Genomic DNA, 57,671 nt, shown 5'->3' with positions numbered 1-57,671 from the left:
CGCCCTTCGACAGGTGGTAGCCGCGGATCGCGAGCAGGCCGGCCAACTCGCCCTGGCTGCCGGCGTTGGGCTGCAACGAGACGGTGTCGTAGCCCGTCACCTCGGCCAGCCAGCCCTCGAGTTGGCCGATCAGTTCGAGGTACCCCGCCACGTCGTCGGCGGGTGCGAACGGGTGCACGCCGGCGAACTCGGGCCAGGTGACGGCGGCCATCTCGGTCGCCGCGTTGAGCTTCATCGTGCAGCTGCCGAGCGGGATCATGCCGCGGTCGAGCGCGTAGTCCTTGTCGGCCAGGTGCTTGAGGTAGCGCATCATGCTGGTCTCGCTGCGGTGGGTGCGGAAGACCGGGTGCGTGAGGTAGTCGCTCGTGCGGAGCAGCGCCTCCTGGAAGCCCGAGGGGGCGGCTGCGTCGAGCAGCTCGACGCCGAGCACCTCGGCGACGACACGGACGTCGTCACCCGTGGTGGTCTCGTCGAACGAGAGGCGGACGCAGTCGCCGTCGACGGCGTGCAGCAGGTAACCCCGGGCGTGTGCCGCGGTGACGATCTCAGCGGCCCGACCGGGCACGAACACCTGCAGCGTGTCGAAGAACGAGTCGTTCTCGAGCTCGAGCTCGCTCTCGGCGATCGCGGCCGCCAGGTCGGACGCATGGCCGTGCACGCGAGTCGCGATGTGCCGCAGCCCCCAGGGCCCGTGGTAGACGGCGTACATCGAGGCCATGACGGCCAGCAGCACCTGGGCGGTGCAGATGTTCGACGTGGCCTTCTCGCGGCGGATGTGCTGCTCGCGGGTCTGCAGGCTGAGCCGGTAGGCGGGCTGGCCGACGGCGTCTTGCGAGACACCGACCAGGCGGCCGGGCAGCTGACGCTCCAGGCCCGTGCGCACGGCCATGTAGCCCGCGTGCGGCCCGCCGAAGCCCATCGGCACGCCGAAACGCTGGCTGGTGCCGACGGCGACGTCGGCCCCGAACTCGCCGGGCGCCTCGATCAGCGTCAGCGCCAGCAGGTCGGCGGCGACGACGGCCAGGCCACCGTGGGCGTGGGCCGCCTCGACGACGGCACGGGGGCTCCAGACGGAGCCCGAGGCCGAGGGGTACTGCACGAAGACGCCGAACGACACGGGCAGCTCGGCGGGGTCGAGCACCGACAGGTCGAGTTCGACGAGTTCGATGCCGACGGCCTCGGCACGGCCGGCGAGCAGGGCCTTGGTCTGCGGGAAGGTGTCGCTGTCGACGACGAAGACGTCGGTCTTCGCCTTCGACGCGCGGCGGGCGAGCAGCATGCCCTCGACGACGGCCGTGCCCTCGTCGAGCATCGACGCGTTGGCGGTCGTGAGCCCGGTCAGCTCGGCCACCATCGTCTGGAAGTTGATCAGCGCCTCGAGTCGGCCCTGCGAGATCTCGGGCTGGTACGGCGTGTACGCGGTGTACCAGCTGGGGTTCTCGAGCACGTTGCGCTGGATGACGGCCGGCGTGACGGTGTCGTAGTATCCGAGGCCCAGGAGGCTGCGCGAGACGCGGTTGCGCCCCGCGAGGGCCCGCAGCTCGGCGAGCGCCTCTTCTTCGCCGATCGGGTCGGGCAGCACGCTGCCCTCGACGGCCGCGGCGTGGATCGCGTCCGGCACCGCGGCCGCGACGAGCGACTCGACGGTGTCGTGGCCCACGGCGGCGAGCATGGTCGCCTGGTCACCGGGGGTCGTGCCGACGTGGCGGTCGACGAAGCCCGTGGCGACCTGGTCGGACCAGCCGCCGAAGACGGAGCCGCCCGCCTGCTCCAGGCTCATTCGGCGGTCAGCGCGACGTACTCGTCACGCGAGAGCAGGCCCTGGCCGTCGGTCGACGACAGGGTGATCTTGATGAGCCAGCCGTCGCCGAACGGGTCGCTGTTGACCAGGTCGGGGCTGTCGACGACGGCCTGGTTGGCCTCGAGAACCGTGCCGAGCGCCGGGGCGAACAACTCGCCGACCGACTTGGTCGACTCGATCTCGCCGACGACCGTGCCGGTCTCGACCTCGGTCCCTTCGGCGGGCAGGTCGACGTAGACGACGTCGCCCAGCTTGTCGGCCGCGTAGTCGGTGATGCCCACGGTGGCGGTGTCGCCGTCGATCAGGAGCCACTCGTGCTCGGCGGTGTACTTCAGTGCGGTGAGATCGGTCATGGCCGGTCCTTTCGGGGGAGGGAGTGCCTAGGAGCGCTTGTAGAAGGGCAGCGGGACGACGGTCGCGGCGACGGCGGTGCCGCGGACGTCGACGACCAGCGCGGGGCCGCGGTCGACGACGTCGGGGTCGACGAAGGCCATGGCCACCGGGTGGCCGAGGGTCGGCGACAGCGCGCCGCTCGTGACCTCGCCGACCACGGTGCCGTCGTCCGTGACGACGGGGTAACCCGCTCGCGCGGCCCGCCGCCCGGTGAGCGTCAGCCCGACGAGGACGCGAGCGTCGGCGGCGGGCTCGACGCCCGAGCGCCCGACGAAGTCCTTCGAGGTGTCGACGACCCGGCCGAGCCCGGCCTGGTCGGGGCGCACGTCGAGGCCGAGCTCGTGCCCGTACAGCGGCATGCCGGCTTCGAGACGCAGGGTGTCGCGACTGGCCAGCCCCGCGGGGACGAGGCCTCGGGGCCCGCCGGCCTCGGCGATCGCGGCCCACACCGACGGTGCGGTCTCGGGGTCGACGTAGAGCTCGAAGCCGTCCTCGCCCGTGTAGCCGGTCCGCGCGATCAGCACGGGGGCGTCGTCGAAGGTGGCCTGCAGCACGCGGTAGTACCGCAGCGTCGACAGCGGGGCGTCGGGCTGGAGGCGATCGGCCGTGACGAGTTCGTCGAGCACGCCTTCGCTCTCGGGCCCCTGGACGGCGATCAGCGCGGTGTCGTCGCTCTCGTCGTCGACGGTGACGTCGAACCCGGAGGCGCGGGTCGCCAGGGCCGCGAACGCCGCCTCGCGGTTTCCCGCGTTGGCCACGACCAGGAAGTCGTGCTCGTCGAGACGGTAGACGACCAGGTCGTCGACGATTCCGCCCTCGGCGGCGAGGAGGAGCGAGTACTTCGCCCGCCCGACGGCGATCGTCGAGAGGGTGCCGGCCAGGGCGTGGTCGAGGAAAGTCCCGGCGTCGGGACCCACGACGGCGATCTCGGCCATGTGCGAGAGGTCGAAGAGTCCGGCCGCCGTCCGGACGGCATGGTGCTCGGCGAGGTCGGAGTCGTAGCGGACCGGCATCTGCCACCCGGCGAAGTCGGTGAACACGGCGCCGGCGGCGACGTGCACCTCGTGCAGGGGGCTGAACCGCTCGTCGGGGTCGTCGGCGCCGACCAGATCGTCGCCCGTGCCCGGGCCGGTGGCGATGCCCTCGGTGCCGTCGGTGCCGATGACGAGGTCACCGCTCGGATCGTCGCCCGGGTCGACGAGGTCGAGGTCGTCGTCGTCGGGCCCGGGGGCGGCGGGAAGGTTCGAGGCTGCGTCGGACATCGTGACTCCTGGAGGGACGGACCGGCCGCCAGGTGTCTCGGCCGGGAACGGTGTCGTGCGGTGGTGCACGACGGGGCAGCCCCGCCGGGCGCTGCGCCGGTCGGGGCTCCCCCTCTGTCATGGGCCTGAGAGCTTCACCGGCCGGGGCCGGTTTTCACCGTGGGCGAGGACCGGCGAGGGGTCTGTCGACCGCCTCGCGCCTCCTGCTTTTCAGAGTGGCCAGTCCGTCGCGGTACGCGTACCTGAGAGATTGGCGGGGAGCTTGCTCCTTCGGTGCCCGGTCGGCGCAGTCTCTGCGCACCGGAGCTCTCCCGCGACGTGTTCGTGGCCCGATGTTCGGTTGTGGCGTCAGCCTAGCGCCGTCGTGTGACACGCAGGTTTCGGGATCGCGCGCGACTCCGGTGGCCCGGGCGACGACCGACGCCCCGACCGGCATGCGGTCGGGGCGTCGGGGGGTCGTGCCGAGGAGAGGTCAGACGACGCGGGCGGGCTGTCCGGGCTCGGGCGAACCCGCGGCCTCGTGGTCGGCGACGAGCTGGCGGACGTCGTTCGCCAGCTGGGCCACACCCTCGGGCAGCATCTCGAAGCCCTCACGGTTGCCCGGGTTGACGACGAGACCGGTCTCGGCCGGGATGGCCTGCACGAGTTCGGCCGCCGGGAGCGTCGCCGAGAACTGAGCGACACCCTTGACCTGCTCGCCGATCATGTCGACGTGGGTGAAGGCAGCGAGCATCGGAACGCCCTCACGGTCGAAGAGGACGGGCTGCAGGTCGTTCAACGACTCCTGCGCGTCGGTGGCCGTGGCGACGACGACCTGGGCGTTGACGAATTCGGCGAGCACGCTGTTCATGTCGCCCTCACCCGCCTGACCCTTGCTGATGGCCTGCTCGAGTGCGGTCTTTTCGCGGTTGTCCGTTTCGGTCATCAGACCAGCCTGCCGGGCGAACCTCCGTGTCGGCTCCGCGTCCTGCGTGGTGTGCGTCCCCGGCCCTCGCTACCCTGTGCAACACACCGTCGCGCTGCACCGTCCTGAGGAGCCCTGTGCCCCGCCCCCACCACCCGACCCGTCGCGTGATCGCGCCCTCGGCCCTGACCGTCGCCGGCCTCGCCGTCGCTCTGCTCGTCACGGGCTGCGCGGACGGTGGGCCGAGCACGAACCCGTCGGCCTCCGAGCGCGTCACGCCCTCCCCCACGGCCTCGGACGACGCGACGGCACTGCCCGACGCCACCGCACTGCCGACGACCGAGCCGCCCGCCCCCGCCACGGCCCAGGCCCAGGAGGCGCCCCCCGCGTGGCACGCGTGCGTCACGGCGATCGGCGAACAGCACCCCGACCTGCCCCACCTCGACGACGTCCGGGCCTACGAGACCGACGACGTCCGCGACAGCACGACCGGAGCCGTGGCCACCGTCACCATGGGCCACCTCGCCGACGGACGCCCTGCCACCGAGTGGACCTGCCAGATCTCGGGCACCCCCGAGTCCCCCGTCGTCGACTCGGTCTCACCGGCCGACCGCTGAGCCACCGCCCCCACCGGACGACGTCACCGACTCCTCACCGCGCGACGGCGACGACGACCGTGCCGTCGATCTCGTCGTCGCGGACGATGCGGGCCCGGTGGCCCGCGGCGACCAGCGCCTCCTGCGTCTCGGCCGCCTGACGCTCGCTCGTCTCGAGGACGAGGGTGCCGCCCGGCGCCAGCCAGTCGCCGACCTCCGCCGCGATCCGCCGGTGGAGGTCGAGTCCGTCGGCCCCGCCGTCGAGGGCGAGCGGCGACTCGTGGAGGCGCGCCTCGGGGGGCATGGACGCGATCGCGTCGGTCGGGACGTACGGCGCGTTCGCCGCGATCAGCCTCACCCGACCGCGGAGCGAGGCGGGCAGGCCGTCGAACAGGTCACCCCGGACGACCGTCCCTCGCTCACCCAGGTTGCTGCGGGCGCAGTGAACTGCCACCGGGTCGAGGTCGGTGGCCCAGAGGTCGAGCCCGGGGTGCTCGGCGGCGAGCGTCGTCGCGACGGCGGCGGCACCGCAACACAGTTCGAGCACGGCGAGGGGACGGGACGCGACGCCGCCGGGTACGCCGGCCGCCTCGTCCGTGGTCGAGAGCACCGCCGAGGCCTGCCGCAGGACGAGCTCGGTCCGCCGGCGGGGCACGAAGACGCCCGGTTCGACGACGATGCGTCGCCCGGCGAAGGCCGCCCAGCCGAGGACCTGCTCGAGGGGCCGTCCCGCCACGCGGTCGGCGACCATCGCCTCGAGTCCGGGGCCGTCGCCGGCCTCGGCGAGCAGCAACCGCGCCTCGTCCTCGGCGAAGACGCAGCCCGCGGCCCGCAGCCGACGGGTGACGGTCCGCTCGCGGTCGTCGTCGGGGGTCGTCACGCGTCCACGCTAGACCGGCGCGTAGGCTGACGAGACCCGACGGCACGAGGGAGAACATGAAGCCGCTGACCGAGAACGACATCCGCGAGTCGTTCGTCAACGCCCTGCCGGGCGACCTCGACCGTCTGCCGATCCCCGGTCTGCACGAGATGCTGTGGGAGGAGCGCGAGTTCCTGGGCTGGCGTGATCCGCAGGCCCACCACCGGGGCTACATCGTGCACTGGATGGACGACCGGCCCGTCGGTCTCGTCGTCCGCTCGTCGAGCAGCTCGTTGCGCCCCGGCATCGCCGCCATGTGCTCGCTCTGCCACTCGCCCCAGCCGGCCACGCAGGTGCGACTCTTCACCGCCCCCAAAGCGGGCGAGGCCGGCCTGAACGGCAACACGCTCGGCACCTACATCTGCGAGGACCTCGCCTGCTCTTTGCTGATCCGGGTCGCTCCCCCACACCTCAACCCACCCGAGCAGATCGCTCGCCGCTCGGCCGGCCTCGCCGAGCGGGTCCAGGGGTTCACGGCCAACGTCATGAAGACCGCCTGACGCGCGGTCGTCCCCCGGGTCGTCACCGCACCTCCTCGTCCTCCGCCCCCCACCGAAAGGCACCGTCGTGTCCGTCGTCAAGATCAACGCCATCCACGTCCCCGAGGGCTCCGGCCCCGAGCTCGAGAAACGCTTCGCCGCGCGCAAGCACTCGGTCGACGGGGCGGAGGGGTTCGAGGGGTTCCAGCTGTTGCGTCCCGTCGCGGGCGACGACCGCTACTTCGTCGTGACGACCTGGCGCAGCGAAGAGGACTTCGCGGCCTGGTCGGCCGACGGCGCGCAGGCCGTCCACGCCCGCCCCACCGGGTCGGGCGACGCCCCGAGGGGTCCCGTCGCGACGGGTGCCGACCTGCTCGAGTTCGAGGTCGTCGAGCTCTGATACCCACGTCGCTCGACGTCGAGCGGACCTCGGCCGGAATGACAGCGATCTCCAGGCTTCGCGCGTAGTCTCCCGTCCAATCGCCGACCCGCTCGGGGCCCGGCGTGAGAGGTCGCGATCGTCATGAAGAAGTCCACCCGCTGGGCCACCGCCGCCGCCGTCCCCGTGGCCGTCGTCGCCGCGAGCATCGTGGTCCCCGCCGTCTCGGCCACGGCCGACGTCGACCTGCCCGACAAGACCCCGCAGCAGGTGCTGGCCCTGGCCGCCTCGAGCTCGGAGGCGTCCTACTCGGGCACGATCGAGCAGACCTCCGACCTCGGGCTGCCCGACGTGTCGGCGCAGGCCACGGGCGGCGGGTCGTCGTCCGACGCCGCCGGCGCCCTCGACCTGCTGACCGGCAGTCACACCGCCAAGGTGTACGCCGACGGCGCCACGAAGCAGAGGGTGCAGGTCATCGACGACCTCGCCGAGCGCAACGTGATCCGTGACGGGTCGAGCGTGTGGACCTACGACTCGAAGACGAAGGACGCGACGCACGCGACGCTGCCCGATCGGGGGGCCACCGAGAAGCCGAGCGCCCTGCCCGACGGCACCACCGTCCCGCAGACCCCGGCCGAACTGGCCGACCTGGTCCTGTCGTCGATCGAGCCCACGACGACCGTCACGGCCGATTCCGACGTCAGGGTGGCCGGACGCGACGCGTACCAGGTCGTCCTGACCCCGAAGGACTCCTCGACGCTCGTCGCGAGCGCGACACTCACCGTCGACGCCGAGACCGGCATCCCGCTCAAGGTCGTCGTCGCCGCGAAGGGGCAGAGCGACCCGGCCCTGTCGGCCGGGTTCACCTCGGTCGACTTCGGTGCCCCTGCGGCGTCCGTCTTCGCGTTCACTCCCCCGGCGGACGCGACCGTGACGGACGTGACCGTGCCGACCGGCGCCTCCGGACGGTCGGAAGGCGACGCGGCGCACGCCGAGAAGACCGTGATCGGCTCCGGCTGGAGCACGATCGTCGGGGTCACCCCGGCAGCGGGGTCGACCGACGGCACCTCGTCGGCCGACGCCGACAGCACGGGGTTGCTCGACCAGCTGACGACGAAGGTCGACGGGGGTCGCGTGCTCGAGACCTCGCTGGTCTCGGTCCTGCTCACCGACGACGGCCGGGTCTTCGCCGGGGCGGTCGACGCCTCGACGCTGCAGGCCGCCGTCGCCGGTCAGTGACCTCCGGCCGGTGAGCCACGACACCGCCACCGTCCCGGCGTCGACCGACGGCGACGCCTCCCGAGGGGCGTTCGCCGTCGAGACGACGGGTCTGACGAAGCAGTTCGGCCACCAGCGGGCCGTCGACGGTGTCGACCTCGCGGTGCCGCACGGCAGCGTCTACGGGTTCCTCGGCCCGAACGGCTCGGGCAAGACCAGCACGATCCGCATGCTGCTGGGGCTCACCTCGGCGTCGAGCGGCGACATCCGGGTGCTCGGCGGGTCCATGCCCGACGACCTGCGTCGCGTGCTGCCTCGTGTCGGCGCCCTGGTCGAGGGCCCGGCGTTCTACCCGTTCCTGTCGGGCCGGGCCAACCTGCACCGGCTCGACTCGGGCGACCGCTCCGCCCCGGCCTCCACGCGCCGCGCCCGTGTCGACGCCGCCCTCGACCGCGTCGGGCTCGGGCACGCCGCCGCGAAGAAGGCCCACGCGTACTCGCTCGGCATGAAGCAGCGCCTCGGCATCGCCAACGCCCTGCTCATGCCGCGGGACCTGCTGGTGCTCGACGAACCGAGCAACGGCCTCGACCCGCAAGGCACGCGCGAGGTCCGCACCCTGATCCGATCCCTCGCCGACGAGGGCACGACCGTCTTCGTCTCGAGCCACCTGCTCAGCGAGGTCGAGCAGATGTGCACCCACATCGGCGTGATGAGCGCCGGACGCCTGCTGACCCAGGGCACGCTCGACGACCTGCGCGCCCTCGGCACGCACCGGGTCCGCCTGCTCACGCCCGACCCGGACGCCGCCCGCGACGTCCTCGTGCGCCTGGGACTCGCCCCGGAGGCGCGGGTTCGGCCGGACGCGACGCCCGCGACTGCAGGCGGTTCGGTGAGCGTGGAGGCCGATCTCGCCGTCGAGGGGCTCTCGCCCGAGTCGATCGTGGTCGCCCTCGTCGCCGCGGACGTTCGCGTGCGCGGGTTCGAGGTGGCCGGAGCCAGCCTCGAGGACCGCTTCGTCGACCTGACAGGGGAGGGCTTCGATGTCGCCGGTTGACCCCCGGGACACGCGTCCCGACGCCGTCCTCCCGGCCGACCGTCCGCGGGGCGGGCTGGGTCTCGCCCTCCTGGGGAGCGAACTGGCGGTGCTCTTCCGCCGCGTCCGGACGATCGCTCTGCTCGCCGCGCTGGCCCTGATCCCGGTGCTGCTCGCCGTCGCCGTCCGGGTCACGTCGTCCGACGGCGACGGTGGTCGCGGACCGGCCTTCCTCGGTGACATCACGCAGAACGGCCTCTTCGTCTCGCTCACCGCCCTGACGGTGGCGATCCCGCTCTTCCTGCCGCTTACCGTGGGGGTCGTCGCCGGCGACACGATCGCCGGCGAGGCGAGCCTCGGCACCCTGCGGTACCTCGTGGTGACCCCGGTGGGCCGGGTGCGCCTCCTGCTCGTCAAGTACGCGGCCGCGGCGGCGTTCTGCCTCGCCGCCACGCTCGTCGTGGTCGTCTTCGGCGCGATCGCCGGTGCCGCGTTGTTCCCGGTCGGGCCGGTCACCCTGCTCTCGGGTCAGACGATCGGCCTGGGCGATTACGCGCTGAGGCTGCTGCTGATGGCCCTCTACGTGACCATGTCGCTGCTGGGCCTCACGGCGATCGGCCTCTTCGCCTCGACGCTCACGAGCGTGCCGGTCGGGGCCATGGCGGCGACGATCGTGCTGTCGACCGTGGCCCAGATCGTCGACGCCCTGCCGCAGTTGGACGTCCTGGACCCGTGGCTGTTCACGCACCACTGGCTCGGTTTCGCCGACCTGATGCGCGACCCGATCGCCTGGGACTCGTTCGGTGCCAACGCCTTGCTGCAGGCCGGCTACGTCGTCGTCTTCGGTGCGCTGGCCCTCGGCCGGTTCACCACCAAGGACATCCTGAGCTGACCCGTCGGCCCACCGGTGTCGGCGGTCGCGGTTACCGTGGATCGGTGCTTTCCTCCACCCGACCACCCTCCGCCCGCGCCCCCCGCCGCCGCCCGGCGACCACGGCGGCGCTCACCGCCGTGGCCCTGCTCGTCGTCGCCGGCTGCACGTCCACCTCGGTCGACGACGCCGACGGTCGCACCGCCCTCGTCACCCGCGAGCAGGAGGCGCGGGTCACCGTGGTCGGTGCCGCCACCGCCCCCGAGAGGGCCGTCGAGGCCAGCCGGGCGATGTTCGCCTCGAGTCCGGTGGCGGTCGTCGCCCCGGACGGGGACGCGGCAGGCCAGGCGGAGGCGGCCGACGAGGCGGAACGACTCGGCGTGCCGATGCTGCTCGCCCCGGCGGGGACCTCGACCGGGTCGCCGACCGGCGGCCCGTCGACCGGAGACGAGGCGACCGGAGACGAGGCGACCGGGCCGTCCGTCCTGGCGGCCGAGCTCGATCGGCTCGGTGTCGAGACCGTGTTGGCGGTGGGCGACGTGGGGGCGATCGAGGGGACGCGTGTCGAGGTGGCGACCAGCGCCTCCTCGGTCGACGTGCCCGACGCGGCGACGCCCCTCGACGACGTCCTCGCCGTCGCGGCGGGGGCCGACGACGTCGCGGCCACGGCCACCGCGCGGGCGGCTGGCGCCGAGGTGCAGGAGCTGCCCGACGGGGTCGTCGACCTGCAGGCCTCCGGCGACGTGATCGACGCCCTGCATGCCTCGCCGACGACCGACACGGTGCTGATCGGCGCGTCGTTCTCGACCGTGCGCGACCCCGGGTGGTCGGTCGCGGCCGCCCGGTCCGGTGCGCAGCTGCCCGGCGGCGGGCAGCGGTTCTTCCCCGACCGACGGTTCGTGGCGCTCTACGGGGCACCCGGTACCGGCGCCCTCGGGGTTCTGGGCGAGCAGGACGTCGCGGCGACCGTGCAGCGGGCCGCCGACGTCGCGGCGAGCTACGACGTGGCGAGCGACCGTCCCGTCGTGCCGATGCTCGAGGTCATCGCGACCGTCGCCGCCGGTGCCGCGGGGGACGACGGCGACTACTCGAACGAGCTGTCGGTCGAGAGCATCGAGCCCTACGTCGAGGCGGCCGCCGCCGCGGGTCAGTACGTGGTCATCGACCTGCAGCCCGGGCGCGCCGACTTCTTGAGCCAGGCGAAGCGCTACGAGTCGCTGCTCTCGAAGCCGAACGTCGGACTGGCCCTCGACCCCGAATGGCGCCTCGAGGCCGATCAGGTGCCGCTGCGACAGATCGGGGGCGTCGAGGCGAGCGAGGTGAACGCCGTGTCGACCTGGCTGGCCGACCTCGTGGCGTCGAAGGGCCTGCCGCCGAAGATGTTCGTCCTGCACCAGTTCCGGCTCGACATGCTGCGCGACCGGGCGTCGATCGACACGTCCCGCCCCGAGCTGGCCACGCTCATCCACGCCGACGGTCAGGGCTCGCAGCCCGACAAGCAGGCCACCTGGCGCACGCTGCACGACGGCGCCCCGGCCGGGGTCGCCTGGGGATGGAAGAACTTCTACGACGAGGACACCCCGATGCTCAGCCCCGAGCAGACCATGGCCGACGTGTCGCCGACGCCCGACCTGGTGACGTACCAGTAGCCGGCGGGTGAGCCCGTGTGGCCGATTCCCCGGCGGGTGGACGAAGATGAAGTGCACGACACGACCGATTGGAACGCACCACCGTGGCCACGAACGACGAAGTCGACCTGATCATCGACGCCTGGGCCCGCGAGCGCCCCGACATCGACTTCGCACCCCTCGACGTCTTCTCCCGCCTCCGCCGCCTGTCGCGTCGCCTCGACCGCATCCGCAGCGAGGCCTTCGCCCACGCCGGCCTCGAGATCTGGGAGTTCGACGTGCTCTCGGCCCTGCGTCGGGCCGGCGATCCCTTCCAGCTCAGCCCGAAGCACCTCGTCACGGCGACCATGGTGACGAGCGGCACGATGACCAACCGTCTCGACCGTCTGGTCGAGCGCGGGCTGGTCGAGCGCCGGGGCGACCCGAGCGACGGCCGCGGCGTGCTGGTGCGCGTGACCGAGGACGGCATCGCCCGGGTCGACGCCGCCATGCTCAGCCTGGTCGACGCCGAGAGCGCCAGGCTGCACTCCCTCTCGCCGGCCCAGCAGGCACAGCTGGCCGATCTGTTGCGCCTCGTCGGCGACGAGTTCAGCTAGGCACGTTCAGCGGGTCACCTTCAGCCGCCGTTCGCCTTCAGCCCGCGAACGCCGAGCTGGGCAGGTCCTTCTCACCGTCGGCGATGGCCCGCACGATCCGCTCGGCCACCGCGTCCGGGTCGAGGGCCGCACCGAACGTCGGGGCCTGCCCCGCCACGGCCCGGGTCGCGAGCCCGGTGTCGGTGTGCCCCGGGCGTGCGTCGAGCACGCGGATGCCGTCGCGCCGGTACTCTCGTCCGGCGGCCGACACGAAGGCCGCCAGGGCCGCCTTCGACGCCGAGTACGCGGCCATGCCGACCGTCGGCGCCTCGGACACGACCCCGCTGATGGTCACGACGAACGGCTTCCGGCCGGCCTCGGCGGACTGCGCGAGGGCGGCATGGGCGTCGCGCAGCAGACGGATCGGCCCGAGCGCGTTTGTCCCGACGAGTTCGTCGAGCGTGTCGTCGTCGAGGTCCTTCGCCGCTCCGAAGGCGACGACGCCCGCGGCGACCACGACGCCGTCGAGGCGTCCGTGCTCGTCGAGGGCCGAACGGACCAGCGCCGCGCCTCCTGACGGGTCGCGCAGGTCGGCGAGGTAGGCGCCCGGCCCCGACAGCGGGTCCGGGCGTCGCGCCGCGCGCACGACGACGGCCCCCTCGTCCTCGAGCATCGCGGCGACGCGCACGCCGAGTCCGCCGGACGCGCCGGCCACGAGCACCACGGCTCCGTCGAGATCGGTCATGTCGCCGACCCTACGCGCGTCGCTCAGCCCCCTCCGCAGAACATTCGCGAGGGGACGAGGCGTCGCGCCGTGACACGGTGTCCCGTCCGCTCCCGGGACCCACGCCCCGACACGAGGCATCCGGGCGAAGACCGGGTGAACCCGGGACGAGTGGTCGCGACCACCCCCGGAGACGGCTCATAGTGAGGCCATGCCGTCCTCTCTCCCGCCGCGCTCCCCCGTGTCCCGCCGCGCCGTGCTGCTCGCGGCAGGCGGCGTCGCCGTCCTCGGAGCGGCCGGCACGGGTGTGGCCCTCCGGAACGCGCGCCTGACCGAGGAGGCGCGGGTCACGCCGACCGCGCCTCCCCGCGCGGTCGACGCCCTGCGGGCCGCACGTCCCGCCACCGTCGCGCACCGCGGCGGGTCACGCGACTGGCCCGAGATGTCGCTGTTCGCCTACCGGCAGTCGGTCGCGGCCGGGGTCGACGGGCTCGAGATGTCGCTCGCCCGCACCTCGGACGGCGTGTGGTTCGGCCTGCACGACGAGACCCTCGACCGCACCTCGGGCACGTCCGGCTTCGTCGCCGCCGAGCACACCTGGAGCGAGGTGCAGCGGTACCGCATCTCGGCGGCCGAGACGAGCGACACCGGGCAGTCGGACCAGCCGTACGCACGCTTCGACGAGATCGTGCGCGAGTTCGGCCGCGAACACGCCCTCTTCGTCGACCCGAAGTACGTCGCCCCCCGCTTCTACCCCGAGCTGTTCGAGATCGCCCGGACCCGACTCGGCACGGCCGACCTGACGCAGACGCTCGTCGGCAAGGGCTACTGCACGCAGACCGACTGGGGCGACCTCGTCGCGGCCGAGGGGTGCGCGACCTGGGGGTACTACTACGCCGACGAGCTGGCGGAAGACCCCGAGCTGCTCACCCGGACCTCCGACAGCTGGAGCATGCTGGGCCTCGACTGGTCCGCCCCGGCCGCGACCTGGGCGACGATGACGGCCACCGGCAAGCCGGTCCTCGGCCACATCGTGTCCGACCTGGACGCCGCTCGCGCCGCACTCGACGGGGGTGCGTCCGGGCTCGTCGTCTCTGGCGTCGCCGAGGTCGTCCGGCAGCTGACGACCGAGGGCTGAGCCCGGTCACGCGCCGGCCCGGTCGCACGCCGGCCCGGCGCGGCCCGACGCGACCCGGCGCGGCCCCACGGCTCAGGCGGCGGTGACCGCCACGCGCTCGGGCCGCTCGGCGTCCGCCCCGAACACCAGCCGTCGGGTCGCGACCTTGTCGGCGAAGAACCGGTCGTGGCTGACCACGACGACCGCGCCGGGGAAGTGCTGCAGCGCGCGCTCCATGACCTGGGCGCTCGGCACGTCGAGGTGGTTGGTGGGCTCGTCGAGCAGCAGCACCGAGGCACCGGAGAGCAGGCACTGGGCCATCGCGACACGGGCCCGCTGACCACCCGAGAGCGCCCCGATGCGTTTCTTGAGGTCGGCCTCGCTGAACTGGAACATCGCGAGGAACCGCCCGACCGACTTGCGCGTCGCCGTCAAGGCGAGGCTGTCGGGCATGGCGTTGACCGAGTGCGTGACGGTGTCGTCGTCGTCGAGCTCGGCGAGCACCTGGTCGTACGAGACCACCTTGACCCCGCCGGCCCACGCGGCCCGACCGGCGTCGGCGCGTTCCTCGCCGGTCAGCACGCGCAGCAGGGTGCTCTTGCCGCTGCCGTTCGCGCCCGTGACCACCAGGCGGTCGCCGCGGCGCAGCTCGAAGGTGAGGTCGTCGAAGAGCGTGCGGTCGTCGCGGGCCTTGCCGAGGCCGTCGACCCGGCAGAGGACGTCCTTGACGTGCAGCCCCGAGTAGATCTCGGTGATGATCTGGTCGACCGGACGCGGAGCCCGCGACTTCTTGACCTTGGCCAGCTGTTTCAGCAGGTCGCCACCGTCCTGCCGCTTGGCGGCCTTCGCGGCGTCGCGGCGGTCCGAGATGCCCTCGGCCTCGAACGCGAGCAGCTCGGACTCGTGCACGAACTGCTGCTCGAGGCTCTTCAACCGGAACTGCTTCTGCACGACGTACTCGGCGAAGTCGCCCGGGTAGTCGTGCAGGTGGAAGTTCTCGACCTCGACGATGCGGGTGACCACCGCGTCGAGGAAGCTGCGGTCGTGCGACACGACGACGGCCGCGCCGTGGAAGTCGCGGAACCAGGACTCGAGCCACTCGACGCCGACCACGTCGAGGAAGTTCGTGGGCTCGTCGAGCAGCAGCACGTCGGGGTCCTCGAGGACGATCTTCGCCAGGGCCGCCCGGTTGCGCCAGCCGCCGCTGAGGTCGTCGATCGGGCTCGTGCGGTGCGCGTCGCTGAACCCGAGGACGCTCAGGGCGGTGTCGATGCGGCGCGGGTACTCCCAGCCGTCGACCCGGTCCATCTCGGCGAACAACTCGGACTGCCGGTGGATGAGCTGGTCGAGGGCTGCCCCGCCGTCGGGGTCCATGGCGACCACGGCGATGTCGGCGTCGATCTGCGCCAGGTCGGCCTCGACCTGGCGCTCGTGGGCGAAGAGCCCGGTCAGCACCTCGACGATCGTCTGCGTGCCGTCCAGCTCGGAGAACTGCGAGAAGTACCCCACCCGCACGCCCTGCTCGAGCGTGACCGTGCCCTCGTCGGGCTGCACCTGGTCGAGCATCAGCTTGAGCAGCGTGGACTTGCCACTGCCGTTGCGACCGACGATCCCCACGCGCTCCTTCTCGTCGAGGCGGAAGAACGCCTCGCGCACCACCGGGGTGCCGTCGAAGCGGACGGTCACGTCGTTCAGTCGGATCAGGCTCATGCGTCGATCCTCGCAGGCCGACGGAACACCCGGCGCCGCCCGGTTGTTGTCGTGAGAGGCATCGACGCGACCGCGGGCACCCGACCCCATCCGATCAGACCGACGCCGACGAACAGGAGGCATCATGTCGAACCAGTACCGGAAAGACCCCGAGGCGGTCGCCCGCCTCACGTCGACCCAGCGCCGCGTGACCCAGGGCGGCGGAACCGAACCCGCGTTCCGCAACGAGTTCTGGGACTCGAAGGACGCGGGCATCTACGTCGACCTGGTCTCGGGCGAGCCCCTGTTCGCCTCGGTCGACAAGTTCGACAGCCGCACGGGCTGGCCGAGCTTCACGCGCCCGATCGACGCCGAACACGTCGTCGAGAGGCGCGAGGGGTTGTTCTTCAAGCGCACCGAGGTGCGCTCCACCGCCGGGGACAGCCACCTCGGCCACGTCTTCCGGGACGGCCCCACCGCCACCGGGGGGCTGCGCTACTGCATCAACTCGGCGGCTCTCCGCTTCGTCCCCTACGCCTCACTCGAAACCGAAGGATACGGTGCCTACATGACGCTCTTCTCCCCCGAATCCACCCCCGCACCCAGCGGCACGACCGAGACCGCGATCCTCGCCGGCGGCTGCTTCTGGGGTGCCCAGCAGCTGCTGCGCCGTCGACCGGGCATCGTCTCGACCCGTGTCGGCTACTCGGGCGGCAGCGTGCCGAACGCCACCTACCGCAACCATCGCGGTCACGCCGAGGCGGTCGAGATCGTGTTCGACCCGGGCCTGACCTCGTACCGCGAGATCCTCGAGTTCTTCTTCCAGATCCACGACCCGTCGACGAAGGACCGTCAGGGCAACGACGTCGGTGACAGCTACCGCTCGGCGATCTTCTACACGAACGACGAGCAGCGTGCCACGGCCCTCGACACCATCGCCGACGTCGACGCCTCGGGCATCTGGCCCGGGAAGGTCGTCACCGAGGTCACCGCCGCGGGCGACTTCTGGGAGGCCGAGGAAGAGCACCAGGACTACCTCGAGAAGGACCCCTTCGGATACACCTGCCACTTCGTCCGTCCGGGCTGGGTGCTGCCGAAGCGCGACGAGCAGGTCGCCGCGGGCTGACGCCCGCGAGGCCTGCAGGAGGCGCGGTGCCGGTACCGACCGGCACCGCGCCTCCTGCGCTTAGCCTGTGGGCATGCGCATCGACGACCACGGCCCTCATCGCGTCCTGCACGTCGACCCGGTCGGGCCCCGCTTGTCGACCGAGGCGGACGCCGTCGACCTCGTCGGAGAAGCGTTCGGCGCCGACGCGTCGGCCGTCGTCGTGCCGGTCGGCCGTCTCGATCCGGCCTTCTTCGACCTGAGCACCCGCCGCGCGGGTGACTTCGCCCAGAAGCTCGTGAACTACCGCGTGCAGTTGGTCGTCCTGGGCGACGTCGGCCGGCACGAGGCGGCGAGCGCAGCCTTCCGCGACTGGGTTCGCGAATCCAACCGCGGCCGGCACGTCTGGTTCGTCCCCGACGAGGGCACCCTGGCCGCACGTCTCGCCGCGACCGGCCCCCGAGGGTGACCGTGGGTCCTGACGTCGACGCCGTCCTGCTCGCCGGGGGTCGCGCCTCCCGGGTGGACGGCGCCGACAAGACCGCGTTCACGAGCGGCGACGCGACACTGCTCGACCGGGCCGTCGACGCGTCGACCGGGGCCCGCACCCTCGTCGTGGTCGGCCTGCGCGAGGGACGGGTGCCGCCCGCCGGCGCGCTGCTGACCCGCGAGGAGCCCGCCTGGTCGGGGCCGGTGGCGGCCCTCGCGGCCGGTCTCGACGCCGTCGGGGACGCGGCCCCCTGGACCCTCGTGCTGGCCTGCGACCTGCCCCGAGCGCCCGAGGCCGTGCAGGCCCTGCTCTCCGGCGGGGACGTGGCCGGCGACGATCGCCGTGACGGCCTGCTGGCGGTCGACTCGGGCGGGCGACGACAACCGCTGCTCGGCCTCTACCGGACCGGCGCCCTCGAGACCCGACTCGCGACCCTGCGGGCCGACGGCCCCCTCGCCGATCTCTCACTGCGTCGCCTGCTCGACGGGCTCGACCTGCTCGAGGTGTCCCTTCCCGACGAGTTCTGCGCCGACGTCGACACCGTCGCCGACGCCGACCGCCTGGGTGTCGTCCGGCACGAGCCCGATGCGACTGGTTGAGTGTCGACCATGACCGACACACCTGCCGAACTCGACGTCTGGGCCGCACGACTCGTCCAGGCCCTGGGCCTGCCCGCCGACTTCGTGGTCGACGTCCCCGTGGTGCTCGACCTCGCCCGCGACGCGGCGCACGGGGTCGCCCGCCCGGCCGCGCCGCTGACGACCTTCCTCGTCGGCTACGCCGCGGGCCTCGCCGGTGGCTCGCAGGTCGAACTCGACCGGGCCGTGGCGACCGCCACCGCGCTGGCCACGGCCGACCCCGAGTGACGGTCCGGCGGGCCGACTGGCGGGTCGCCCGCGCCGAGGCCGCCGACGCCGCCCGGGCCCTGCCCCGCGCCCTCGAGACCGTGGGGCTCGCCGACGCGGTCGGTCGCACGCTCGCCCACGACGTCACGAGCCTCGCACGCGTGCCCGGTTCCGACGTCTCGGCGATGGACGGCTGGGCGGTCGCCGGCGAGGGGCCGTGGCGCCTCGGCACGTCGATCGTCGCGGGCCCGGTCTCCGAGGACGCCGCCCTGCTGCCGCCAGGGGTCGCCCGACCGGTGACCACGGGGGCCGTCGTGCCGACCGGGACCGACCGCGTGCTCCGCTCGGAGTCCGGGCACCTGTCCGACGGCGTCGTGACGGCCGACGACGATCCCCGCCGCCCGTCGCACGTCCGTCGGGCCGGCGAGGAGATCGACGTCGGTGACGCCCTCGTCGCCGCGGGCACGACGCTCACCCCGCCCCGCGTCGCCGTGCTGGCCCTCGGCGGGCACGACTCCGTACCGGTCGTCGCACGCCCGACGGTCGCCCTGGTCGTGCTCGGCGACGAGGTCGTGGCCGAGGGCGTGCCCGGACCCGGCACGGTCCGCGACGTGTTCTCGGTGCCGGTGCCGCGCCTCCTCGACTCTCTCGGCGCCGCGCCGGCGACGACGACGCGGGTGTCCGACGACCTCGACGCGACGGTCGCCGCGCTGGACCGCCCCGACCGCCGCCTCGTGGTGACGACCGGCGGCACCGCGCACGGCCCGACCGACCACGTCCGGGCCGCCCTCGAACGGTCGGGCGCCGAGCTGGTGGTCGACGGTCTCGCGATGCGTCCCGGGCAGCCCCTGGTGGTCGCGCGGCGGGGCGGGACGCTGTACCTGTGCCTGCCGGGCAACCCGATGGCCGCCTACGTCGGGCTCGTGGTCGTGGGGACCGCGGTGGTGGACGGCCTCCTCGGCAGGCGACCCGCGCCTCCCGGGTCCGTCACGCTCGCGGTCGACGTCGCCCACCCCCGGGCCGGATCGCTCGTGCAGGCGTACCGGGTGACGCCGGACGGCGCCGTGCCGACCGAGCGGCAGTCGTCCGCGATGCTGCGCGGCCTGGCCGACGCCGACGGGCTGCTGATCGTGCCCGAGGGCGGGGCGCGGGCCGGCGACGTCGTCCCGGCGCTCGGGCTGCCGTGGTGAGACGCGAGCCCCGCCGGCTTTCGGATTCCGGGTTCGAGGGGTAGACCTGACCCATGGCACGCATCACGTCCCGCAAGCCGGTGACCCGCATCACGGTCGGCGACGACGGCTCGGCGGGAGTCCGCAGGACGATGGACACCCTCGCCGTCGAGGAGCCCCTCGAGATCCGCGTCGGCGGCACGTCGCTCGCCATCACCATGCGCACGCCCGGGCACGACTTCGACCTCGCCGCGGGGTTCCTCGTGTCGGAGGCCGTCATCTCGACCGGTGACGAGTTCTTCGCGGCCCGCTACTGCGCCGGCGCCACGGCCGAGGGGCTCAACACCTACAACGTGCTCGACGTCACGCTCGCGCCCGGGGTGCCCGCGCCCGACCCCAGCCTCGAGCGGGCGTTCTACACGACGAGCTCGTGCGGACTCTGCGGCAAGGCCTCGATCGACGCCGTGCGCACGACGTCGCGACACGAGGTGCTGCACGACCCCCTCGTCGTCGACCCCGCGCTGCTCGCGACCTTCCCCGACCGTCTGCGCGAGGGGCAGGACGTCTTCGAGAAGACCGGCGGACTGCACGCCGCGGCCCTGTTCGACGGCCGGACCGGCGAGCTGCTCGTGCTGCGCGAGGACGTCGGGCGACACAACGCCGTCGACAAGGTCGTCGGCTGGGCCGTCAAGGAGGCGCGGCTGCCGTTGACCGGGACCGTCCTGATGGTCTCGGGTCGCGCCTCGTTCGAGCTCACCCAGAAAGCCTCGATGGCCGGCATCCCGGTGCTCGCCGCCGTGTCGGCTCCGTCGTCGCTCGCCGTCGACCTCGCGACCGAGCTCGGCGTCACGATCGTCGGGTTCCTCCGCGGTCGGTCGATGGTCGTCTACTCACGGCCCGACCGGCTGGGCGAGCCCGACGGGACCGAGCCGGCCGCCCACGCGAGCGTCCCCGGCGACGCGGCCCGCGCCTCCTCGTCCTCCGACTCCCCCGACACCCCCGGTGGCGCGACGCGCGCCTCCTCGCCCGTCCCTTTGACGATCGGAATCAGACCGTGACCGAGAAACCGCCCGTCTCCGACGTGACCGACGCCGACATCGAGGTCGGCCCTCCGCGCGAGTGGGCCGCCGGCGTGCCCGGCGTGCTGCACTCGATGGACCCGGCGATCAAGCAGCTCGGGCTGGCCCGCACCGTCAAGCTCATGACGTCGCTGAACCAGAAGGACGGCTTCGACTGCATGAGCTGCGCCTGGCCCGACCCGAACCACCGCAAGGTGGCCGAGTTCTGCGAGAACGGCGCCAAGGCGGTCACCTGGGAGGCCAACCCGGTGCTCGTGCCCGACACGTTCTGGGCCGAGCACTCGATCACCGACCTGCTCGACAAGACCGAGTACTGGCTCGGCATGCAGGGCCGCCTCACCAAGCCCGTGCACAAGCCGGCCGGGAGCGACCACTACCGCGAGGTGTCGTGGGCCGAGGCGTTCCGCATCGTCGGCGACAAGCTGAGGTCGCTCGACAGCCCGGACGAGGCGTCGTTCTACACCTCGGGCCGCACCTCGAACGAGGCCGCTTTCGCCTACCAGCTCTTCGTGCGCGCGTTCGGCACGAACAACCTGCCCGACTGCTCGAACATGTGCCACGAGTCGACGAGCCTCGCCATGGCCGAGGTGGTCGGCATCGGCAAGTCGACGATCGCGTACGACGACTTCGAGCAGGCCGACCTGATCATCATCCTGGGGCAGAACCCGGGCACCAACCACCCGCGCATGCTGACGGCCCTCGAGGACGCCAAGTTCAAGGGCGCGAAGATCGTCGCGGTCAACCCGCTGCCCGAGGCCGGCCTGCGTCGGTACAAGAACCCGCAGCTGCCGCGCGGCGTCGCGGGACGCGGCACCGAGATCGCCGACCAGTTCTTGCAGATCCGGCTCGGCGGCGACATGGCCCTGCTGCAGGCGGTCGCCAAGCGCGTCCTCGAGGCCGAGGACGCCGCGCCCGGCACGGTGCTCGACCACGAGTTCCTGGCCGAGCACACCGTCGGGCTCGAGGCCTTCCGCGAGCACATCGCGCAGGTCGACGACGACGAGGTGCTGCTGGCGACCGGCCTCGACCGGGCCGAGATCGACGAGCTCGCCGACCGCTACCTGGCCTCGGACCGCGTGATCATCACCTGGGCGATGGGCATCACGCAGCACCGCAAGGCCGTCGACACCATCAAGGAGATCATCAACCTGCTGCTGTTGCGCGGCAACATCGGCAAGCCGGGTGCCGGCGCCTCGCCGATCCGCGGGCACAGCAACGTGCAGGGCGACCGCACCATGGGCATCTGGGAGCAGGTCTCGGACGAGTTCCTCGACGCGCTGCAGAAGGAGTTCCGCTTCGACCCGCCCCGCGAGCACGGCGTCGACGCCCTCAAGGGCATCACGGCCATGCAGGAGGGGCGGATCAAGTTCTGGATGGGCATGGGCGGCAACCTCGTGGCCGCGATCTCGGACACCCAGCTCGCCGAGGCCGCGATGCGCGGCACCGACATGACCGTGCAGGTGTCGACGAAGCTCAACCGCTCGCACGCCGTCGTCGGCGCCGAGGCGCTCATCCTGCCGACGCTCGGCCGCACCGAGATCGACGTCCAAGAGGCGGGGCCGCAGTTCGTCTCGGTCGAGGACACCGTGTGCTCGGTGCACGGCAGCCACGGCCAGGTGCCGCCCGTCGCGCCCGACCTGCTCAGCGAGGTCGCCATCGTCAGCCGCCTGGCCCGGGCCACGCTCGGCGACCGGGCCGACCTCGAGATCGACTGGAAGTCGTTCGAGGACGACTACGACACGCTGCGCGACCACATCAGCCGTGTCGTGCCCGGCTTCGAGCGGTACAGCGAGCGGGTGCGCAGTCGTGACGGGTTCGTCCTGCCGAACGGGCCGCGTGACTCGCGGACGTTCCCGACGACGGTCGGCAAGGCGATGATCACCGTCAACGACCTCGAGCACGTCGAACGCCCCGAGGGCACGCTGCTCTTGCAGACCCTGCGCTCGCACGACCAGTACAACACCACGATCTACAGCCTCAACGACCGCTACCGCGGCATCAAGAAGGGTCGGCACGTGGTGTTCGTCAACCCGCTCGACCTCGACGACCTCGGGCTGACCGACGGCCAGAAGGTCGACGTCTCGACGGTCTGGACCGACGACGTCGAGCGGGTGCTGCGCGACTACCGCGTGGTCGCCTACCCGACGGCCCGGGGGTGCGCCGCGGCCTACTTCCCCGAGGCGAACGTGCTCGTGCCGCTCGACAGCGCGGCCATCGGCAGCAACACCCCGGTGTCGAAGGCCGTGCTGGTGCGGGTCACGCCGGCGGCGGTGCCGGTAGGGGTCTGAGCCCGAGCCCGAGCGTCAGGCGGGCGGCTCGCTAGCCGACCGGCGCGTGCGGGTACGAGGAGGCGCGGTGCTGGAAGGCGAGGATCGCCTCGTTCTCGACCCGCCCCTCCGCGATCTCGATGGCGCGGCGGATCGTGTCGGACGCCGCCCATGAGGTCGGCCCCTCCATGACGGTGCGCAGGAACGGCAGGAGCGCCTCGCTGATCTCCCACGTCGTGGAGTTCCAGAGCAGCGACGGGCTGTGGTCCACGGCGTAGTAGTTCGTGGTCGCACCGACCGTGACGAGGGGCTCGGCGAAGGTCGTGGCCCGGGCCCAGTCGAAGCCCATGCCCTCGTCGACCGAGACGTCGACGATCAGGCTGCCGGGGCGGAAGGCGTCGAGGTCGGTCTCGCGCAGGTAGGTGAGCGGCGCGTTCGGGTCTTGCAGGGTGCAGTTGACGACGATGTCTGCCGCGGCGAGGAACGGCGCGAGGGCGACCGGCCCGTCGGGGGTGTTGACCGTGCTGGCGCCGGGCGTCTCGGCGTCGTGCTCGAACTGGAAGATGTCGACCGACGGGATCGGTGAGCCGACGGCGGCGATGTTGCGGTTCGTCAGGACGCGGACGTCGTGGATGCCGTGGGCGTTGAGGGCCGTGACGGCGCCGCGGGCGGTGGCGCCGAAGCCGATCACGACGGCGCTGAGGCGACGGCCGTAGTCGCCGGTCGAGCCGCAGAGCTGGAGGGCGTGCAGCACCGAGCAGTAGCCGGCGAGCTCGTTGTTCTTGTGGAAGACGTGGAGGCCGTAGCCGCCGTCGGACTGCCAGTGGTTCATGGCCTCCCAGGCGATCAGGGTGAGGCGCTTGTCGATGGCGAGCTGGGTGATCTCGCGGTCCTGGACGCAGTGGGGCCAGCCCCAGAGGGTCTGACCGTCGCGCAGGCCCTCGAGGTCGGCGGCCTGGGGCTTGGGCAACAGGACGACGTCGCTGTCGGCGACGATCTGCTCACGGTCGGCCAGGGCGACGAGCGGCTCGAGGTCGGCGTCGGGGGTGCCGAAGCGCAGGCCGTAGCCACGCTCGAAGGTCATGTTCGCCCGCAGATCGGCGTCGATGCGGTCGAGGTGGGCGGGGTGGATCGGCAGGCGCCGCTCGTCGGGCTTGCGCGAGGTGGCCAGGACGCCGAGGCGCAGCAGTGCGGGGGTGGGCGTGTTTTGGCTCATGCCTGACCTTAGACGGGTGGCCGGGTCATCTTCGCAACACGTCGGGCACCTGGGCGCCGAGGCGCAGGCCGTCTCGATCGATCCAGTAGCGACGTTGGAGCCGGAGGCCGGTGACGCTCTGGATGGACCGGACCCACGGCAGCGCACCGAGGTCGTCGCGGATGAACGTCGCGAGGTCGACCGGTCCCCGGAACACACCGGAGAGGCTGATCGGCGCCGACCCGGTCACCGTGGACAGCAGCCGGACGCTCGGATGCGTGGCGACCTGTTCGAGGGTGCGCGAGACGTCCCGGGGCTGCACGTCGATCGTCACGATCGCGTGCAGCGGGTAGCCCAGCAGGTCGGACTGCACCTCGACACGGGGCGAGACGGCCCCGGTCTGCAGCAGGAGCCGGATGGCGCGCGCCGCCGTCGAGGACGACACGCCGAGGGTCCGCCCGACCTCGGCCGCCGTGACCCGCGCGTTGGCGCCGAGCAACCGCATCGTCTCGAACTCGAGGTCGCTCAACTGGTCGAGATCGTGGAGCGGAGGCTGCCCGGCCACGGCCGCGTGCTGCTCGAGGCGCGCGACGCGCTCGTCGTCGAGCCGGTGGTACCGCCAGGCCAGGCCGACCTTGGCGGGTTCGAGGATCATGCGGCTGTCGACGGCGCGGACGCCCGGGATCGACGGGATCACGCTGCCGAGCAGCTCCTCCTGGTCGGAACCCCGGAGCGGGAAGAGGTTCGCGTAGAGGTCCGCCGGACCACTGGTCTGCAGGACGAACTGGACGTCGGGGATGCGCAGGAGCTCGGCCAGCACGGCCCTCGACCGCCCGGGGGCCGAGGTGATCCACAGTTCGTACGGGTTGCTCGAGGTGATGAGCTCCCAGGCGTAACGGCCGACGACCCGCAGGAGGCGCTCCTCTTGCAATCGGACGAGACGGCGACTCAGCGTGCTCACGGGCAACCCGAGGATCTCGGCGAGGGCGGCGGTGGGGACCCGAGGTGCGACGTGCATGGCGGCGACGATGTCGAGGTCGGTCTCGTCGAGGAGGGGCTGACCGGCGGGAGGCACGAGACGTGGCACGGCATCAGGATACGGCGCGCAGGTCGACGCCGAGCTGGCTCGGATCGGACACCGTGATTCATCCAACCGTTTCAGGGTGGAAATGCGATCGAAACACCCATTTGGGTTGAGTCTGCTTGTATTTCTTTCTACAGTGACCTACGTCGATGACATCGAGGTCACCGACGACGCCGGGAGGAACCGCATGGACGACCAGCAACCGTGGCAGTGGACCGAGAGCGAGTGGCGAGGGCACGTCGAGTTCGTGCGGGCCGGTCGGACGCTCGTCGACGACGAGCCGGCGTCACGCTGGCCCGGGGGTGCCCGCGTCGCCGTCGCGATCTCGTTCGACTCCGACCACGAGACCCCGGCCCTGCGGGACGGCGAGACCTCGCCCGGCCGCATGGCCCAAGGCGAGTTCGGTGCGCGTCACGCCGTGCCCCGCATCCTCGACCTGCTCGCCCGGCACGAGGTGCCGGCGTCGTTCTTCATGCCGGCCGTCTGCGCCCTGCTCCGCCCCGACGAGGCTCCCGGCTACGCGGCAGCCGGACACGAGGTCGCCGTGCACGGCTGGATCCACGAGCGCAACACCGCTCTCGGTCACGACGACGAGCTCGAGCTCACCTCACGGGCGCTCGAGGTCTTCCAGCAGCAGTTGGGCCGTCGCCCGGTCGGCATCCGCACCCCCTCGTGGGACTTCTCGGGGTCGACGCTCGCCGTCATCCGCGAGCTCGGGTTCGTCTACGACTCGTCCCTGATGGCCGACACCGAGCCGTACGAGTTGCTCGAACGCGGCGAGCGCACCGGCGTCGTCGAGATCCCCGTCGAGTGGGTCCGCGACGACGCCCCCTACCTGATGATGGATCGCTTCGGCGGCCTCCGACCCCACATGCCGCCGCGCGACCTGCTGCAGATCTGGGTCGACGAGTTCGACGCCGCCCGCGCCGAGGGCGGGCTGTTCCAGCTCACGCTGCACCCGCACATCATCGGCCACCGGTCACGGCTCCGCGTGCTCGACGAACTGCTCGCCCACATCCGCTCGGTCGACGACGCGTGGTTCGGCACGCACGCCGAGCTCGCGGCGCACGTCCGCCGCCTCCTGTGATGCGCCTCCCGACCCGCGCCGCCCCTCCTGCCCTCGCACCACTCACGTCCACCTCGAGAGAGTCAGCACATGAGCACAACCGCCCCTGAGACCGTCCACGACACAAAACTCAGCAGCAAGGGCCGCAAGGCCATCGTCGCCGGCAGCATCGGCAACGCCGTCGAGTTCGTCGACTGGGCGTTGTACTCGACGTTCTCGTCGATCTTCGCCCACCACTTCTTCCCGCCGGGCGACGACGTCGCCGCCCTCCTGTCGACCCTCGCGATCTTCGCCGTCGGTTTCGTGATGCGGCCCGTGGGCGCCGCCGTCATGGGCAGCTACGCCGACCGGCACGGACGCAAGAAGGGCCTGCTGCTCACCATCACCCTGATGGCGGTGGCGACCCTCGTGATCGGCATCTCGCCGACCTTCCAGCAGGTCGGCTACCTCGCGCCGGTGATCCTCGTGCTCGCGCGCCTCGTCCAGGGCTTCGCGGCCGGTGGCGAGTTCGGCTCCGCGTCCGCCTTCCTCGTGGAGTCCGCCGCCCCCCGACGCCGTGCCTTCGCCGGTTCGTGGCAGCAGGTCTCCGTCGCCGCCGGCGTGCTCATCGCCTCCGCCCTCGGGTTCGTCATCACGACGGCCCTGCCCGAGGACGCGGTCGACAGCTGGGGCTGGCGCGCGGCCTTCGTCTTCGCGGCCTCGCTCGGCTTCATCGGGCTGTGGCTCCGGCGCTCGGTCGAAGAGACGACGTCGTTCGCCACGGGCCAGGACCGTGTCGAGAACTCCGACCTCGCCACCCGGCGCAACGCGTTCGTCCGGATGGTCAAGGACCACCCGAAGGCGACGCTGCGGGTCTTCGGCATCACCATCGCCGGCACCCTGCTGTACTACCTGTGGGTCAACTTCATGCCCACCTACGCGGCCGTGACGACGGGCATCCCGCTCAACCAGGCCCTGCTCGCCAACGTCATCGCGATGGTCGTGTTCATCTGCCTGCTGCCGTTCGGCGGCATCCTCTCGGACACCATCGGTCGTAAACCGACCATGGCGGCCTTCGCCGGTGGGTTCCTGCTCTTCGCCTGGCCCGCCTTCACGTTGCTGAACGGCAACTTCTGGACGCTGCTCGCCATCGAACTCGTCGGTATCGTCCTGCTCGTCGGCTACTCGGCGAACTGCGCCGTCATCATGGCCGAGCAGTTCCCGCCCGAGGTGCGGGCGACCGGCATCGGTCTGCCCTACGCCCTCGCGGTCGCCGTCTTCGGTGGCACCGCGCCGTACATCACCACGTGGATGAACACGAACGGGCACGGCGGCTGGGTCTGGGCCTACGCCGCGGGTGCCGCCGCGATCGGGCTCGTGGTCTACCTCACGATGCCCGAGACCAAGGGCAAGGTGCTCGACTGATGCGGCACGTGCTCGTGACCGGGGCAGGTTCCGGCATCGGCCGGGAGGTCGCCCTCACCTTCGCCCGGGCGGGCGACGCGCTCACCGTCGCCGACCTGAACGCCGAGCCGCTCGCGCGGACGGCCGAGCTCGCTCTCGAGGCCGGTGCCCGCTCGTGCGTGACGGCGACGAGCGACCTGCGACGTGACGACGCCCACGAGATCCTCCTGGACACGGCGTGGCAGTCGGCACCCGTCGACGTGCTGGTGTCCAGTGCCGGGGTCTACCCGGCGACACCGTTCCTCGACCTCGACGCGACGACCTGGGACTTCGTGCTCGACGTCAACACCCGGGCTCCGGTCCTGCTCACGGTCGCCCTCGCCCGTCGCGCCATCGCCGCAGGGCGTGGCGCGAGCGTCGTCAACATCTCGTCGGGGGCGGCCCTGCGGGCTCGCCCCGGCGCGGCGCCCTACTCGACGTCGAAGGCCGCCCTCGAGGCCGCGACCCGCGCCTCCGCTCTCGAGCTCGGTCGCCACGGCATCCGCGTCAACGCCGTGGCGCCCGGCTTCGTCACCGTCGACTCGGCCGTCAACCCGGTCACCGACGAGTACGCGGACGCCGTGGGCGACAACCCGCTGGGCCGCCGGGGCAGCCCGGCGGACGTCGCCCGCGCCGTCGCCTGGCTCGCCGGCGACGAGGCCGAGTGGATCACGGGCGAGGTGCTGCGCGTGGACGGCGGCTCGTCGACGGGCGCCTGGAACCTTCCCCCGCACTGGACCGCCACGACGACCGCCGACATCGACGGCCCCACCGCCTGACGAATGGAGAACCACATGATCCCGACCTACACCGTCGTGGGCGCCGGCGCGATCGGCGGCACGCTCGCCGCGCACCTCCACCTCGCCGGCGTCGACGTGCACCTGGTCGACACCGACCCCGAGCACGTGGCCGCCATCCGCGAGAACGGCCTGCGGATCGAACACCCGGATGGCGAACTCACCGCCCGCCTGCCCATCTCGACCCCCGACGAGGCACCCGGGCAGCTCGGCGCGGTCCTCCTCGCGGTGAAGGCGCAGGCGACCGACGGCGTCGCCGCGTGGATCGCGCCCCGCCTCGCCGGCGACGGCTGGGTGGTCTCGATGCAGAACGGCCTGAACGAGCCGACCATCGCGCACCACGTCGGCGCCGAGCGCACGGTCGCGGCGTTCGTCGACCTGTTCGCCGACGTCGTCGCGCCCGGCGTGGTCAAGGACGGGGGCATCGGCGACATCGCCCTCGGCGAGTTCGCGGGCGGCACGAGCGACCGCGTCCGGACCCTCGCCGACGACCTGCGGCACTGGGGTCGACCGGTCGTGTCGGACAACGTGCAGGGCTTCCTCTGGTCGAAGCTCGGCTTCGGCGCGATGCTCGTCGCGTCGGCCCTGGCCGACGACGACATGGGCGACCTGATCGATCGGCACCGGGTGGGCATGCACGCCCTGGTCCGCGAGGTGCTGACCGTCGCCCGGGCCGAGGGCGTCGCGCTCGAGGGCTTCGACGCCTTCACGCCGGGCGCCTACCTGAGCGCGGAGGCAGGCGGGGTCGACGGCCCGGACGCGGTGACCGGCAGGGCCGACGGCCCGGACGAGGCGACCGACGCGCTCGTCGCCTGGCTCGGACGTCAGACGAAGAAGCGCTCGGGCATCTGGCGTGACATCGCCGTCCGGGGGCGCCGCACCGAGGTGCCGACGCAGTACGCGCCGGTGCTGGCCGCCGCCGAGCGACACGGTGTGCCGGTGCCGTTGACGCGCTGGTTGGTCGAGTCGATCGTCCGACTCGAGACGGGGCGGATCGCCATGAGCGAGGACCACCTGGTCGAGCTCGACCGACGGGCCGCCGCGTGAACCCGCTCGTCGAGGCCGCCGAGGCCCGTCGGCCCCAGCTCGTCGCCGACCTGACCGCCTACGTGCAGCTCGAGACGCCGTCCGACGACCGCGCGGCCCTGGCCGCGGGTCTGACCTGGGTGCGCTCGTACCTCGGCGAACACCTCGGGGCTCCCGACTCCGAGTCCACGGTCGACGGCGCCCCGCACGGTGACGTCGCCGTGCTGGACTGGGACGCCGTCCACGAAGGCACCGGCAGCGTCGCGATCCTCTGCCACTACGACACGGTCTGGCCGCTCGGCACCCTCGCCGACTGGCCGGTCACCATCGACGGCGACCGGCTGACCGGCCCGGGCGCCTTCGACATGAAGGCGGGCCTCGTGCAGGTCGTGCACGCCCTCACCATCGCGAGGGAGCGCGGCCTGCCCCTGCCATCCGTGCGCTTCGTGCTCAACGGCGACGAAGAGATCGGTTCGCCCGCGTCGCGCCCCGTCATCGAGGCGGCGGTCGCCGGCCGGGACGCCGTCCTCGTGTTCGAAGCGAGCGCAGGAGGCGCGCTCAAGACCGCGAGGAAGGGCGTCGGTCTCTTCACGGTCACCACACGCGGCGTCGAGGGCCACGCCGGGCTCGACCCCGAGAACGGTGTGAGCGCCATCGACGAGATGGCCCGGGTGATCGTCGCCCTGCACGACTCCGCCGACCTGGCCGCCGGGACGAGCGTCAACGTCGGCACGATGACCGGTGGTTCGAGGGCGAACGTCACGGCCGGGAGCGCGGAGGCGCTCGTCGACGTGCGGGTGACGGACGTCGACGAGATGCGTCGGATGGATGCGGCCTTCGCGGGCCTGGCACCTCACCGTGAGGCCGCCGAGATCGCGGTCGACGGCGGCTGGAACCGCCCTGTCATGGTGCGCGGCGCCGGGACGGCGGCCCTGTTCGCGGTCACCCGGGAGGTCGCCCTCGAACAAGGTGTCGTCGTCGAGGAGACCTCGGTCGGCGGTGCCAGCGACGGCAACTTCGCGGCCGCCCTGGGGTTGCCCGTCCTCGACGGGCTGGGCGCCGTCGGCGACGGTGCCCACGCCCGCCACGAGTGGATCTCGATCGACGGCATGGTCGAGCGGACGGCCGTCGCGGCGGGCCTGCTGACGAGGCTCGGCGGCGGCGCCTGACGGTTGCCGCCGGGCCGCAGGCCACCGCGCTCGACGCCGAGCATGCGAGAAGGAGAACGACGCTGGTGTCGACGGTCGGATGGGCCCTCCCCACGATCCAAGTCCATCCCGTTCCCCCCAGCCTCGGGCACCCTCGTGCATGCCGCAGCATCGGGTCGCCAGGATCGACCCCATGGAAATCAGATACAGCGCCTGCCCGGTAGCACCCGAACATCTCGAGCTGGCTCGCGCCGACCCGCTCGCGTACATGAACGATCACTGTCCCGACGCGCCGTGGGACGATCCGTCGTGGGCCCATTCCTGGCTCGATCTCGACAAATCGTGGCGTGATCTGCAAAAACTCTTTGTCATGCCGGATCAGATACCGGCCGAAATGGGTCTCGACCTCGTGAGAGGAGACGTCCGGTATCCCCGGGGCGAAATCCACGGGTACGAATGCCACTACGAGGTGCTCGATCCGAACCGGGTCGAGGTGGTGGCGAGACAGATCGCGCGATACGACAAGGCTGACGTCCTGGCCCTCAACATCGCCAGCGGCCGCACCGACGACGGGCTGAGGAGCGACGTCAACTACGTCGGGCACTACCTCGCGACCGCACAAGAATTCACGGCCCGGCAGGCGCGAGCCGGCAAGGGGCTGGTCTACCGGATCGGCTGAATCCCACTGATCTCACGCCTGCAGCACTCCCGAGGGGGCTCCACAATCGATCACGGGCGCACCTTTTTTGCGATCGCACGACGTCGGCGTTGGGGACGCCAACCAGCGCGCGCCCAATAGGGACGCTCAGCAACGTCGTTCGTCCGGTCGCAAGCGTGGAGACCTGCGTGCCGATGCCACCCCCGAGGCGCTCTACATCTTCACACCGATGCTCGCAGCGAATCATCTCAAACGCACGTCGCGTGTTGTCAGCAACGGCGGGTCCACCATTCCGCTCTGAGTGGCTAAACCTTCGCGACGCGACTGTCCCCGGGGCCTAACTTGAAATACCTACTCGGAGCAAAAGACGCGCAACCGAACGCCACATTGCTGAGTCGAGCTCCACGCTCCGCTGAGGAGGGCATGCACTTGAAGCGATGCTGGACTTGGACGTTCTTTCTTCAGTTCTTGCATGAGTGCGGACTTAGAAAGACAGGCGCCGAGGACGAGCCAGACTTCGCGTGTGGAGGAGTGCGCTTGAATCACCCCGTTGATGGCTTGCCAGTGCTTCGCTCCACTTTCCTGCGCCTGCCCTCGGCGGAGGCGAGTCGCCGGCCCAAGACTCTCCGTCCTGGGTTTCGTTTTCTTAATTTCCCAGTCGTTGCCCCAATAATCCGTCTGGGGTTGATCAGTGTTACCGAGTGTAAGGAACCGCAGGCTCTTCAACGCCTGAGCGACCACCTCGTGTAGAGCGGACGCGGAAACTTTTGACGGGTTGTCGGCGGACTTGCTCTTCGCGTGAGCGAAGACGACCTTTCCCGCGTCGAACCCGATGAAGTCGGCGATTTCGCTTCCAAGGTCCGTACACAGAATGGTCGCATCCGGCCCGAGCGAGTTCGGAAGAAGGTCTCGCTCGAGTACGCCGAACACCGTGCTCGTGGGCCAGGGACTCAGCCCCTTGGTGTCCCCCTTCTCTCCACGTACATTCGAAAGATCCGCGCACGTGGTCAGGACGGACATCAGCCCCTTCTCGGACGCAGCGTCATGAAGGTCCAGTCGCCAGAAATTCCGGTTGGTGTAGACCAGCCCTTCCTTGGTGGCTACTCTCATCAACTGCCCCCGGTTGATGTGCTGCCAGAAATCCAAACCACGGTCGTTGACCGCACGATAGGGCACGTTCGCCGCTGATCCGACGAAAAACCTTCCCTCCCGCGGCTCCCAGCGAATCTCGGCTTCAATTTCCTCTTTGTTGAGCGTGACGTTGAACTTCCCATCCACGACGGCGCTACCACGCCAATCGACGATGAGCGGGCCGTCACCATCGTCTTCGGGCACAAAGCTCTCTGGGCCCACATCAAGGAGGACGTGAGCAGCGACTGGCACGTTTTCGGGGGTGGTCGGGAGACCGTAACGGCTAATTGCCACTGCTGGAACGCTCGCAGTTTGCAATGCCACTTCCAGTTCACCGAACCATTCGTAAAGTTCGTCGTAGAGCCCTCTGGACGGCCGGTAGTCGGTCACGCGCCCGTGCTTGACGCCGGTGTAGCGACGTACAGCCTCACCTTCGATGCTCAGATACCCGGATGCCGTCGAGTACCCGAAGGTCGAGTCCCCGACTTCAGCCGCAATCTGCCCGAGATCTCGGGCATGAAGCGATCGTGATCGGACGGCCCAGTCACTCAGGTCACTGTTGGTCAGGGACATCGCGGTGATGGTGGATGCGTCGGGCAGCAGCCCGACTAGAAGGCCGGCAGGCAACGGCTTAGTCCTCTTCCGTACGTGGTCGGTGAGCCCGTCCGACGACGAAACGAACAAATGGGAACCGTTCCAATGAAGGACCACATATCCGAGGGACATCTCGACAAAGGCTGCGTCATGCAGGATCGGGGAGTTTCGGATCGACGTATACAAGAGAACGCGAACATCGCTACTGGGCTGGTACTCCGCCAAGATCTGACGCCCTGATGATTCGAGATCCCTCGTGACCTCCGCAGCGAAGTCAACGAGAGCGAAATTGTCGTCCGGTCGGCGGATATTGGTACTCAAGCGATAGCGGATCGCATCCCACGCACCGTCTGCCGCAAAATTCGGTTTTTCCCTAAAACGGCGATCCCAGTAGAAAATATCGGGCTGCGCGGCTAATAACCCGCCAATTCCTGCAGGATCGACCGCGACAGACCTCTGGCCTATCGACCGATCGAATGCGAGGTATCGATTCCACGACGCACCCATCTGGCCGTCGGAGGAGAACACCACCGCACGCTCGCCAGCCTCCCTACTCGGGTTTCGCAGGACACGACCAACCTGTTGGACTCGAGCTCGGTCATTCCCAAACCCGCCATGGACCGCCAACACTCGGACGGACGGGTCGTCGAAGCCTTCTGTGAGTTTGTGCTGATGCACCATATACTCAGCGTCCGGACGATCTGCTGGCAACGGAATCCTCGTGAGCAGGTGAGGCTTCTTCGCATCGTGGGAAAATGTTTCGTGGATGCCAATGGCCTTGCGCCCTCTCGCTATCAGGGCGTCCGTAACAGCCCGGACATCAGTACTGTTACCACAACGAATTATTACCCGTTCATGTGATTCCTTAGCCTTCCGGTCGGCGATCTTCTTGAGCAAGAGATCAACGTAGGTGGTGATCGATGACTGGGGTTCGAGAACCTCAAAGTCGGGCTCGCGCAACACGTATTCGGCAACGGCTGCTTCATGTGAGTATCGGAACTGTGCCGACGGGTCGATATTAAACATTCTATTATCATTGCGAAAGGGCGTCGCTGAAAATAAGCAGATCGGAAGCCCCATAGCGCGCACTGCTCGAGACCAGCCCGGCGCTGGCTCGTAGTGACATTCATCGACAACGACGGTTGCGAATTGACGAAACAATGCCTTCATCGCAGCCTCATCAAAGCTCACTGTCTTGAATATCTCGAGAGCCATCGATAGCGTGGCTACGTAAATTGCCGGTGCCTCCTCGCCCTTGTTCACGCGTTGCACGAAATGCTTGGCTTGGGAGACAAAACGCACCTCCGGAAGCCCTTCGGGCCTCGTCACTTCCACACGCGACCAAGTCCGAGTGCCAATGTCTTCCATAAGTTGGCGCGCCAATCCCCGCCAGGGTGTCAAGACGAGTGCGCTCTTGTTCTTCCCTCCGACACGCGGGCCGGCCATCAGAGACGAAATGACCGCGGACTTGCCAGTCCCGGTGGGCATCGTTATCAGCGCAGCACCAGTGCGAGCGCCAGGTCGCTGAAGATAATCATTCAGCGTCGCCACCGCTTTGACTTGGTGAGGCCACAATGCCATGACAACGAGTCCTTTCGTAGTTGTTCCCCGCACCATACAGGGCCATCCGAATCGGATGTGGCGGGCCACCCATGGCCAAAGATCTGGCTCTCGCCCCCCTCTGATCTGCACTTGTCGTGACCTGCCACGCCGTGAGGGGCTGGGGCTACAGCCACATCGTCACAGCCTGCAGCTTGGCGTCGGCCTCGTCGCAAGACGTCTCGTCTTCCATGAGGCGGCACGTGACAAAGTCGGCTTCCTCGCGGCGTGATCATTCCCGCCACGGCTGTCGGAAGTCGCACAGCTATGTGAACGTCGGCGGCGGGTGGTCCTCGGCTGCGCGCTGCCGGTGCACCTGCATCCGCGTGAGAGGGGCCAACCCATTTCGGCGCGACGGAAGTCTCCGGTGGGCTCTCACCGCCTCAGTGTCGGAAGAGTCCAGGAGTACCCGTTGACGACTCGCAGGATGCCTCCCTTTGATGGCGGTGCGTCAGTCGTGGGGAGAAGGGTGTCCCTTGTCCGGCTCGAAGAGATAGCGAGCCATGATGGCCACGATTCCGAGGATCTCGACCACGGTTCCACTGATCGACGCGGAATAACGCTCGCTTCGATACGGCCCCACTGGGAGATGAGATACAGCATGACCATCACGACGTTGGCGCCGAGAACCAAGCTGGTCGTCCACAATGCCCACCGGAAGAGCTTGGTCCGCAAGCGCCGCTTTTGCTTGTCGGTCTTGAGGACAGCCCGAACTGCCTTCGAGCCATCAGACGCCGAAATGCTATTACTCGGCTCGTTCTTGAGCTCGTCGACCGAGAGGCCGTCCCAGATCGTCACGGAAGCTGATGCCCAGTCACCATCCTTGGCGCCGTGGCGCTCGCCGTCAGACACGGCTAGAACGGCGAAGCCTCCGTGAGGCGTCGCAGTCGCACGTCCATCGCCGGCACTGAGACGTTGAAGTAACGTGCCAACTCAGCCGCAGAGGCGCCGATGGGTGACTGCAGAAGCCGGTGCACCTCGTTTTCTGGCATGAGCAGGTTGCCTGCGAATTCGTTTGCGTAGAACTCGTGGGCGTCCGACTTCGAGGTCCTCTTGTCGACGAATGCAAATGTCGACATGCCCTGCTTCGAGGTGAGTACGCGCTCGGCGTAGTGGCCGAGCTCGTGGGCACATGTGAATGATTGACGCAGGGGAGTGTGAGTGTGGTCAACGAGAATGGTGGCCTCTACGGTGCCGGCCTCATCGACGCTGTTTGCCACAACCATGCCACTCACGCCTTCCTGGAGCGCTACCCGGTAGGAAGCGATGCCCATGCGACGTGCAACCTCGAAGGGGTCGACAGGGAAGCGGTCCTCGTGCCAGTAGGCCCGGAGGACCTCTCCAGCAGCCTTGCGAGCGGCATCCTAAATCAGCATGGGTCTAGACCTCCTGGCCGTTCAGTGAAGCAGACATCTGCGCCGGAGATTACGGGCGCGCTCGGGTCAACAGTCCGCAACGACCTGTGATTCCGACTACCAGCCGCTGGTGGGTGCGTAGCCTCGGCACCCTGAGCAGCACCGTCGCGTGGATGCTGCAGCACGAGCCCGAGATCCGCAAGCCCATCGCCGGGTGGGCTCGAATCGTAACCGTTCGCATCCTTGCGCCTGGTCGAGCGGTACCGACGTTGCTTCAAGCGGGTCGTGCAGGCACCAGACGGCCTCATGAGGATGCTGTCGCAGCACATCGCCCTGAGGGGTTTGCAGGGGCATCCGGGGCGTGGCTGTTCCCGGGCGAGAACGAGATGTCGGCGCACCCGAACACGGCCGCCCACGAGTGGCGAAGTCCAAGAAGGCAGCCAAGCTGCACGACGATCTCGTGCTCCACGATCTGCGCCGCTACTTCGCCTTGGCCTCATTGCCGCGGGCTGCTCAATCGCTACGGTCCAGACCGCGCATGGGCACACGTCGCCGAGCGTCAACTTGAACTTGTACACGCACCTCTGGTTGAAAGAGGAAGACCGCACCGGACGGGCTGCTCGAGGCCTCGTGGATGCGGTCTCTAGATCTGCTGACGGATTAGTGACGAGCGAACGGGCCAGTTTGGCGTAAATTCGGGGTTCACGCGGCCCATTAGTTGTTGAAGCGGAACTCCACCACGTCGCCGTCTTGCATGACGTACTCCTTGCCCTCGATGCGGGCCTTGCCGGCCGAGCGCGCCTCCGCGATGGAGCCGGTCTCGACCAGGTCGTCGAACGAGATGACCTCGGCCTTGATGAAGCCCTTCTCGAAGTCGGTGTGGATGACCCCGGCGGCCTGCGGGGCCTTCCAGCCCTTGCCGATCGTCCAGGCGCGAGTCTCTTTCGGGCCCGCCGTCAGGTAGGTCTGCAGCCCCAACGTCTCGAAACCGATGCGGGCGAGCTGGTCGAGACCCGATTCGTCCTGCCCGAGCGACGCGAGCAGCTCGGCGGCGTCCTCGTCGTCGAGGCCGATCAGCTCGGACTCGACCTGCGCGTCGAGGAAGATCGCCTCGGCCGGAGAGACCAGGGCCTGCAGCTCGGCCTTGCGCGCCTCGTCGGTGAGGACGGCCTCGTCGACGTTGAAGACGTAGATGAAGGGCTTCGCGGTGAGCAGGCCCAGCTCGCGGATCGGCTCGAGGTCGATGCTCGTGGCCGAGAGCGCCTCGCCGCGCTGCAGGGCGTCGCGGGCGGCGACGGCCGTCTCGTGCACGATCGGCTCGACGCGCTTCAGCCGCAGTTCTTTCTCGTACCGGACGAGAGCCTTCTCGACGGTCTCGAGGTCGGCGAGGATCAGCTCGGTGTTGATCGTGCCCATGTCGCTCTCGGGGTCGACCTTGCCGTCGACGTGCACGACGTCGGGGTCGTCGAAGCCGCGCACGACCTCGGCGATGGCGTCGGCCTCACGGATGTTCGCCAGGAACTTGTTGCCGAGCCCCTCGCCCTCGCTCGCACCCTTCACGATGCCGGCGATGTCGACGAACGACACCGGTGCAGGCAGGATCTTCTCGCTGCCGAAGAGACCGGCCAACACCTGGAGGCGCGGGTCGGGCAGGTTGACGATGCCCACGTTGGGTTCGATGGTCGCGAACGGATAGTTCGCCGCCAGCACCTGGTTCTTGGTCAGGGCGTTGAACAGGGTGGACTTGCCGACGTTGGGCAGTCCGACGATCGCGATAGTGAGAGCCACGAGGATCAAGCGTACCGGGCATGTCGAGCCGTGCCGTCGGATCGACGTTCGCTGTGGAGGGATCGGTGCCCCGCCGTGCCTGTGGAGGCGGTGTCGGAGGCGCGTGAGAGCATGAGTCAATGCCCATCGACTTCACCGCGATCGACTTCGAGACCGCGAACTCGAGCAGCGCCAGTGCCTGCTCCGTCGGCCTCGTCAAGGTCCGCGACGGGGTCGTCGTCGACAAGGTGGGCTGGTTGATCCAACCGCCCGCGGGGCACGACGAGTTCTCCGAATGGAACACCCGCATTCACGGCATCGTCGCGAGCGACGTCGTCGGCGCGTTCGGCTGGGCCGAGCAGTTCGAACTGCTCGCCGACTTCGCCGGCGACGACGTCTTCGTCGCCCACAACGCCGGCTTCGACATGGGCGTCATCAAGGCCGCCTGCGCGGCGACCGGGCTCACCCCTCCCCCGTGGTCGTACCTCTGCAGCCTGCAGGTCGCCCGCAAGACCTACTCCCTCGACTCGTACCGTCTGCCGGTCGCCGCGACGGCCGCCGGGTTCGACGCCTTCTCGCACCACGACGCCCTCGCCGACGCCGAGGCCTGCGCGGCCATCGTCGCCCACGCCGCCCTGTTCCACGGTGCCTCCGACCTGGGCGAGCTCGCGGCCGTCGCGTCGGTCAAGGTGAAGGTCCTGCAGCCGTCCGGGGCGCCGGCGGCACCCGCCGTCCCTCGCGCCGACCGACGCCCGATGGCCTTCGGCTGAGCCCTTCCGCGCCCACCACCGGGCGGTGTCGGTGGCCGCTGCCACACTGCCGTCATGCCCCTCCCGCTCGCCCTGTTCCTCGCCCTGCTGCTCGGCCTCGTGCTCGGCGTCGCCGTCGGCGCGCTCGCCACCCGCACCCGTGCGGTCGAGGCGACGGCGCGCCTGTCCTCCGACCTGGCCGCCGCCCGCGCCGTGGCCGACGCCACTCGTGAGCGCCTCGACGGCCAGGACGACCAGTACCGGCGCCAGATCGCCCAGCAAGAAGACCGCCTCCAAGAGTTCCAGGACCGCCTCCGCGACGTCCGCATCGCCGAGGCCGAGAGGGCGCGCACCGACGGTCAGGTGCTCGTCGCGCTCAGCCCGGTGGCCGAGAGCCTGCAGGCAGTCCGGCAGAAGGTGGCCGAGCTCGAGGCCGAACGCACCCTCCAGTACGGCGCCCTCAGCGAGCAGCTCCGCACCGCCGCCGAATCGGGTGAGCGGCTCCGGGGGACGGCCGAGTCGCTCGCCTCGGCACTGAAGTCGAACAGCACACGCGGTGTGTGGGGCGAGACCCAGCTGCGCAACGTCGTCCAGGCCGCGGGCCTCGTCGAACGCGTCGACTTCGACGTCCAGACGTCGATCTCGTCGGACGCGGGCGCCGGCCGACCCGACATGGTGGTGCACCTCCCCGGGGGCAAGAACATCGCGGTCGACGCCAAGGTGCCGTTCTCGGCCTACCTCGAAGCCAGCGCCATCCCCGCGTCCGCCACCGGCGACGAGGGCGCGCGACGCGATCAGCTCGTCCGGCAGCACGTCAAAGCGCTGCGGGCCCACGTCGACGCCCTGGCGGGCAAGACCTACTGGGCCGGGCTCGACTCCTCGCCCGAACTCGTCATCGCGTTCATCCCGAGCGAGTCGCTCGTATCGTCCGCCCTCGAGGCCGACCCCGCCCTGATGGACTACGCGTTCCAGAAACGCGTCGCCCTGGCGTCACCCGTGACGCTCTGGTCGGTGCTCAAGACCGTCGCGTTCAGCTGGCAGCAGGACGTCGTCACCGCCGAGGCTAAAGAGCTGTTCGACCTGAGCCGCGAGCTCTACGGCCGCCTCTCGACCATGGCGGGCCACGTCGACAAGCTCGGCCGGTCGTTGCGCGCCGGAGTGACCGATTACAACCGGTTCGTCGGGTCGCTCGAGCGGACGGTGCTCCCCTCGGCCCGCCGGCTCAACATGCTCGACGAATCCAAGGTCCTCGCGACCCCGACGACCGTCGAGGAGTCACCCCGCGAACTCACCGCTCCCGAGCTCGCCGCGGCACTCGACGACAGCGGCCGCGACCACGGCTGACCCCCGACGCCGCGACTGAGACCAGACACGACGAACGCCCGACCGAGGCCGGGCGTTCGTCGTGTCGTGGGGGCGTCGGGCGGTCAGGCCTGCTCGCCGTACCACTTCGAGACGAGGTGGTCGGCCTCGACCCGGCGGATGGTGCCCGAGTGCGAGCGCAGCACGATGCTCGACGTGCGGATCATGCCCTGCTTGCGCGTGACGCCCGCGACGAGCGCGCCGTCGGTGACTCCGGTGGCGACGAAGTAGGCGTTGTCACCCGTGACGAGGTCGTCCTGGTCGAGGACGCGGTCGAGGTCGTGACCGGCGTCGATGGCCTTCTGACGCTCGGCGTCGTCCTTGGGCGCCAGGCGGGCCAGGATCAGGCCGTCGAGGGCCTTGACCGCGCAGGCCGTGATGATGCCCTCGGGGGTGCCGCCGACACCGACGCACATGTCGATGCGCGAATCGGGGCGGGCCGCGTTGATGCCGCCGGCGACGTCACCGTCGAGCAGCAGCCGGGTCGAGGCGCCCACGGCCCGGATCTCGGCGATCAGGTCCGCGTGACGAGGGCGGTCGAGGACCGCGATCTGCATGTCCTCGACGGCGATGCCCTTGGCCGCGGCGAGGGCGGTGATGTTCTCGCCGATGGGACGGTCGAGGTCGATGATGCCCTTGCCCTCGGGCCCGGTCACGATCTTGTCCATGTAGAACACGGCGCTGGGGTCGTACATGCTGCCCCGGTCGCTGACCGCGATGACCGACAGGGCGTTCATGCGACCCGCGGCGGTGAGGCTCGTGCCGTCGATCGGGTCGACGGCGATGTCGCAGGCCGGACCGAAGCCGTTGCCGACGTGCTCGCCGTTGAACAGCATCGGGGCTTCGTCCTTCTCGCCCTCGCCGATCACGACGACGCCGTCGAACGCGACCGTCCCGAGGAACTTGCGCATGGCGTCGACCGCGGCCTTGTCGGCGGCGTTCTTGTCGCCCTTGCCGATGAACGGCGCCGAACGGATCGCGGCCGCCTCGGTGGCCCGGACCAGCTCCATCCCCAAGTTGCGGTCGGGGTGCGAGTAGAGGGTTCCGGAGCCGTTATCAACCATGAGTCGACTCTAGTCCGCTTCGCCCACGAATTGCTTTCCACAGCGCCCCGTTGATATTCCCCATAGACATGCCGCATACGCTAACTTGAGGCATAAATACCCTCCGTTGAAAGGCACGCATGCTCCTTCACATCCCCAGGCGTTCCGGCGCCGCGGTGGCGCTGGTCGCCACCGCCTGTCTGCTCACCGGCCCCCTGCCCGCACGGGCAGAACCCGCGGCGACGAACGGCTCCCCCGCCGGTCCCGCCGCGTCGAGCACGGACGCCCCGGCGAGTCGCTCGGTCGGCGGCGAGGGCGACGGGGCGGACACGGCACCGTCCGACGCACCCGACGCCACGACGCCCGATGCGTCCCCGCCGGGGACGTCTACCGGCGTCACCGACACCGGGCCGGGCCCCACCGCCCCGACGCCCGCGCCCCACGCGGCGACGTCATCGGCCCTCGAACTGCAGATCGCCTCGACCGAAGACGGTCACGGTCCGTTCACGACCGAGGACGCACCGGGCGGAGACACGTCGGCGCGCAACGGTCGCGTCCGCACGGCGGACGCCGTCACGTGGTCGGTCTCGGTCACCTCCCGCTCGGGCGATGTCGGCGACGCCGTCCTCGACCTGCGTTCCGTCGACGGCGCGACCTTCGGCGACATGCCCGATCGGTGCGAGAAGGGTTCGACGGTCTCGGCGAACCAGCTCAGCTGCGCGTTGGGCGATCTCGACAACGGCACGACGATCATCCCGGTCGTGACGAGCGTGCCCCAGACGGCCGCCGACGGCTCCCCGGTGCGCATCCGCGGCGCCGTGCGGGGCTCGGGGTCGACCGCGTCCGAGGCGACGTCCGACACCCTCCTGGTCTCCGCAGCTCCCCGGTGGGATCTCGCGGCCAAGACGTCGGTCCCGGCGTTCCACCCCGCCGAGGGCCCCGACGGTTCGACGCCCGGCTACCGCATCGTCTACCCCGTCCTCGTCCACGGCAACAGCCTCGACCCGAGCCAGGGCACCCTCGGGCTCGAAGCCCTGCAGGGCGACCTCTCGTTCGTCGACGACGTGTCCCGCATGCACGGCGACGAGCCCAGCCAGGCCGTCCTCTTCTCGCAAGACGGGGCGCCTGCCTGTGGCATCAACACCGGCCAGCTCGCCAACACGCCCGGTGGCCGTGGCGGCGGGGCGAACGCGGTGGCCGATTCCGGCACCTTCACCTGCGAGCAGGCCGGCCCGGGTCAGCCCGTCACGGTGACCATCCACGGCATCGATTCGTCTCTGGCGACCGTCCCCTCGAAGTCCGTCACGGGGGCCGGCCTCACCGGCGGGGTCAAGCCCTACATCGTCTCGGGCTACATCACGCTCTGGGTGCCCAGCCCGCCCACGAACGAGTCCTTCACGGCCCGGAACGTCTACCGCGACCTCGTCGCCCCCTCGCTTTCCGGCCAGGCCAACTACCCCGACGGCAACGAACCGACGGGCAACAACGTCGTCGACCGGAACATCGGTGAGTTCGCCGGTGTGGTGGGTTCGACGCACTACCGCGGCACCGATCAGGGGACGACCAAGGAACGGCGCGCCTCCGGCAAGGACGACCAGCCGTACGTCACACCAGGACAAGACCTGCTCACCCGGGCCAACCTCGGCAACTACGGCACGACGACGTGGCGGGGCACCCAGGTCTGCACGGTCTTCGATCGTTCGGTGCAGACCCTGCGCCGAGTCGACGGCAAGTGGGCGTTCTCGTCCAGACCCCGAACGACGGGCGCACCGATGTACGCCGCGTTCGGGTCCTCCGATCCGGCAGCGTTGAGGGACGCGACCTGTGGCGACGACGAGACCTGGTACGACGACCCCACGAAGGTCCCCGGGGGTCCAGCGGCCGTCGGCAAGGTGCGATGGACCTACGACCACCCCGGCGACTCGACGTTGACGTTCGTCGCCTTGCTGCAGGCGCACGCCGACCTGGCCGACTACACCCGGCTGCGCCACTACACCAGCGTCCGCCGGACGGCCACGACGGGCTGGCGGCACGACGTCAACCCCGCGGACGAAGCGAACGGCAACTGGGCGGACTTCCTCACAGCGACCGCCGATCTCGCCCGCGTCACGACGAAGATGGTCGACCCCGGCTACACGGCGGAAGACACCCCGGATCGGGGCCACTACGTCAAGGCCGGTGACACCGCGACCTTCGCGATCTACCCGACGGTGACCAACGCCACCGGTGGCGGTCAGCCGGGCGACCTCGTCGTCACCGACCTCGTGCCCGCAGGGTCGTGGTACGTCGACGGCAGCGCCTCGCTGGCGCCCGAGTCCGTCGACGAGATCACCGATGAGCACGGAGTCACGCGTCAGCGCCTCACATGGCGCATTCCCGCAGTACGCGCCAACGACGACGTGCCTCCGCTCACCTTCGACCTCCAGATGGGTGCGGTCACCGGCCCGGTCTTGTCCGAGGCCGCCGTGATCTGGGATCGCGACATCTCGGAGGCACCGCGCAAGAAGGCGTCGAGGGGCTTGCACGTCCTGGCGGGCTCCGGGTTCTCCCTCCGCGAGACCGCCGACGCACGTGTTCACGTCGTCGGCGACGAGATCGTCTTCACGCTGCAGCAGCAGAACAACGGGTCGACCCGTCTGCCCTCGTCCCGACTCGTCGCCGTCCTGCCCTATGACGGCGACGGCCGGGGCACGAAGACCGGCGGACGTGTCGTCTTGAGGGGCCCCGTCACGGTGTCTCCGGGCGAGACGGTCCGCTACACCTCGGCCGCGCCCACGAGCGTGCCCCGTGATCCCGACGCGACCGGGCCCACGTGGTGCACCGAGGCCGAGTTCGGGGCCGCCGGATGCCCGCGCACGCTGGCCGACGCCACAGCCGTTCGCCTGGACCGCACCCCCGAGATGGCCCCGGGCACCACCGTCACGCACACCCTTCCGGTCACGGTGCAGAACGGTCGACCCGATGCCCGTCTCGCGCTGGACTTCACGTTCAGAGCCCTCGGGTTCCCTGCCGCTGTGACGTCGCGGACAGCGGCGAGCGACATCGTCTCGGGCTCGGTCGGCGGCCGCATCTGGCTCGATGGCGATCGCGACGGTATCCAGGGCAGCGACGAACCCGGCCTGTCCGACGTCGACGTCGTCCTCACGGGGACGAACGACCTCGGGGACCAGATCGACGTCAGCACGGTCTCCGACGCGGACGGGCACTACGCCTTCGACGGCCTGCGGCCCGGTCGGTACCGATTCGACGCCGGGCCGGCCGAGCACGGCTGGACCACGCCTCACCGCGGTGACGACCCCCGCCGTGACTCCGACGTCGATTCCGACGGCCTGGCCGACGTTCGACTGGTCCGTCTGACCACCCCGGGTGGTGCGCTCATCGGCGTGACACGAACCGGCGAGATCGACGCGGGAGCCCTTCCGGGCCCCGAACCGACGCCCGATCCCACGCCGACGCCGACGCCCGATCCCACGCCGACGCCGACGCCGACGCCGACGCCCGACCCCATGCCGGGCCCTGCCCCCACCCCATCGACGGACACGCCCACGGACGACGCGACCGCCCACCCGGTCGTGCCGTCGGCGCAGGACGACGACCCCCGGGGCGGTCCGGCAGCCCACCCGCGAGCGCTGGCCTTCACCGGCACGAACGTCGCCCTCGCCGGCCTCGTCCTGGCCTTGATGGCGATCGGGACGGGCGCGATCGGGGTACGTCGCCGTCGGCAGGAGGACTGACCCGGCGCACCGACAACCGTGGGGCGGGGCACTCTCATGGAGCACCCCGCCCCACGGGGTCCCGCCGATCCCAGCCGTGCCCCGTCCCCTCATCCGCTCCGTCGGTAAGCTGGCGGACGGAGCCTCGCCCGGACCACGGTCCCGATCAAAGGAGAACGCATGCCCGTCGCAACCCCCGAGCAGTACGCCGAGATGCTGGACAAGGCGAAGAACAAGGGCTTCGCCTACCCCGCCATCAACGTCTCGTCGTCGCAGACGATCAACTCGGTGCTGCAGGGCCTCACCGAAGCGGGCAGCGACGGCATCATCCAGGTGACCACCGGCGGCGCCGACTACTTCGCCGGCCACACGGTCAAGAACCGTGCCGCGGGTGCCATCGCCTTCGCGAAGTTCGCGACCGAGGTCGCGAAGAACTACCCGGTGACCGTGGCCCTGCACACCGACCACTGCCCCAAGGACGCCCTCGACGGCTTCGTGCTGCCCCTCATCGCCGCCTCCGAAGAAGAAGTCCGGGCCGGCCGCAACCCGCTGTTCCAGTCGCACATGTGGGACGGCTCGGCCGTCCCCCTCGACGAGAACATCTCGATCGCCCAGGACATGCTGAAGCGCACCAAGGCCATCAACGCCATCCTCGAGGTCGAGATCGGCGTCGTCGGCGGCGAAGAAGACGGAGTCCAGCACGAGGGCACCAACGACGCGCTCTACACCACGGTGGGCGACGTCACCCGCGTGGTCGAGGCGCTCGGCCTCGGCGAGCACGGCCGCTACATCGCCGCGCTCACCTTCGGCAACGTGCACGGCGTCTACAAGCCCGGCAACGTCAAGCTGCGTCCCGAGCTGCTGGGCGAGATCCAGCAGGGCATCCAAGAGCGGTTCGGCACCGCCGACAAGCCCCTCGAGCTCGTCTTCCACGGCGGGTCGGGGTCGTCCGACGCCGAGATCGCCGAGGCCGTCTCGAACGGCGTCGTCAAGATGAACCTCGACACCGACACGCAGTACGCCTTCAGCCGCTCCATCGCCGACACGGTGCTGAAGAACTACGACGGTTTCCTCAAGATCGACGGCGAGGTCGGTAACAAGAAGCAGTACGACCCCCGCGCCTGGGGCAAGGTCGCCGAGACGGCGATGGCCGCCCGCGTCGTCGAGGCGACGAAGCAACTCGGGTCGTTCGGTCAGTCGGCCAGCTGACCCGCGCCTCCTCGTGTCACGACGAAGCCCCCGAGCGAGTGCTCGGGGGCTTCGTCATGATGCCGTGCGTCTGGCCTCAGTTCGAGCCCGACGAGAAGTAGTCGTTCGTGAAGCTCTGCATCGCTTCGGCGAAGGCCGGGTCACCCATCAAGATGGCCGCCGCCCCGAAGCCCTGGATCAGACCGAAGACCACACCGGCGACGAGGGGCACGACGAAGCCGAGGCGCCCTGCGCGCAACCGACGGAGGGTCCACCAGGTCGAGACGGAGAACAGCGTGACGGCCACGACGGCCATGACCGTTCCGAAGGTCTGCAGCGCGGCCGACGAGCCGAAGCCCGACAGGTCGAGACCGAACGTCTCGAACTGGGCGAGTTGCGTGGTCGCGTAGCCGGGCACGCGGGCGATCGCCTGGATCGCACCGAAGGCTCCCAACCCGATCAGAGCGAACGTCGCCACCCGGTCGACACGTCGCCCGGTCGTGAGCGCAGGAGGCGCGGTGCGGGTCTCGTCGCCGGCGCGGACGTCGGTCGAGAGTGCCGGCCGCGCGTCCTGTTCGGCGACCCGCGCCTCCTCGGCGGTGTCGTCGGCTGCCGTGACGGGATTCACCCAGCCCTCGGGCGCGTACTCGCCGTAGCGGGGCTTCGGACGCTCGTCGGTCATCGAGTGCGACCGCCGAGGCCACGTGCGTCGACCTGGCCCGTGGCATCCTTGCGGAGCTCTTTCGGGAGGGAGAACATGAGGTCCTCCTCGGCCGTGACGACCTCGTGGACGTCGACGTAACCGGCGTCGGACAGGTCGGCCAGCACCTCGTCGACGAGCACCTCGGGCACCGACGCACCGGAGGTGACGCCGACCGTCTCGACGCCGTCGAGCCACTCCTGCTTGATCTCGTTGGTGTAGTCGACGCGGTAGGCGGCCTTGGCGCCGTGCTCGAGGGCGACCTCGACGAGACGCACGCTGTTCGAGCTGTTCGCCGAACCGACCACGATGACGAGATCGGCACCCTGCGCGACCTTCTTGATCGCGACCTGGCGGTTCTGCGTGGCGTAGCAGATGTCGTCGCTCGGGGGGTTCTGGATGCTCGGGAACCGCTCGCGCAGACGGCGCACGGTCTCCATCGTCTCGTCGACGCTGAGGGTGGTCTGCGACAACCAGACGAGGTTCTCGGGGTCGGCCACGACCAGGTCGTCGACCTCGCCCGGGTTCTGCACGAGGGTGGTGCGGTCGGCCGCGTGGCCCATCGTGCCCTCGACCTCTTCGTGCCCGGCGTGGCCGATCAGGATGATGTGACGGCCCTGGTCGCCGAAGCGCACGGCCTCGCGGTGCACCTTCGTGACGAGCGGACAGGTCGCGTCGATGGCCTGCAGCTCGCGGTCGGCGGCACCCTTCACGACGGCCGGCGAGACGCCGTGCGCACTGAAGACGATGTGCGACCCCTGGGGCACCTCGTCGACCTCGTCGACGAAGATCGCCCCCTGGCTCTCGAGGGTCGCGACGACGTGCACGTTGTGGACGATCTGTTTGCGGACGTAGACCGGCGCGCCGTAGTGCTCGAGCGCCTTCTCGACGGCGATCACGGCACGGTCGACACCGGCGCAGTACCCGCGGGGTGCCGCGAGCAGCACCCGCTTGCGTCCGTTGACGGGGGTATCCTTTAGCCTGTTCCGCACCGCAGGAACACGCGGTGTCGGCAGGTCGATGGCGAGGGCGCCGTTGGAGATGTGGCTCACCCGACGAGTCTAGGTGTGACGGACTGGTCGCGTACTGGGAGCCACCGCGCGATCGGTCGATCGCCCCGAGCCGCCGCTCGTCCTGTCGGTGACGACCACCCTCGAACGGAGCTCCATGACGATCGTTCCCCCTCCCCCCACCGCCGAGTCCCCCTGGCCGGTCGGGCTGCTCGCCAGCAAGGTGCGCGACTGGATCGACCGCCTCGGCACGGCCTGGGTCGAGGGCGAGATCACGCAGTGGAACGTCTCCGGGGGCAACGTCTACGGCAAGCTCCGCGACCTCGAACAGGACGCCACCGTGTCGTTCTCGATCTGGTCCAGCGTCAAGTCGCGCGTCCCGGCCGACCTCAAGCAGGGCGACCGGGTGATCGCCGCCGTCAAGCCGAACTACTGGGTCAAGGGCGGCAGCCTCACGATGCAGGTGTTCGACATGCGCCACGTCGGGCTGGGCGACCTGCTCGAACGTCTCGAGCGTCTCCGTCGCCAGCTCACGGCCGAGGGGCTCTTCTCCCCCGAACGCAAGCGGGCACTGCCGTTCCTGCCCGGCTGCATCGGCCTCGTGACCGGCAAAGACAGCGACGCCGAGAAAGACGTGCTGCGCAACGCGCAGCTGCGGTGGCCCTCCGTGTCGTTCCGCGTGGCCCACGCCGCGGTGCAGGGCGACCGCATGGTCGGCGAGGTCACGGCGGCGATCCAGCGACTCGACGCCGATAACGAGGTCGACGTCATCATCGTCGCCCGAGGCGGTGGCGACTTCCAGAACCTCCTCGGCTTCAGCGACGAGGGTCTCGTCCGAGCCGTCGCGGCGTGCACCACTCCCGTCGTCAGCGCGATCGGGCACGAGGCCGACCGGCCGCTGCTCGACGACGTCGCCGACCTGCGGGCGTCCACGCCGACCGACGCCGCCAAACGGGTCGTCCCCGACGTGACCGAAGAACTGTCGCGCGTCCAGCAGGCGCGCACCCGTATCGGTGTGCGTCTGACCTCGTTGGTCGCCTCCGAGATCGACCGACTCGAACAGATCCGCAGCCGCCCCGTGCTGGCCTCACCCCAGACCCTCGTCGACGTCCGGGCCGACGAGGTCGTCCGTGCGGTCGCGCGGGGCGAAGAGCTCGTGGCCCGTGCCGTCGAGAGGGCCCACACCCGGGTGTCCGAGCTCACGGCTCAGCTGCGCGCCCTGTCGCCGCAGGGCACACTGCGCCGGGGCTACGCGATCGTGCAACTGCCGTCGGGCAACGTGCTCCGAGACCCCGACGAGGCCCCCGCCGAGACGCGCCTCCTCGTGACCACCGACGGAGGCGCGGTGGGGGCCGTCAGCACCGGCGCCTCCTCCCCAGGCTCCGACGCGTCCGACTCGTCCTCAGCCGTGGCCACCGCCGCGACGCCCGTCAGCACCCCTCGTTAGGATCGTCTCGTGGACACCACCCCGACCAGCACCCCGCCCGACGTCGCCTCGCTCAGCTACGAGCAGGCCCGCGACGAGCTCGTGTCCGTCGTGTCCGAGCTCGAGCAGGGCGCGTCGACCCTCGAACGCTCGCTGGCCCTCTGGGAACGCGGCGAGGCACTCGCGCGGCGCTGCGAAGAATGGCTGATGGGCGCCCGTGAACGCCTCGAAGCGGCCCGCCGACAGGTGTCCGCCGAATGACCTCCCCCTCCGACGGCGGCCCGCGAGGCGCACGACGTCCGCGCGAACCCCGCGTCGTCGCCGAACTCGGCCGACCCGAGACCCCCGACGAGACCGCGGCCCGCAAGGCCGAGAACACCCGCAAGCACTACGCGAACCAGACGGCGATCAACCTGACCCTGTCGATCGTCGCCTCGCTCGGCATCGTGCTCTTCCTCGTGCTCGTCGTCGTGCGTCCGAGCGGCACCGTGAACCGCCAAGAGATCGACTACGTCCAGGTCGCGGCGCAGGCCCAGGCGAGCGTCGACGCCCCCCTCGCCGCGCCTCCCCTGCCCGACGGATGGTCCTCGAACGCGGCCGAGGTCCGGTCGTCCACCCGAGACGACGTGCCTACCTGGTACGTCGGGCTCATCACGCCCGCCCAGCAGTTCATCGGGCTCGAACAGGGCATCGACGCCAACCCGACCTGGGTGAGCCTGCAGGTGCAGAACGCGGCGGCGACGTCGACCCGCTCGATCGGTGGTCTCACCTGGGACGTCTACGACCGACGCGACGCCGACGACCCGGGCAACTACGCCTACGCCCTGACCACGACCGTCGACCGCAGCTCGTACGTGCTCTACGGCACAGCCGACGACTCCGAGTTCGACGTCCTGGCCAGCTCCCTGGCCCAACAGATCGCCAGCCAAGAAAGCGAGTGACGTGACCCGACACGACTCAGCCGCCGACGCTCCCGCCGACGCAGCTCCGACCACCGTCCCCTCCGCCTCCGTGTCGGCCGCGGCGTCCGCCTCGGTACCCGTTTCGACGGGTGAGGCGACGACCGACCCCGCCGAGAGCTCCGCTCCCGGCACCGCGTGGACCCGCATGGTCGAGGGCAACCACCGCTTCGTCGACGGAGCACCGCGGCACCCGCACCAAGACAGTGATCGGCGATCCTCGCTCGCGGCCGGCCAAGAACCCGTGGCGGCCCTCTTCGGGTGCGCCGACTCGCGGCTCGCCGCCGAGATCATCTTCGACGTCGGCCTCGGCGACCTCTTCGTCGTGCGCAACGCCGGCCAGGTGGTCGGTGACACGGTCATCGCCTCGCTCGAGTACGCCGTGTCGGTGCTGCACGTCCCCCTGATCGTGGTGCTCGGCCACGACAGTTGCGGGGCCGTCGCCACGGCCATCGACTCGATCGGTTCCGACTCGGCCCCCGGGTCGGCGTTCCTCGGCGGTCTGATCGACATGATCATGCCGTCCGTCGAGCGCGCCCAACTCGACCTCGAGACAGGCGCCGACCTCGACCCCCGTGCGGTCGGGCACTTGCACATCGAGGCTTCCGTGCGCACGCTCGTCGACCGGTCCGCCCTCATCTCGTCCGCCGTCGCGGACGGTAGGTTGGCCGTGGTCGGCGCGAACTACGACCTCGCCAACGGGCGGGTCGATCCTTCGGTCGTCGTCGGCCGACTCTGAACCGAGTCGGGGCGCACGCTCCGACGCCCCGCGCCCTCGACGGGCGCAGCAGCCCGGCAGGGCCCGAGGAAAGGACCACGACGTCGTGACCACATCCGAGACCGACTACCGCATCGAGCACGACACCATGGGCGAGGTGCGAGTGCCCACATCGGCGCTCTACCGTGCGCAGACGCAGCGTGCCGTCGAGAACTTCCCCATCAGCGGGGCCGGGCTCGAACCCGCGCAGATCGTGGCACTGGCACGCATCAAGCGGGCCGCCGCCCTGGTGAACGGCGAGATGGGCATCATCGACCAGCCCGTCGCCGACGCGATCGTCTCGGCCGCCGACCAGATCATCGGCGGCCGCCACCACGACCAGTTCCCGGTCGACGTCTACCAGACCGGCAGCGGCACCTCGTCGAACATGAACATGAACGAGGTGCTCGCCACCCTCGCCGGCACCGTCGACGGCACCGCGGTCCACCCCAACGACCACGTCAACGCCTCCCAGTCGTCGAACGACGTCTTCCCGACCTCCGTCCACGTCGCCGTCACGGGTGCGCTCCTGCACGACCTGATCCCCGCGCTCGAGCACCTGGCGCTCTCCCTCGAGACGAAGGCCTCGGCCTGGTCCGACGTCGTGAAGGCGGGCCGCACCCACCTCATGGACGCCACACCGGTCACGCTCGGTCAAGAGTTCGGCGGCTACGCACGGCAGATCCGACTGGCGATCGAGCGCGTGCAGAGCGCCCTGCCCCGCGTGGCCGAGGTCCCGCTGGGCGGAACGGCCACGGGCACCGGCATCAACACTCCCCTGGGCTTCCCCCAGCGGGTCATCACGGCTCTCGCGGACGACAGCGGCCTGCCCGTCACCGAAGCCCTCGACCACTTCGAGGCGCAAGGGGCCCGCGATGCCCTGGTCGAGGCCTCCGGCGCCCTCCGGGTGCTCGCCGTGAGCCTGACCAAGATCAACAACGACATCCGGTGGATGGGCTCGGGGCCCAACGCCGGGCTCGGAGAACTGCACATCCCCGACCTGCAGCCGGGCTCGTCGATCATGCCCGGCAAGGTCAACCCGGTCATCCCCGAGGCCGTGCTCATGGTCTCGGCGCGGGTGATCGGCAACGATGCCACGATCGCCTGGGCAGGCGCGTCCGGAGCGTTCGAGCTCAACGTCGCGATCCCCGTGATGGGCACGGCGTTGCTCGAGTCGATCCGGCTGCTCTCGAACGCCACGCGGGCCCTCGCCGACAAGACGATCGACGGGCTCGAGGCGAACGTCGAGCATGCCCGCGCCCTGGCCGAGTCGTCTCCCTCGATCGTGACGCCGCTCAACCGGGTCATCGGCTACGAAGCGGCGGCCAAGGTCGCCAAGCACGCGGTCGCCCAGAAGCTGACCGTCCGCGAGGCCGTCGTCGACCTCGGGTTCGTCGAGCGAGGCGAGGTCACCGAGCAGCAGCTCGACACCGCGCTCGACGTCCTCAGCATGACCCACCCGGGCTGAGCCCTCATCGCGCCCCCGGCACGGGGGCGTCGTGATCGCGATAACCCGAGGAGGCGCGCGTCCGTCATCGACCGGAGCGTGCCTCCTCGGCGTCTCGACACCTTGTGGTCTGGCCGACTCGTGGTCTGGCCGACTCGTGGTCTGGACGACCGGTGGTCTGGCCGACTCGTGGTCTGGCCGACTCGTGGTCTCGACACCTCGCCCTGGGGCGATGGGACCCCAGCGCTGACGTCACCGCGCCACCAGGACGGCGTCGAAGCCGACGAAGGCCGGGCGGCTCACCACGACCCACCAGAACGCAGCCAGCAGGCACGGCCCGAACGGCACGTCTCGAACAGACGGTCGCGGGCCTGACGGTCGCGGGCCTGACGGTCGCGGGCCTGACGGTCGAGGGTCTGAAGGTCGAGGTGACAGCTCCCGTCTCGAGTGGAACGACCGGACACCGGCCATCCCGACCGCCAGCGTGCCGGCGAGACCCCAGAAGACGAGCAGCGCCATCGGTCCGGTCGGTGACACGACACCGCTCAGCACGGCGCCGAGTTTGACGTCCCCCATGCCCAGGCCCCCGATCAGCGCGGCCACCAGACCGACCACGGCGACGGCCAACGAGGTGGCCAGGCTCGTCGCCGCCGCCTCCGGGTCGCCCCCGATAACGAGCAGAGCAGTCGACACGCCCCATGCACCTGCGGCGACCGCGACGAGGACGTTCGGCAGACGGCGTTCGGTGATGTCGATGCGCACGAGAGCCGGCGTCACCACCGCCACTCCGAGACATCCGACGAGCGTCCTCGCGCCCTCGTTCGCACCCGCGAGCGGGCCGGCCTGGGGGATGAGATCGACACCGGCAGCCGTAGCGGCCGCTGCGATCGTCACCGCCGCCAGTGCGGCCACTCCGACGGCCTCGCGGGCCTGGGCGCGCTCGGAAACTGGCCTGACGTGGTCTCGAGATGCCGCCCCACCGGACGGTCCTGCTCCGTCCGCCGAGCCCACCCCGATCGCCGAGCCGACTCCGACCGCGCCGATCGCGCCGTCCGCTCCGTTCGCGCCCTTCGCCCCGTCCGCTCCGACCGCGTCGATCGCGCCGTCCGCTCCGACCGCCCCGTCCGCCGAGCCCAGTCCCGGCTCGATGCGGCCCGGCTCGATGCGGCCCGGCTCGATCACGATGCTCCCGGCGGAACCAGGCCGGCAGCGTGTCCGGGGGCCGGACGAACCAGATGCCACGGGCGTCGGCCACGGGTGTGCCGGACACCGGGATGCTGAGCACGACCGCTCGGTACGAGCAGGGGGCGCCGGGGTCGCCGGGCTTCCTCGAGCACCGCTTGGACGGCCTCGACGACGAGCGGTCGATGATCACGCACCATCTCGTAGCTGGCGCGAAGGGCGGTCCGTCCCCGGATCGTGATCGCGAGGTCCTTCATCCGATCAGCATCGAACGTGTCGGCGTGCGAGCTGCGCCCGTCGAGTTCGAGTGCGACGACCTCGTCCACGACGACGTCGACGCGGCGACGGTCACCCGGGCCGACCCTCACCTGGGACTCGACACGGTGCCCCAGGCCGACGAACGTCGCCCGAGTGACGCTCTCGATGAAGCTCTCGCTCAGCGGATCGGCCCAATCGACGACACCCCTCACGTCCGACGGAGCCGCTACGAAGGCCGCGTGCAGTCCAGCGAGCGAGAAGTTCCCGCTGGACAGTGCCCAGTCCAACAGGGCCACCGCCTCGTCGAGTGGTGCTGCCACGACGGCGTCCACGAGAGCGGTGCGCAGAGGCACGGCCCAGGCCGCCCGCCGTGCGTCCTCGACAGCGTGCTCGTCGTCGTCGGGTTGGCGCAGGACCGGCTGGTGGAGCGTCCGCGGCGGCACTCGGCCGTCGGCCCGCCAGCGAACCGTCGCACCACGCCTCGGACGCAGACGTGAGGCTCCCGGCGGCACCACGACGGTGACGGTGGGAGTGGTCGTCCACATCCACGCCCCGAGCAAGGCCAGGAGTGACGCTCCGGTCAACCTGCCTCCGATGCGCACCGCTTCGTGCCTCGCGTCCCCCGGCGGGAAGGTCGTGTACCAGCCACGACGGGCCCGGTGGACGCGCCCGGACCTCACGGCGGCGGTGAGCATCCGGTCGGATGCGCCGAGGGCGACGAGGTCCTGTTTGTGGAGGACCCCACCGGCTTGTCTGACGTGCGTCGCGATCTGCTGCATGCCGACAGGTTGACGCGGCCCGCGCCTCCTCGGCGGTGCGCGAACGCCACCCGGTGGACGGTGACCGGCCCGCGCCAGGTGGGGACGGGACGTTCCGATCCGCCGTGGACGGACGACACGTCCGCGCCCGCGCCTGCCCGTCTGGATGCGCCTGACGCCGCGCGCGTGCCCGGCGCCCGTCGGCGAGTCCGGAGAACGCCACCCACGCAGCCCCGTGCGTCGACGGACCGTGCCGAACCAAGGAGTTGCCGCCCGACGGATGATGTCCGACGGCGCGCCGCTCGTGCCGTGACGTGGTCGGGTGACGAGCCCCTGGTCGCGACGTGCCCGAGGACGTGCCGCCAACTCCGGAGAACGGCGATCAGCGGCGTCCTGAATCGACAGGACCGTGCCGATCTCCTGAGTTGCCGACGACGCGAGGGGCCGACGACGTCCAGCACGACGGGCGGGCAGGAGGCGCGGGCCGGGTGACCGGCGCCTCCTGCGACCCTGCTACATCAGGTCGTTGGACTCGAGCATCTCGGTGACGAGGGCCGCGATGGCCGAGCGCTCGGAGCGGGTCAACGTGACGTGACCGAACAGCGGGTGGCCCTTGAGCGTCTCGATGACCGAGGCGACACCGTCGTGACGACCGACGCGCAGGTTGTCCCGCTGCGCCACGTCGTGCGTCAGGACCACGCGCGAGTTCTGGCCGATGCGGCTGAGCACGGTCAACAGCACGTTGCGCTCGAGGGACTGGGCCTCGTCGACGATCACGAACGCGTCGTGCAACGAGCGACCTCGGATGTGCGTCAGCGGCAGCACCTCGAGGATGCCCCGCTCGACCACCTCGTCGAGGACGTTCTGCGACACGATCGCGCCCAGGGTGTCGAAGACGGCCTGCGCCCAGGGGTTCATCTTCTCTCCGGCGTCACCGGGCAGGAAGCCGAGGTCTTGCCCGCCCACGGCGTAGAGCGGCCGGAACACCATGATCTTCTTGTGCTGCTGTTTCTCGAGCACGGCCTCGAGCCCGGCGCAGAGAGCCAGAGCCGACTTGCCCGTGCCGGCGCTTCCACCCAGCGACACGATGCCCACCTCGGGGTCGAGCAGCAGGTCGATGGCCAGACGCTGCTCGGCCGAACGACCGTGCAGCCCGAAGACGTCACGGTCGCCACGGACCAGGCGTGCCTCGCCACGGGAGACCACCCGCCCCAACGCCGAGCCACGGTCGGAGTGGACGACCACCCCCGTGTTGACGGGGACGTCGCCGAGGGCACGGCTCGAGATCTTCTCGGACTCGTAGAACGACGCCATCTGCTCACTCGAGACGTCGATCGAGGTCTGCCCCGTGTAGCCGCTGTCGACCACCTGCTCGGCCCGGTACTCTTCCGCGGCGAGACCGATGGACGCGGCCTTGACCCGAAGCGGCAGGTCTTTCGAGACGACGGTGACGGCCAGCCCGTCGGCGGCCAGGTTCGAGGCGACGGCCAGGATGCGGGAATCCGCGTCGTTCAGCTGCAGACCCGAGGGCAGCACCGACATGTTCGAATGGTTCAATTCGACACGCAGCGAACCTCCGTCACCGACGGCCACCGGGAAGTCGAGACGGTCGTGCTTCACGCGGAGGTCGTCGAGCAGGCGGAGGGCCTGCCGGGCGAAGTAGCCCAGCTCGGGGTCGTGACGTTTGCCCTCGAGTTCGCTGACCACGACGACGGGCAGCACGACGTCGTGTTCCGCGAAGCGGAAGAGCGCCTGGGGATCGGACAGCAGCACCGACGTGTCGAGCACGTAGGTGCGCTGGGCGACCGCCTGCTCACCCCTCGTGCTCGCTGCGGTGTTGCGTTCGGTTGAGGTGATGTTCGACGCGGTCACGACCACTCCGTCCTCGGGCGGCTGGGCACCCGGGTACCTTCGGCAGAGACGGCCGCGGAGCAGTTGCGAGGCGAACTTTCGTGGCCGTCTCGATCGGACTCCTTGCCCGATGAGACGAACCTACGACGCCCGTCCGACGTCCGCATCGTGGGCGTGACCGTGTCGTGTGACGATCAGGTGAACGACCCTCATGTGCCGGTCGAGGGTCGAGGGTCGCGGGTCGCGGGGCGCCGGGCGTCGGTCGCCGGTCGCGGGTCGCCGGTCGCCGGGCGCCGGTCGCCGGGCACTGGTCGCGGGGCGCGGGGCGCCGGGCGTCGGGCACCGGGCGTCGGTCGCCGGGCACTGGGTCGCGGGGCACCGGTCGCGGGGCGCCCCACGCCGCCTAGTAGAAGACGCTCGTGCCGAACGAGGTGAACGCGCCGCGCAGCATCTCGAACGAGTCGTCGCCCGTCGACACGTGCACGCTCAACCGGACGGTCGTGTCGCGCACCGTCGCGGTGACCCCGTGGTTGATGAGCGCGGCCGTCAGCGTCGTCATCTGGTCGAGGGCTGGCTCGAGCACGACGATCCCGGCACGTTCCGCCTCGTCGCGGGGCGACACCACCGGCACGGCGAACTCGTCGGCCAGGTCGATCACGCGGGTGGCCCGCTCGGCCACGGCTCGCGAGACGGCGGCCACTCCCACGTCCGCGAGGTCCTCGAGCGCCGTCGCGAACCGGGCCTGGGCGATGGGATCGGGGTTGGTCACCTGGAACGCGGCCGCGCCCGGGAGGGTCGGCTGCGGGTCGTGGTACCAGCCGCCGAGGGCGAGGTCGCTGCCGGCGACGCCGCTGAACACCGGGGTCAGGGCGGACAGTGCGCGGTCGCTCAACGCCAGGAAACCCGTGCCCCAGCCCGCGCGGACCCACTTCTGCCCGCCGGAGGCGACCACGTCGGCCACGGCGTAGGGGGCATCGACCACGCCGAAGCCCTGGATCGCGTCGACGATCAGCAACCGGTCGCCGATGACCTGGCGGATTCCTTCGAGATCCACGAGGTACCCCGTGCGGTAGTCCACGAGGCTGACGGCGACCGCCGCGACCTCATCGGTCAGGTGACGCTGCACCACGGCCGGCGTCACGACGTCGTGGTCGAGGTCCATCCACACCGGCTCGAGCACGCGCAACGCCTCGGCCGAGCGGGTCGCTGCGATCGGCATGCTCGGGTAGTCCCGCGGCGACATCAGCACCTGCCCGGTCAGACCGAACATCGCGTGCGTGAGACCCGCGCTCGTGTTCGGCTGGAAGACGACGTGGTCGGGCGCGAAGCCGACGAGCGACGAGATCGCCCGGCCGACACGCCCCGCCTGCTCGGTCAAGGCGATCTCGGACCCGAAGCGCGCCCGCGCCTGCACCTCGACCAGCGAGCGCTGCTCGTCCGCGACGGAGCTCGATATGGGGCCCCACTTCGCGAAGTCGAAGTATCCGGGCTCGTCGGTGAACCCCGAGGCAAGGTCGTCGATGGTCTTCACGGTGTTCTCCTAGGCGGCGGTGACTGGTCCACCGTAGTGCGGTCCGGGGTTCGCCGACCCGCGCCTCCTCGTCCGGTCCTCGACCCAGGTGCGTGCGCGGTCCTCGATCGAGCCACCGGCAACTCAGGAGAACGGCACACCCGACCCCCGCCAGGAGGCGCGGCACCGCCGACCTCCGGAGTCACCGACACCAGCGCGCTCCCCCAATCCAGCCGGCCACCGGCAACTCAGGAGAACGGCACACCCGACCCCCGTGAGGAGGCGCGGCACCGCCGACCTCCGGAGTCACCGACACCAGCGCGCTCCCCCAATCCAGCCGGCCACCGGCAACTCAGGAGAACGGCACACCCGA

The 57,671-nt window shown here is 70.5% G+C and carries 50 protein-coding genes and 2 riboswitches (1 of these 52 running past the window's edge); of the genes, 31 read left to right on the top strand and 19 right to left on the bottom strand.

Annotated features, from left to right (window positions below; translation table 11 throughout):
- The 4 genes from gcvP to EDF50_RS09235 form a co-directional block, all read right to left on the bottom strand.
- On the bottom strand, positions 1–1,672 hold the 5' portion of the coding sequence (gene gcvP, locus EDF50_RS09250; protein ID WP_233570524.1) for an aminomethyl-transferring glycine dehydrogenase. The gene continues 1,148 nt to the left of window position 1, outside the view; 1,672 of the gene's 2,820 nt are visible here — the first part of the coding sequence; it begins with the start codon at positions 1,670–1,672; its stop codon lies beyond the left edge, outside the window.
- 104 nt (positions 1,673–1,776) lie between these two features.
- Entirely contained in the window at positions 1,777–2,154 is a 378-nt protein-coding gene (gene gcvH / locus EDF50_RS09245; protein ID WP_056048718.1) for a glycine cleavage system protein GcvH, read from the bottom strand.
- A 27-nt stretch (positions 2,155–2,181) separates the two neighbouring features.
- Complete coding sequence (gene gcvT / locus EDF50_RS09240; RefSeq protein WP_370453989.1) at positions 2,182–3,303, bottom strand: glycine cleavage system aminomethyltransferase GcvT; 1,122 nt, start codon at positions 3,301–3,303, stop codon at positions 2,182–2,184.
- A gap of 260 nt (positions 3,304–3,563) precedes the next feature.
- Positions 3,564–3,675, bottom strand: a riboswitch (glycine riboswitch).
- Between the two features lies 1 nt (position 3,676).
- Positions 3,677–3,780, bottom strand: a riboswitch (glycine riboswitch).
- 148 nt (positions 3,781–3,928) lie between these two features.
- Positions 3,929–4,381 (bottom strand): SseB family protein, encoded by a 453-nt coding sequence (locus EDF50_RS09235; protein ID WP_123519250.1) that lies wholly within the window; start codon positions 4,379–4,381, stop codon positions 3,929–3,931.
- A gap of 116 nt (positions 4,382–4,497) precedes the next feature.
- On the opposite strand from EDF50_RS09235, the gene EDF50_RS09230 reads away from it, so the two are divergent.
- Positions 4,498–4,977 carry a hypothetical protein gene (locus EDF50_RS09230; protein ID WP_148076802.1) on the top strand — a complete coding sequence of 160 codons (480 nt, stop codon included), beginning with the start codon at positions 4,498–4,500 and terminating at the stop codon, positions 4,975–4,977.
- A 34-nt stretch (positions 4,978–5,011) separates the two neighbouring features.
- Here EDF50_RS09230 and EDF50_RS09225 read toward each other — a convergent pair whose 3' ends face one another.
- Positions 5,012–5,836: a putative protein N(5)-glutamine methyltransferase gene (locus tag EDF50_RS09225; RefSeq protein WP_233570477.1), complete on the bottom strand. Its 825-nt coding sequence runs from the start codon at positions 5,834–5,836 to the stop codon at positions 5,012–5,014.
- 56 nt (positions 5,837–5,892) lie between these two features.
- Between EDF50_RS09225 and EDF50_RS09220 the strand changes: the two genes are divergently transcribed.
- The 7 genes from EDF50_RS09220 to EDF50_RS09190 all read left to right on the top strand — a co-directional run bounded on the left by EDF50_RS09220 (position 5,893) and on the right by EDF50_RS09190 (position 12,079).
- Positions 5,893–6,375 (top strand): FBP domain-containing protein, encoded by a 483-nt coding sequence (locus EDF50_RS09220; protein ID WP_123519248.1) that lies wholly within the window; start codon positions 5,893–5,895, stop codon positions 6,373–6,375.
- Positions 6,376–6,442: 67 nt separating this feature from the next.
- The gene (locus tag EDF50_RS09215) at positions 6,443–6,754 is read left to right on the top strand and encodes an antibiotic biosynthesis monooxygenase (RefSeq protein ID WP_123519247.1); all 312 of its coding nucleotides are present in this window, start codon (positions 6,443–6,445) and stop codon (positions 6,752–6,754) included.
- A gap of 123 nt (positions 6,755–6,877) precedes the next feature.
- Positions 6,878–7,972, top strand: a complete 1,095-nt coding sequence (locus EDF50_RS09210) for a sigma-E factor regulatory protein RseB domain-containing protein (RefSeq protein ID WP_123519246.1) — start codon at positions 6,878–6,880, stop codon at positions 7,970–7,972.
- Between the two features lie 10 nt (positions 7,973–7,982).
- Positions 7,983–9,005, top strand: a complete 1,023-nt coding sequence (locus tag EDF50_RS09205; RefSeq protein ID WP_123519245.1) for an ABC transporter ATP-binding protein — start codon at positions 7,983–7,985, stop codon at positions 9,003–9,005.
- Complete coding sequence (locus EDF50_RS09200; RefSeq protein ID WP_123519244.1) at positions 8,992–9,876, top strand: ABC transporter permease; 885 nt, start codon at positions 8,992–8,994, stop codon at positions 9,874–9,876. The genes EDF50_RS09205 and EDF50_RS09200 overlap by 14 nt, the downstream gene beginning before the upstream one ends.
- A gap of 44 nt (positions 9,877–9,920) precedes the next feature.
- Positions 9,921–11,504, top strand: coding sequence for a hypothetical protein (locus EDF50_RS09195; protein ID WP_199738699.1), 1,584 nt, complete (start codon positions 9,921–9,923; stop codon positions 11,502–11,504).
- Positions 11,505–11,587: 83 nt separating this feature from the next.
- A complete protein-coding gene (locus tag EDF50_RS09190) occupies positions 11,588–12,079 on the top strand; it encodes a MarR family winged helix-turn-helix transcriptional regulator (protein ID WP_054147589.1) in 492 nt (163 codons plus the stop codon).
- Between the two features lie 37 nt (positions 12,080–12,116).
- On the opposite strand, the gene EDF50_RS09185 is transcribed toward EDF50_RS09190, so the two are convergent.
- The gene (locus EDF50_RS09185) at positions 12,117–12,803 is read right to left on the bottom strand and encodes an SDR family oxidoreductase (RefSeq protein WP_123519242.1); all 687 of its coding nucleotides are present in this window, start codon (positions 12,801–12,803) and stop codon (positions 12,117–12,119) included.
- Positions 12,804–12,993: 190 nt separating this feature from the next.
- On the opposite strand from EDF50_RS09185, the gene EDF50_RS09180 reads away from it, so the two are divergent.
- On the top strand, positions 12,994–13,920 hold the full coding sequence (locus tag EDF50_RS09180; protein ID WP_123519241.1) for a glycerophosphodiester phosphodiesterase family protein: 927 nt from the start codon (positions 12,994–12,996) through the stop codon (positions 13,918–13,920).
- A gap of 72 nt (positions 13,921–13,992) precedes the next feature.
- Here the strand turns inward: EDF50_RS09180 and EDF50_RS09175 are convergent, their stop codons facing one another.
- Positions 13,993–15,609 carry an ABC-F family ATP-binding cassette domain-containing protein gene (locus EDF50_RS09175; RefSeq protein WP_123519240.1) on the bottom strand — a complete coding sequence of 539 codons (1,617 nt, stop codon included), beginning with the start codon at positions 15,607–15,609 and terminating at the stop codon, positions 13,993–13,995.
- 124 nt (positions 15,610–15,733) lie between these two features.
- Between EDF50_RS09175 and EDF50_RS09170 the strand changes: the two genes are divergently transcribed.
- The 7 genes from EDF50_RS09170 (at position 15,734) to EDF50_RS09140 (ending at position 22,564) form a co-directional block, all read left to right on the top strand.
- Positions 15,734–16,714, top strand: coding sequence for a bifunctional methionine sulfoxide reductase B/A protein (locus EDF50_RS09170; RefSeq protein ID WP_123519239.1), 981 nt, complete (start codon positions 15,734–15,736; stop codon positions 16,712–16,714).
- 73 nt (positions 16,715–16,787) lie between these two features.
- Positions 16,788–17,162: a DUF4180 domain-containing protein gene (locus tag EDF50_RS09165; protein WP_123519238.1), complete on the top strand. Its 375-nt coding sequence runs from the start codon at positions 16,788–16,790 to the stop codon at positions 17,160–17,162.
- A 2-nt stretch (positions 17,163–17,164) separates the two neighbouring features.
- Complete coding sequence (locus EDF50_RS09160; RefSeq protein WP_158612676.1) at positions 17,165–17,782, top strand: molybdenum cofactor guanylyltransferase; 618 nt, start codon at positions 17,165–17,167, stop codon at positions 17,780–17,782.
- Positions 17,783–17,791: 9 nt separating this feature from the next.
- Positions 17,792–18,049 carry a DUF6457 domain-containing protein gene (locus EDF50_RS09155; RefSeq protein WP_123519388.1) on the top strand — a complete coding sequence of 86 codons (258 nt, stop codon included), beginning with the start codon at positions 17,792–17,794 and terminating at the stop codon, positions 18,047–18,049.
- The gene (locus tag EDF50_RS09150; protein WP_123519236.1) at positions 18,046–19,218 is read left to right on the top strand and encodes a molybdopterin molybdotransferase MoeA; all 1,173 of its coding nucleotides are present in this window, start codon (positions 18,046–18,048) and stop codon (positions 19,216–19,218) included. Before EDF50_RS09155 ends, EDF50_RS09150 begins: the two co-directional genes overlap by 4 nt.
- Before the next feature lie 53 nt (positions 19,219–19,271).
- Positions 19,272–20,255 (top strand): formate dehydrogenase accessory sulfurtransferase FdhD, encoded by a 984-nt coding sequence (gene fdhD / locus EDF50_RS09145; RefSeq protein WP_123519235.1) that lies wholly within the window; start codon positions 19,272–19,274, stop codon positions 20,253–20,255.
- Positions 20,252–22,564 (top strand): FdhF/YdeP family oxidoreductase, encoded by a 2,313-nt coding sequence (locus tag EDF50_RS09140; RefSeq protein ID WP_123519234.1) that lies wholly within the window; start codon positions 20,252–20,254, stop codon positions 22,562–22,564. The genes fdhD and EDF50_RS09140 overlap by 4 nt, the downstream gene beginning before the upstream one ends.
- A 31-nt stretch (positions 22,565–22,595) precedes the next feature.
- On the opposite strand, the gene EDF50_RS09135 is transcribed toward EDF50_RS09140, so the two are convergent.
- Positions 22,596–23,759 carry a N(5)-(carboxyethyl)ornithine synthase gene (locus EDF50_RS09135; protein ID WP_123519233.1) on the bottom strand — a complete coding sequence of 388 codons (1,164 nt, stop codon included), beginning with the start codon at positions 23,757–23,759 and terminating at the stop codon, positions 22,596–22,598.
- 25 nt (positions 23,760–23,784) lie between these two features.
- Complete coding sequence (locus EDF50_RS09130; RefSeq protein WP_148076801.1) at positions 23,785–24,825, bottom strand: Lrp/AsnC family transcriptional regulator; 1,041 nt, start codon at positions 24,823–24,825, stop codon at positions 23,785–23,787.
- 133 nt (positions 24,826–24,958) lie between these two features.
- On the opposite strand from EDF50_RS09130, the gene EDF50_RS09125 reads away from it, so the two are divergent.
- The 6 genes from EDF50_RS09125 (at position 24,959) to EDF50_RS16430 (ending at position 30,960) form a co-directional block, all read left to right on the top strand.
- Positions 24,959–25,909 carry a polysaccharide deacetylase gene (locus EDF50_RS09125; protein WP_233570475.1) on the top strand — a complete coding sequence of 317 codons (951 nt, stop codon included), beginning with the start codon at positions 24,959–24,961 and terminating at the stop codon, positions 25,907–25,909.
- Between the two features lie 69 nt (positions 25,910–25,978).
- A complete protein-coding gene (locus tag EDF50_RS09120) occupies positions 25,979–27,292 on the top strand; it encodes an MFS transporter (protein ID WP_123519231.1) in 1,314 nt (437 codons plus the stop codon).
- Positions 27,292–28,089: an SDR family NAD(P)-dependent oxidoreductase gene (locus EDF50_RS09115; RefSeq protein WP_123519230.1), complete on the top strand. Its 798-nt coding sequence runs from the start codon at positions 27,292–27,294 to the stop codon at positions 28,087–28,089. Before EDF50_RS09120 ends, EDF50_RS09115 begins: the two co-directional genes overlap by 1 nt.
- 15 nt (positions 28,090–28,104) lie before the next feature.
- Complete coding sequence (locus tag EDF50_RS16815) at positions 28,105–29,154, top strand: ketopantoate reductase family protein (RefSeq protein WP_199738698.1); 1,050 nt, start codon at positions 28,105–28,107, stop codon at positions 29,152–29,154.
- Positions 29,151–30,302 (top strand): M20 family metallopeptidase, encoded by a 1,152-nt coding sequence (locus EDF50_RS16810; RefSeq protein WP_199738693.1) that lies wholly within the window; start codon positions 29,151–29,153, stop codon positions 30,300–30,302. The genes EDF50_RS16815 and EDF50_RS16810 overlap by 4 nt, the downstream gene beginning before the upstream one ends.
- Before the next feature lie 172 nt (positions 30,303–30,474).
- Positions 30,475–30,960, top strand: a complete 486-nt coding sequence (locus tag EDF50_RS16430) for a hypothetical protein (protein WP_148076800.1) — start codon at positions 30,475–30,477, stop codon at positions 30,958–30,960.
- Positions 30,961–31,290: 330 nt separating this feature from the next.
- Here the strand turns inward: EDF50_RS16430 and EDF50_RS09100 are convergent, their stop codons facing one another.
- The 3 genes from EDF50_RS09100 to ychF form a co-directional block, all read right to left on the bottom strand.
- A complete protein-coding gene (locus EDF50_RS09100; protein ID WP_158612675.1) occupies positions 31,291–34,245 on the bottom strand; it encodes a DEAD/DEAH box helicase in 2,955 nt (984 codons plus the stop codon).
- 872 nt (positions 34,246–35,117) lie between these two features.
- Positions 35,118–35,537, bottom strand: coding sequence for an ImmA/IrrE family metallo-endopeptidase (locus EDF50_RS09095; protein ID WP_123519227.1), 420 nt, complete (start codon positions 35,535–35,537; stop codon positions 35,118–35,120).
- A 795-nt stretch (positions 35,538–36,332) separates the two neighbouring features.
- Complete coding sequence (gene ychF / locus EDF50_RS09090; RefSeq protein ID WP_055977322.1) at positions 36,333–37,406, bottom strand: redox-regulated ATPase YchF; 1,074 nt, start codon at positions 37,404–37,406, stop codon at positions 36,333–36,335.
- 119 nt (positions 37,407–37,525) lie between these two features.
- Here ychF and EDF50_RS09085 point away from each other — a divergent pair, with 119 nt between their 5' ends.
- Both EDF50_RS09085 and EDF50_RS09080 read left to right on the top strand, forming a co-directional pair.
- Positions 37,526–38,155 (top strand): exonuclease domain-containing protein, encoded by a 630-nt coding sequence (locus EDF50_RS09085; RefSeq protein ID WP_123519226.1) that lies wholly within the window; start codon positions 37,526–37,528, stop codon positions 38,153–38,155.
- Positions 38,156–38,209: 54 nt separating this feature from the next.
- Positions 38,210–39,478: a DNA recombination protein RmuC gene (locus tag EDF50_RS09080; RefSeq protein WP_123519225.1), complete on the top strand. Its 1,269-nt coding sequence runs from the start codon at positions 38,210–38,212 to the stop codon at positions 39,476–39,478.
- A gap of 83 nt (positions 39,479–39,561) precedes the next feature.
- Here EDF50_RS09080 and glpX read toward each other — a convergent pair whose 3' ends face one another.
- Complete coding sequence (glpX, locus tag EDF50_RS09075) at positions 39,562–40,560, bottom strand: class II fructose-bisphosphatase (protein ID WP_123519224.1); 999 nt, start codon at positions 40,558–40,560, stop codon at positions 39,562–39,564.
- Between the two features lie 119 nt (positions 40,561–40,679).
- On the opposite strand from glpX, the gene EDF50_RS09070 reads away from it, so the two are divergent.
- Both EDF50_RS09070 and fbaA read left to right on the top strand, forming a co-directional pair.
- Positions 40,680–44,273 carry an SdrD B-like domain-containing protein gene (locus EDF50_RS09070; RefSeq protein WP_123519223.1) on the top strand — a complete coding sequence of 1,198 codons (3,594 nt, stop codon included), beginning with the start codon at positions 40,680–40,682 and terminating at the stop codon, positions 44,271–44,273.
- A 159-nt stretch (positions 44,274–44,432) separates the two neighbouring features.
- A complete protein-coding gene (gene fbaA, locus EDF50_RS09065; RefSeq protein WP_123519222.1) occupies positions 44,433–45,461 on the top strand; it encodes a class II fructose-bisphosphate aldolase in 1,029 nt (342 codons plus the stop codon).
- Between the two features lie 76 nt (positions 45,462–45,537).
- Here fbaA and EDF50_RS09060 read toward each other — a convergent pair whose 3' ends face one another.
- Together EDF50_RS09060 and EDF50_RS09055 are read right to left on the bottom strand one after the other, a co-directional pair.
- Positions 45,538–46,122, bottom strand: a complete 585-nt coding sequence (locus EDF50_RS09060; RefSeq protein ID WP_123519221.1) for a DUF6264 family protein — start codon at positions 46,120–46,122, stop codon at positions 45,538–45,540.
- A complete protein-coding gene (locus tag EDF50_RS09055; protein ID WP_233570473.1) occupies positions 46,119–47,192 on the bottom strand; it encodes a 4-hydroxy-3-methylbut-2-enyl diphosphate reductase in 1,074 nt (357 codons plus the stop codon). The genes EDF50_RS09060 and EDF50_RS09055 overlap by 4 nt, the downstream gene beginning before the upstream one ends.
- A gap of 115 nt (positions 47,193–47,307) precedes the next feature.
- Between EDF50_RS09055 and xseA the strand changes: the two genes are divergently transcribed.
- The 5 genes from xseA to EDF50_RS09030 all read left to right on the top strand — a co-directional run bounded on the left by xseA (position 47,308) and on the right by EDF50_RS09030 (position 51,760).
- Positions 47,308–48,597, top strand: a complete 1,290-nt coding sequence (gene xseA, locus EDF50_RS09050) for an exodeoxyribonuclease VII large subunit (protein WP_123519385.1) — start codon at positions 47,308–47,310, stop codon at positions 48,595–48,597.
- Positions 48,598–48,606: 9 nt separating this feature from the next.
- The gene (locus EDF50_RS09045) at positions 48,607–48,837 is read left to right on the top strand and encodes an exodeoxyribonuclease VII small subunit (RefSeq protein WP_123519220.1); all 231 of its coding nucleotides are present in this window, start codon (positions 48,607–48,609) and stop codon (positions 48,835–48,837) included.
- Entirely contained in the window at positions 48,834–49,517 is a 684-nt protein-coding gene (locus EDF50_RS09040) for a DUF4245 domain-containing protein (RefSeq protein WP_123519219.1), read from the top strand. The genes EDF50_RS09045 and EDF50_RS09040 overlap by 4 nt, the downstream gene beginning before the upstream one ends.
- Before the next feature lie 166 nt (positions 49,518–49,683).
- The gene (locus tag EDF50_RS09035; RefSeq protein ID WP_123519384.1) at positions 49,684–50,274 is read left to right on the top strand and encodes a carbonic anhydrase; all 591 of its coding nucleotides are present in this window, start codon (positions 49,684–49,686) and stop codon (positions 50,272–50,274) included.
- A gap of 85 nt (positions 50,275–50,359) precedes the next feature.
- Positions 50,360–51,760 (top strand): class II fumarate hydratase, encoded by a 1,401-nt coding sequence (locus tag EDF50_RS09030; protein ID WP_255410067.1) that lies wholly within the window; start codon positions 50,360–50,362, stop codon positions 51,758–51,760.
- A 231-nt stretch (positions 51,761–51,991) separates the two neighbouring features.
- Here EDF50_RS09030 and EDF50_RS09025 read toward each other — a convergent pair whose 3' ends face one another.
- From EDF50_RS09025 to EDF50_RS09010, 4 genes are all read right to left on the bottom strand, one after another.
- Positions 51,992–52,921 carry a prepilin peptidase gene (locus EDF50_RS09025; protein WP_158612674.1) on the bottom strand — a complete coding sequence of 310 codons (930 nt, stop codon included), beginning with the start codon at positions 52,919–52,921 and terminating at the stop codon, positions 51,992–51,994.
- A complete protein-coding gene (locus EDF50_RS16645; protein ID WP_158612673.1) occupies positions 52,918–53,958 on the bottom strand; it encodes a type IV toxin-antitoxin system AbiEi family antitoxin domain-containing protein in 1,041 nt (346 codons plus the stop codon). Before EDF50_RS16645 ends, EDF50_RS09025 begins: the two co-directional genes overlap by 4 nt.
- Before the next feature lie 492 nt (positions 53,959–54,450).
- Positions 54,451–55,794 carry a PhoH family protein gene (locus tag EDF50_RS09015; RefSeq protein WP_233570521.1) on the bottom strand — a complete coding sequence of 448 codons (1,344 nt, stop codon included), beginning with the start codon at positions 55,792–55,794 and terminating at the stop codon, positions 54,451–54,453.
- Positions 55,795–56,191: 397 nt separating this feature from the next.
- Complete coding sequence (locus EDF50_RS09010) at positions 56,192–57,319, bottom strand: aminotransferase class V-fold PLP-dependent enzyme (protein WP_123519217.1); 1,128 nt, start codon at positions 57,317–57,319, stop codon at positions 56,192–56,194.
- Positions 57,320–57,671 lie beyond the last annotated feature (352 nt).

Source organism: Frigoribacterium sp. PhB24, assembly GCF_003755185.1.
GTDB lineage: Bacteria > Actinomycetota > Actinomycetes > Actinomycetales > Microbacteriaceae > Frigoribacterium.
Note: the sequence above shows the minus strand (reverse complement) of the source record. Positions and strands in the feature narration are given on the sequence as shown.

Bases quoted from the DNA above. Each gene is read 5' to 3' on its own strand.
- gcvH (WP_056048718.1), bottom strand. From the start codon at position 2,154: ATGACCGATCTCACCGCACTGAAGTACACCGCCGAGCACGAGTGGCTC.
- EDF50_RS09235 (WP_123519250.1), bottom strand. From the start codon at position 4,381: ATGACCGAAACGGACAACCGCGAAAAGACCGCACTCGAGCAGGCCATC.
- EDF50_RS09220 (WP_123519248.1), top strand. From the start codon at position 5,893: ATGAAGCCGCTGACCGAGAACGACATCCGCGAGTCGTTCGTCAACGCC.
- EDF50_RS09210 (WP_123519246.1), top strand. From the start codon at position 6,878: ATGAAGAAGTCCACCCGCTGGGCCACCGCCGCCGCCGTCCCCGTGGCC.
- EDF50_RS09200 (WP_123519244.1), top strand. From the start codon at position 8,992: ATGTCGCCGGTTGACCCCCGGGACACGCGTCCCGACGCCGTCCTCCCG.
- EDF50_RS09185 (WP_123519242.1), bottom strand. From the start codon at position 12,803: ATGACCGATCTCGACGGAGCCGTGGTGCTCGTGGCCGGCGCGTCCGGC.
- EDF50_RS09180 (WP_123519241.1), top strand. From the start codon at position 12,994: ATGCCGTCCTCTCTCCCGCCGCGCTCCCCCGTGTCCCGCCGCGCCGTG.
- EDF50_RS09175 (WP_123519240.1), bottom strand. From the start codon at position 15,609: ATGAGCCTGATCCGACTGAACGACGTGACCGTCCGCTTCGACGGCACC.
- EDF50_RS09170 (WP_123519239.1), top strand. From the start codon at position 15,734: ATGTCGAACCAGTACCGGAAAGACCCCGAGGCGGTCGCCCGCCTCACG.
- EDF50_RS09165 (WP_123519238.1), top strand. From the start codon at position 16,788: ATGCGCATCGACGACCACGGCCCTCATCGCGTCCTGCACGTCGACCCG.
- EDF50_RS09155 (WP_123519388.1), top strand. From the start codon at position 17,792: ATGACCGACACACCTGCCGAACTCGACGTCTGGGCCGCACGACTCGTC.
- fdhD (WP_123519235.1), top strand. From the start codon at position 19,272: ATGGCACGCATCACGTCCCGCAAGCCGGTGACCCGCATCACGGTCGGC.
- EDF50_RS09135 (WP_123519233.1), bottom strand. From the start codon at position 23,759: ATGAGCCAAAACACGCCCACCCCCGCACTGCTGCGCCTCGGCGTCCTG.
- EDF50_RS09120 (WP_123519231.1), top strand. From the start codon at position 25,979: ATGAGCACAACCGCCCCTGAGACCGTCCACGACACAAAACTCAGCAGC.
- EDF50_RS09115 (WP_123519230.1), top strand. From the start codon at position 27,292: ATGCGGCACGTGCTCGTGACCGGGGCAGGTTCCGGCATCGGCCGGGAG.
- EDF50_RS16815 (WP_199738698.1), top strand. From the start codon at position 28,105: ATGATCCCGACCTACACCGTCGTGGGCGCCGGCGCGATCGGCGGCACG.
- EDF50_RS16430 (WP_148076800.1), top strand. From the start codon at position 30,475: ATGGAAATCAGATACAGCGCCTGCCCGGTAGCACCCGAACATCTCGAG.
- EDF50_RS09100 (WP_158612675.1), bottom strand. From the start codon at position 34,245: ATGGCATTGTGGCCTCACCAAGTCAAAGCGGTGGCGACGCTGAATGAT.
- EDF50_RS09095 (WP_123519227.1), bottom strand. From the start codon at position 35,537: ATGGGCATCGCTTCCTACCGGGTAGCGCTCCAGGAAGGCGTGAGTGGC.
- EDF50_RS09085 (WP_123519226.1), top strand. From the start codon at position 37,526: ATGCCCATCGACTTCACCGCGATCGACTTCGAGACCGCGAACTCGAGC.
- EDF50_RS09080 (WP_123519225.1), top strand. From the start codon at position 38,210: ATGCCCCTCCCGCTCGCCCTGTTCCTCGCCCTGCTGCTCGGCCTCGTG.
- glpX (WP_123519224.1), bottom strand. From the start codon at position 40,560: ATGGTTGATAACGGCTCCGGAACCCTCTACTCGCACCCCGACCGCAAC.
- EDF50_RS09070 (WP_123519223.1), top strand. From the start codon at position 40,680: ATGCTCCTTCACATCCCCAGGCGTTCCGGCGCCGCGGTGGCGCTGGTC.
- fbaA (WP_123519222.1), top strand. From the start codon at position 44,433: ATGCCCGTCGCAACCCCCGAGCAGTACGCCGAGATGCTGGACAAGGCG.
- EDF50_RS09060 (WP_123519221.1), bottom strand. From the start codon at position 46,122: ATGACCGACGAGCGTCCGAAGCCCCGCTACGGCGAGTACGCGCCCGAG.
- xseA (WP_123519385.1), top strand. From the start codon at position 47,308: ATGACGATCGTTCCCCCTCCCCCCACCGCCGAGTCCCCCTGGCCGGTC.
- EDF50_RS09040 (WP_123519219.1), top strand. From the start codon at position 48,834: ATGACCTCCCCCTCCGACGGCGGCCCGCGAGGCGCACGACGTCCGCGC.
- EDF50_RS09035 (WP_123519384.1), top strand. From the start codon at position 49,684: ATGGTCGAGGGCAACCACCGCTTCGTCGACGGAGCACCGCGGCACCCG.
- EDF50_RS16645 (WP_158612673.1), bottom strand. From the start codon at position 53,958: ATGCAGCAGATCGCGACGCACGTCAGACAAGCCGGTGGGGTCCTCCAC.